The organism is Shinella sp. WSJ-2 (assembly GCF_003432075.1).
In the GTDB taxonomy this organism is placed as follows: Bacteria; Pseudomonadota; Alphaproteobacteria; order Rhizobiales; family Rhizobiaceae; genus Shinella.
Genome location: NZ_QWBU01000014.1, coordinates 1 through 55,860 on the forward strand (window position 1 = coordinate 1; position 55,860 = coordinate 55,860).

Genomic DNA, 55,860 nt, shown 5'->3' on the forward strand with positions numbered 1-55,860 from the left:
TCATGGCGTTCGGGAAGTTCCACGGCGTGATCGCCGCCACGACACCGATCGGCTGCTTCATCACGAGGATGCGCTTGTCCTTCTGGTGACCGGGCACGATGTCGCCATAGAGGCGACGGGCCTCTTCGGCGAACCATTCGACGAAGCTTGCGCCATAGACGATCTCGCCGGTGGCTTCCGCCAGCGGCTTGCCCTGTTCCATGGTGAGGATACGGCCGAGATCGTCCTTATTGTCGATCATCAGCTCGAACCACTTGCGCAGGATGCCCGAGCGTTCCTTGGCGGTCCTCGCCGCCCAGCCCTTCTGGGCTGCCGCGGCCGCATCGATGGCTTCCTTCGTCTCGGCAGCGCCGAGCTTCGGCACGTAACCGACGAGTTCACCCGTCGCCGGGTTCTTCACCGCGATGCCGCTACCATCCGCTTCGATCCAGCGCGTGCCAACCAACGCCGCCGGCCGCAAAAGGCTAGGGTCTTTCAAGGTCATCGGAGTTCTCCCATTTCGCGATGCGTCTCTTCTCGCAGCGTTATATTGCCTCCGCCACCCCTTCGACAATGCGGCAGGCATGCGATTTTGACGCTTCGCGAGACCGGGCGTGGCGTCTAAGGTCGGCATGCTGATTTGACACGAGGCTTACCATGACCCATCCCACCGGACGCTCCGCCGACCACGCCATCGCTCCCATCTTCCTCGACCGCTGGTCGCCCCGCGCCTTCACCGGCGAGGCCATGCCGCAGGACACGCTGCTGTCGTTGTTCGAAGCCGCACGCTGGGCCCCCTCCGCCGCCAATGGCCAGCCCTGGTATTTCGTCTATGGCCATCGCGGCACGGAGGCGTTCCAGACGATCTACGACACGCTCGACGAGGGCAACCAGCGTTGGGCCGACAAGGCTTCCGTCCTCATCGTCATCGTCTCCCAGACGCACCGCAAGAATGCCGCCGGCGAGATGCGCCTGGCCTATACCCATGCTTTCGATACCGGCACCGCCTGGGGCTACCTTGCGCTGCAGGCGGTCCATGCCGGCTATCACGCCCATGGCATGGGCGGCATCGATCGAGACAAGGCAAAAGAGGTTCTCGGCATTCCCGATGGTTTTCGGGTGGAAGCGGCTGTCGCCATCGGCAAGATTGCGCCGAAGGAAACCCTGCCGGACGACCTCCTGAAACGCGAGGTGCCAAGCGGGCGCAAGACAGTCGCTGAGTTCATCTCCGAAGGACGCTTCAACGCGCCCTGATCCGGCCAGCCGAAGCGATGCGATGGACAGAAGAGATGACGGCCGCCTTTGGGCCGCTCTGACGGAGCGGCATCTACCTACTGCCGCTTAGGCTGTCCATCCCGGCCACCGTTTCGGAAAAATGTCCGGTTCTATGCGATATCCGCCGAGACTCGGAAGCCGGCTACCGGGCCTGCAAATACTGTAAGCCGGACCAGCCCGCCGCATGACGGCGGGCTTTCCAATCGTTGTCAGATATCGAGGTTGGCGACGCTCAATGCGTTTTCCTGGATGAAGTCGCGGCGCGGCTCAACCTCGTCGCCCATCAGGCGGGCGAACAGGCCGTCGGCATCGGTCGCATCCGTCACCTTGACCTGTAGCAGCGAGCGGACGTTCGGATCGAGCGTCGTTTCCCAGAGCTGCTCGGCATTCATCTCGCCCAGCCCCTTGTAGCGCTGCATCGACAAGCCCTTGCGGCCGGCTGCGAAGACGGCGTCGAGCAGAGCGCGCGGCCCGGTGAGCTCTACCGTACCATCCTTGCGACGCAGCGTCGGCGGAACCCGGTAGGCGTCCTGGAACCGCGGCGAGAGCTGATCGATATGGCGGGCATCGGCCGAACCGATCAACGCCATGTCGATATGGGCGAACTCCTTGACGCCGCGCACCATGCGCTCGAAGCGCAGGCCGCCATCGCTCGCGACGGACCCGGTCCAGCCGCGTTCCGTCTCCTCGGCGATCAGATCGAGACGGCGGGCAACCTCCTCCGCCTTGGCGGCATAGGCGTCCCGGTCGTGGCTGAGCTCGAGGTTCAGCGCACCGGTGATCGCTGCCTGCTCGACGATCGAGCGGCTGTAGCGCGAATGCAGACCATCGATCAGCGTGCGCAGGCGCAGTGCATCCTGGATCAGCTCGCGGATATCCTGTCCGGCGCGCACCTCGCCGGAGCCCAGCTCCAGCGTCGCATCGTCGAGGCCGGCATTGATCAGGTACTCTTCCAGCGCCTTTTCATCCTTCAGGTACTGGCTCGATTTGCCGCGCGCCACCTTATAGAGCGGCGGCTGGGCGATATAGAGATGGCCACGTTCGATCAGTTCCGGCATCTGGCGGAAGAAGAAGGTGAGCAGCAGGGTACGAATGTGCGCGCCGTCGACGTCGGCGTCCGTCATGATGATGATCTTGTGGTAACGCAGCTTGTCGGCGTTGAACTCGTCCTTGCCGATCGACGTGCCGAGCGCGGTGATCAGCGTACCGATTTCCTGGCTGGAGAGCATCTTGTCGAAGCGGGCGCGCTCGACGTTCAGGATTTTTCCACGCAGGGGAAGAATGGCCTGGTTTTCACGCGAACGGCCCTGTTTGGCCGAACCGCCTGCGGAATCACCCTCGACGAGGAAGACTTCGGACTTGGCCGGATCGCGTTCCGAGCAGTCGGCGAGCTTGCCGGGCAGCGAGGAGATATCGAGCGCGCCCTTGCGACGCGTCAGTTCGCGCGCCTTGCGGGCGGCTTCGCGGGCGGCGGCGGCCTCGACGACCTTACCGACGAGGATCTTCGCATCCGCCGGATGCTCTTCGAACCAGGTGGAGAGCGCTTCGTTGACAAGGTTTTCGACGACCGGGCGCACTTCCGAGGAGACGAGCTTGTCCTTGGTCTGCGAGGAGAATTTCGGATCGGGAACCTTTACCGACAGCACCGCCGTCAGGCCTTCACGGCAATCCTCGCCCTGCAACGTCACCTTTTCGCGCTTCATGATGCCGGATGTATCGGCATAGGAGACGACCTGGCGCGTCAGTGCGCCGCGGAAACCCGCCATATGCGTGCCGCCATCGCGCTGCGGTATGTTGTTGGTGAAGCAGAGCACATTTTCGTGGTAGCTGTCGTTCCACCACATGGCGACTTCGACCGTGATGCCGTCCTTCTCGCCGCGGATGGCGATCGGCTTATCGACGAGGGCCTTCTTGGCGCGGTCGAGATAGGTCACGAAGGCTTCGAGGCCGCCTTCGTACATCAGCTCGTCCTGCTTGATATCCGAATGGCGGCGATCCGTCAGCAGGATGCGCACGCCGGAATTCAGGAAGGCGAGTTCGCGCAGGCGGTGTTCCAGCGTCGAATAGACGAATTCGATGTTGGAGAAAGTTTCGGTGGACGGAAGGAAGGTCACTTCCGTGCCGGTCTCGCTGCCGCATTCGCCCGTTACCACCAGCGGACCGTCGGCAACGCCGTGCGTGAAGCTCATCTCGTGGATTTTGCCGGCGCGGCGGATCTTCAGCTTCAGCTTGACCGAGAGCGCGTTCACCACCGAAACGCCCACGCCGTGCAGACCGCCGGAGACCTTGTAGGAATTCTGGTCGAACTTACCGCCGGCATGCAGCTGGGTCATGATGACCTCGGCCGCCGAGACACCCTCTTCCTTGTGGATGTCGGTCGGGATGCCGCGGCCGTTGTCCGTCACGGTTACCGAGCCGTCCGCATTGAGCGTGACCGTCACGATATCGGCATGGCCGGCCAGCGCCTCGTCGATCGCGTTGTCGACGACCTCATAGACCATGTGATGCAGACCCGAGCCGTCATCGGTGTCGCCGATATACATGCCTGGGCGCTTGCGCACGGCATCGAGGCCCTTCAGGACCTTGATCGAATCTGCGCCATACTCGGCCGGGCCGTTTTCGGTCTCGGGTGTGTCAGTCATATAAACGTCTTTCCAGAAGTTTCGCGGCCAGAAGTTTCGCAGACAGCGGGACGCGGCGAATCACCGCTTTCCATGTCTTGGAATATAGGGATTCTGGCCCCAAGTTCCAAATCCGAGCGCCATAAAGGCGGCAGAAATCAGGGGATCGTCAGGGTTTTACCCGGTTATTGCACGCTTTTTCGAGAATGCCGGCAAGGCGGCGCACAGTCTCGGGCGGCAGGTTGCCGATTTCGGCCGCAACACGGTTGGCAAAGGCCGTATATTCCGGCGGCAGGCCCGATGTATCGACCACCACGCGAGGGTCGGAAATCTGCGCGATGCGGAACAGTTCTTCCGCCTCGTCCCAGATGACGTTGAAGTAGCCGGCGACGCGCTGCAGGAAATCGAAGCTCGGCATGCCGCGCTTGCCATGCTCGAGCGCCGAGAGATAGGCCGGGCTGACGCCAAGCGCCCCTGCCATCTCCTTCTGCGAAACGCCCTTGCGATCGCGCAGATGGCGCACCGCCTTGCCGAAGGGCGTCGTCATCGCTTCTCTCCCGGCAGGCGGGCGAGGCGGACATAGAGCGCGCCCTCGCCGCCATGGTTACGGGCAGCGGGCTCGTAGGAGGAGATCAGTGGGCGGAATTCCGGCAGCGAGAACCATAGAGGCACCGCGCGCTTCAAGGCGCCTTCGCTGCCGAGCGAGGTGCCTTTGCCGGTGATGACGAGCACATGGCGCAGGCCGCGCTCATGCGCCTTAATAAGGAAACCGAGCAGGAAGCCATGCGCCTCGCTCTGGATCATGCCGTGCAGGTCGATGCGGGCTTCCAGCGCCAGGCGACCCTTGGCGATCTTGCGCTTGACGGGCCGTTCCAGCGGATGGTGCTTGGTGTCCTTGCCGCGTCCGATGGTGAGCGCGATGCCTTCGGCGACCGGCTGGTCGGCCTTGACCTTCTTCGGCTCGGGCGCTTTTTCTTCCTGGGCCTTCTCAGCGAAGACAGCCTCGAATTCCGTCAAGGCATCAAGCTTGCCCGGCATGGCCCGCGTCGAGCGCGCCACCTTGCCCCAGAGGATGCGGTCCTCGCTGGTGAGCGCCTTATCCCTGGGCATGGAGGTAGCGCTCCGCTGCCGCCTTCGGGATGAGGATATGGAAGGTCGCGGTATTGCGGACATTGCCCGCCAGCGCGCCGGCCGCGTCTCCCGATCCGGTAAAGATATCGCCGCGTGCCGGGCCGACGATGGCCGTGCCCGTATCGAGGGCCAGCATCAGCCGGCGGAAGGGTTTACCGCCGTCCATATGGGTCAGACTGTCGCTCGAAATGAAGAAGGGCAGGCCGAAGGTGTGGATCAGGCGATCGACCGCAAGCGAGCGGCCGGCGATCAGCGGCACCTTCGCAGCCGCGATTGGACCCAGCGCCAGCCCTTCGACCGCCGCCTCCTTGAAAAAGATGAAGGAGCGATTGTGCCACAGCATGGCATCCACCTGATCCTCATGCCGCGCCAGCCAGTCGCGGATCGAGGCCATGGAAACGGTGGCGGCGTCGATCTCGCCGCGCTCGATCAGGAGCTTGCCGATTGGCGAGAAAGGATGGCCGGTCTTGGCCGCATAGGTGATGCGCTTCACCGATCCGTCGGGATAGACGAGCCGCGCCGCGCCCTGCACATGGGCGAAGAACACATCGACCTTCGAGCGGGCATAGGCGATTTCGAGGCCGCGGCCATCGAGATAACCGCGCTCGATGTCGCCCCGGTCGGGGTGTTCGACGATGTCGCCGTTCTTCAGCAGGCCGAAGGCGTAGCCCTGCGGATAGCCGTCCGGCCGGTTGGCGTCATCGATATCGACGAGATCGTCGGGCCGGCGGTAGAAGGGATAGCGGTAATCGGCATCCGGCTCGGCCTTCACCGCCACTTCCGGCTCATAGAAGGCCGTGACGAAGCCGGCGGAACCGTCCGCCTTCTCGATCCGGAACGGCACGCAGTGCGCCTCGAAGAAAGCGCGCACGGCGGCGGCCCCCTCTGGCTTCTCGGCCGCTGCCGCATCCAGCAACGTCAAAAGCTCGCCGGCGGTGATGCCGAGCGAGCCCGTCTTATAGGCTTTGACGTTGCGGATGTGATCGCGACAGCGGAACATGCCCGCCATCAGCGGCGACGGATCGTCCTCGCCCCAGCCGGGAAGCGCCGAAAACCGGGCCGGAACCAGGCGATAGTCCATGGGCGTGCCTCGCTCAGCCTTCCGATTCGGTGGCGATCAGCTTCCAGTTCGGATCGCGCGAGCGGATATCGCGGGCGAAGGTCCAGAGGTCGTTGACCTCGGCCACCGTCTCCGCATCGCCATCGATCAGCGCGCCGGCCTTGTCATAGGTGGCGGAGATCAGCTGGCTGACGATGCGCAGCGTCACATTGGCCTCGCTGTCCTTGACCTCGGCGCCGACCAGATCGGCTTTCTCGATGCCGACGAAGGTGGAGCGGACGACTTCGCCCTTGCTCTCGCGCTCGGAGATCGCGGCGTCAAAGCCTTCATAGACTTCGCGCGACAGAAGGTTCTTCAGCGTCTTGCGGTCGCCATCGGCGAAGGCGACGACGATCATCTCATAGGCCATGCGGGCGCCGTTGACGAATTCCTTCGGATTGAAGGAAGGATCAGTCTTGACCAAAGCGCGCAGCTGCTCGTTGAGCGGGGTGCCGGCCGGCGTGAACGCATCGATGGCAGCGTAGGGATTTTCCTCCTCGTCGGCATCGCGCTTGGGCAGCGTCACCACCTTGCCGCGATCGGCCGAATCAGCCTCGGCGGCGGTCTCGCGCTTCGAATAGGGATCGAAGGGCGGGCGCTCGCTGCCGGTGCGGCGGCCAAGCACGCTGCGCAATTGCAGGAAGATGACCACCGCAGCCACGAGGAAGAAAATCGTTACAAAGTCGAATGAGCCCATTATCGATCCGCTGCGGTTTCTGTTTTTTGTTCCTTTTCCATATAGTCCGCAAACCCGGATCATTCAAATGGCGATGACGTGAATGCGGCGAAGACGCGCGGATGGCTCGCCGGCAGTATCGAACGGCGCAATTCTGTGCGAGATTGGAACGGCATGCTGAGAATCCTTCTTCCCCTCTTCTTTCTTCTCCTGCCTTTGGCGGAGATTGCCTGTTTCATTCTCGTTGGACGGCGCATCGGCCTTCTGCCGACGCTCTCGCTCGTCATCCTCTCCGCCGTCGCTGGCATCGTGCTGATGCGCATCCAGGGCTTCGGCGTGCTGACACGGCTGAGGCGGTCCGGCCAGGACGGCCGCGCACCAGGCAAGGAACTGCTCGACGCGGCCATGATCCTGATTGCCGGCATCCTGCTTCTCATTCCCGGTTTCCTCAGCGATATCGTCGGCCTTGCGCTATTCCTGCCGCCGGTCCGGACCTTTCTCTGGAACCGGCTGATGCGCAACGTCGTTATCGTCAATGTCGGCGGCATGCGTCCCGGCCGCGAACAGCCGCAGACCGGGCCTCAGCGCACCATCGATCTCGACGAAAACGATTTTCATCGCGGCGACCGGCCCTAGGCCCCGGGTTGTAAGGCCCGGGCTGAAATGCTAGATGGCCTGACTTTCCAGAGTCTCCAAGGATACTTTCCATGACCGAAGCAGCAACCGAGACCAACGGCGCAAGCCCGTCGCTCAACATCCTGGCGCAGTATGTGAAGGACTTCTCCTTCGAAAACCCGGGTGCTCCGCGGTCGCTGCAGGCGCGCGACAAGGCTCCGGCCATCAATATCAGCGTTAATGTCAACGCCAATCCGCTCTCCGAGACCGACTTCGACGTCATCCTCTCGCTGAACGCCGAAGCCAAGGATGGCGACAAGGTCCTGTTCAACGCCGAGCTCGCCTATGGCGGCGTCTTCCGTGTCACGGGCTTCCCGCAGGAGCACATGCTGCCGGTTCTCTTCATCGAGTGCCCGCGCCTGCTCTTCCCCTTCGCCCGCCAGATCATTTCCGACGCCACCCGCAACGGCGGCTTCCCGCCGCTGATGATCGACCCGATCGATTTCGCCCAGATGTTCTCCCAGCGCATGGCGGAAGAACAGGTCAAGGCAAAGGTTCAGGCCAACTAAGCCGAACTGCGAAATCCCAGACAAAGACGCCCGGCCACTTGCTGACCGGGCGTTTTCTTTGCGCAGAAGATTGGGTACAGAAGATAATGAGCCGGATTCAGGCGCCGTATTTCGCCCAGATCGCCTTGCCGCCCATCTTGTCCACCATCGCATTGTGCGCGGCCTGCTCGGCTTCCGTCACCCGGGGCGCCAGCGGTCGTGGGCGAATGCCGAGCGGCTGGATCACTTCGTCTTCATTCTCGACCAGCGTCTTGCGGCCGTTTTCCGCCGCACCCAGACCGAGTGCGGCCTGCCGGCCGCCGATCATTTCGATATAAACTTCGGCGAGCAGTTCGGAGTCGAGGAGCGCGCCGTGATATTTGCGGTGCGAATTGTCGATGCCGTAGCGCCGGCAGAGCGCATCGAGCGAGTTCGGCCCCATCGGATGTTTGCGGCGGGCGAGCGCCAGCGTATCCGTCACCTTCTCCTGCAGGATCGGCGGGCGGCCGAGCCGGTCGAGCTCGGCATTGATGAAGCCCATGTCGAAGTTGGCATTGTGCGCCACCCAGCGGCCTTCGCCGAAGAACTCGAGGATCTGCTCGACCACCTCGGCAAAGGACGGCTTGTCCTTCAGCGATTCGTCCGTGATCCCGTGCACGGCAAGCGCATCGGGATGGACCTTGCGATCACCCGGATTGATATAGAGATGCAGGGTGCGGCCGGTCGGGAAATGGTTCTCCAGCTCGACGCCGCCGATTTCGATGACGCGGTCGAGTTTGTTGTCGAGGCCGGTGGTTTCCGTATCGAAGATGATCTCGCGCATCAGTCCCGCTCTTCTCTCAAGGTTTCAATCACCTCTTCCACCTGTTTGCGCGCCGCTTCAAGCCCCGCGTCGGTATGGACGATGAAATCCGCCCGCGCCCGCTTTTCAGCATCGGGCATCTGGCGGGAGAGGATAAGCGTAAATTTCTCCTCGGTCATATCGGGCCGCGAGAGCACGCGGCGGCGCTGCGTTTGCGCATCACAGGTGACGACCACGACCTTGTCGACCCGCTTTTCACCGCCGGTTTCGTAGAGAAGCGGGATATCGAGCACGACGAGGGTTGATCCCTTCTCCCGTTCTGTTTCCAAAAAAGCCGTTTCGCGCGCCCGCACCAAGGGATGGATCACCGCTTCCAGCTCTCGGAACCGCTCCGGCGCCTGCGCCAGAATGGCGGAGAGAACCTTCCGGTCGATCACGCCACCCCTGAGCGCTTCGGGAAAAAGCGCTGCGACCGGAGCCACGGCCTCCTTGCGATAGAGATCATGCACCGTCGCATCGGCATCATGCACCGGCACGCCGAGATCGCGGAACATTCCCGCGGTCGTCGACTTGCCCGTCCCGATCGATCCGGTGAGGCCGAGCACGATCATCCATGTTTCTCCATATCCGCAAGGATCAGCTGGCGCAGCGCTTCATCCACCATCGGGCGCACGCCGAACCATTTTTCAAAGCCGGGGGCCGCCTGATGCAACAGCATGCCGAGACCATCAACCACGGCAAAACCCTGATCGACCGCCTGGCGCAGAATCGGCGTGATCAGCGGCACATAGACGATATCGGTGACGACGGCGCCGTTTGCCAGCGGCGAGAAATCGAATTCCGGCGCTTCGTCGCCATCCATGCCGAGCGAGGTCGTGTTGACGAACAAGCCGGCCCCTTTCATCACCTCCGGCAGCGCCACCATGGCATGGGCATGCACCTTCGCACCGAAGCGGTCGGCAAGCTCCTGCGCCCGCGCCAGGGTGCGGTTGACCACATGGATTTCGCCGACACCGCGATCGCGCACCGCCTGGATGATCGCGCGGCTGGCTCCGCCGGCACCGAGGATCACGGCCCGATCGGTCTTGTCCCAACCCGGCGCCGTCGCATCGAGATTGGCGAGGAAACCGTAGCCATCCGTGTTGGTGGCGTGAAGCGCGCCGTGCTCTAGCCAGAGCGTGTTGGCGGCACCCAGCTCCTTGCTCAACGCATCCGGCCGGTCGGCGAGCTTGAACGCCATCTCCTTATGCGGAATGGTGACATTGCCACCAACGAAGCCGGATTCACCGCTCTTCAGCCGGGATAGGAAGCCGGCGAAATCCTCCGGCAGGACCTCCTGGCGCGTATAGGATCCCTGAAGACCCAGCACAGTCAGCCAATGGCTGTGGATCAGCGGCGAGCGGGAATGTTTGACGGGACAGCCCGTGACAAAGGCATTTCTTAACAATGTTTCACGTGAATCATGCATCGATGGCACCGAGATCGCGAAGCTTAGCCAGCAGCGGAAGCAGCGGCAGGCCGAGAATGGTAAAATAATCGCCGTCGATCCTCTCGAACAGCTGCAAGCCTTCGCCCTCCAGCTGATAGGCGCCGACGCTCGCCAGGATCCTGTCGCCGACGCGCGCCAGATGACGATCGATGAAGGCATCCGATAGCGGCCGCATTGTCAGATGGGCGATGGAAACATGGCTCCACAGGGTTTCGCCATCACGCACCAGCGCGATGCCGCAGTTCAGGGAATGACTGCGACCCGACATCGAAGCAAGGTGCGATTTCGCCTCTGCCATGTCGGCCGGCTTGTGGAACACGCGACCTTCGAGCGACAGGGTCTGGTCCGAACCGATCACCAGCGCGCCGGGATGGCGGCCCGCGACGTCGCGCGCCTTCTCGATCGCCAATGTCTCGGCAACGTCTTGCGGCGAGGGATTTTGCGCGGCAAGGGCCGTTTCCACCGCGCGCTCGTCGATGCGAGCCGCTTCCGAGGTGAAGGCGAGGCCTGCATTTTCCATCAGCATGCGCCGGAACGGGCTTTGCGAGGCAAGGATCAGCGTCATCGATTTCTCCCGATTCATCCTCCCGCGTTACCGGCTCTTCGGGCGAAGAGCAACGATGGCGGCGGCGGTTTCCTCGATGGAGCGGCGCGTAACGTCGATGATCGGCCAATTGTTTCTGGCACAGAGCGCGCGGGCATATTTCAGCTCCTCGGAAATCTGCGCCCGGTCGATATAGTCGTCGCCGCGAAATTCCTGGGTCTGGCCAAGAATTCGGTTCTGCCGCACCTGGGCGATGCGATCCGTCGTGGCGATCAGCCCGACGATCAGCGGCTTGGTCGCCGTCGACAGCCGTTCGGGCAAGGCAACCCCAAGCACGATCGGCACATTGGCCGTCTTGATGCCGCGGTTGGCCAGATAGATGCTCGTCGGCGTCTTCGAAGTACGGCTGATGCCGATCAGGATGACATCGGCCTCATCGAGATCGGCCGGCAGCTGGCCGTCATCATGGTCCATCGTGAAATTCAGCGCTTCGATTCGCGCGAAATATTCCGCGTTCATCACATGCTGGGCGCCTACCCGCCGGCGCGACGGCGCGCCGAGATAGGACTGGAAGAGGTCGATGACCGGTTCGAGCACCGAAACGCAGGGCACGCCCATCTCCCGGCAGCGCTGGTCGATGATGTCGGAAAGCTCGCGGTCGACGATCGTATAAAGCACGATGCCCGGCGCGCCATCGATCGCATCGAGCACCGGCATCAGCTGCTTGCGGTTACGGATCAGCGGATAGACATGCTCGAGCGCCTGCGAGGACTGGAATTGCGCGGCCGCGGCCCTGCCCGCCGCGATCAGCGTCTCGCCCGTCGAGTCCGATATCAGGTGCAGATGGAAGTAATTTTTCGTGCTTTCCACAATATCCTCCGCGCCCTGTTGATGGACTGGGACAGCGGTGAGGTAAAAGCGGGAGGGGTTCGGACGCAAGGGGATAAAGGCGAAGTTTTCCACAATTGGCGGTTTCCGGGAAAGCGATTTCCGCGACATGTGGATAAGACTCATGACACGGCAAAGTGTCGCGCTTCTCCACAGACTATCCACAAGCTGTCAATTTTCAGCCCCACCAGATCATTTTGATTCCATTCGGTGAATCGGCTTTTCCGCGATTTTCGGGTGAAAACAGCTGATGCCTTCGCTGTTTTCCCCAACCCCTGGAACAAAGCAGGACTCATGTGGACAGGATTTAATCCTTGATAGTCACCGACTCTAAGAAATAGAAACCTTCTCTAAGAGATTATTTCTTTATTGGGAGAAGCCCATAGTGAGCGCGAAAAGCCGGAAGATCGTCGATGTCCTGAACGGGAAGACGATCTCTCCCCCTCCCCTGTGGCTGATGCGTCAGGCAGGGCGCTACCTGCCGGAATACAGGGCAACGCGCGCGGAAGCCGGGAGTTTCCTTGATCTCTGTTATTCGCCGGAACTGGCGACCGAAGTGACGCTGCAGCCGATCCGCCGTTATGGCTTCGACGCGGCAATCCTGTTTTCCGACATTCTTGTCATCCCCGATGCATTGAAGCGGAATGTGCGCTTTGAAGAAGGGCATGGACCGCGCCTCGATCCGATCGACGCGGACGGGATCCTCAAGCTCGACGGCAAGGACGTGCTGAAACACCTCCAGCCGGTCATGGAGGCCGTCGGCCGTATCCGCGGTGCCCTGCCCGAGGAAACGACCCTGCTTGGCTTCTGTGGCGCACCCTGGACGGTTGCGACCTATATGATCGCCGGCCACGGCACGCCCGACCAGGCGCCTGCCCGCCTCTTCGCATACAGGGAGCCGAAGGCCTTCGCGCATCTCCTCGACACGCTTGCGGAGCTCTCGGCCGATTATCTCGTCGCGCAGATCGATGCCGGCGCCGATGCCGTGCAGATTTTCGATTCCTGGGCGGGCGTCCTCGGCGAAAAGGAATTTTCGGAATTCGCCATCAAGCCCGTCCGGAAAATCATCGATTCGGTAAAGGCCCGCAGGCCACAGGCCAAGATCATTGCCTTTGCGAAGGGGGCCGGGCTGTTTCTGAAAACCTATCGACAGGCGACACGCGCTGATGCGATCGGCCTCGATTGGTCCGTGCCGCTCGCCTTTGCCGCCGAATTGCAGAAGGATGGCCCCGTTCAGGGCAATCTCGACCCGATGCGCGTCGTGGCCGGCGGTGCGGCATTGGACGAAGGCATCGATGCGATCCTGCAGGCGCTTGGAAACGGTCCGCTGATCTTCAATCTCGGCCACGGCATCACGCCGCAGGCCGACCCCGAGCATGTCACGCGTCTGGTGGCGCGGGTGCGGGGAGAGAACCGATGAGCGAGAAACAGACAGGCGAGAATGCCGGACGACGGGCGCGGTTGCGCGCAGCCGTCGCGCTCGTGATTTTTGCCCTGCTCGCGCTTCTGCTGATCCTCTATCCGCCCGAAAATCTCTATCTCTGGATCAAGGCGCTGCACATCCTGGCCGTGATTTCCTGGATGGCCGGCCTGCTCTACCTGCCGCGTCTTTTCGTCTATCACACCGACGCACCCAAAGGCTCCGCCCAGTCGGAAACCTTCAAGGTCATGGAGGGGCGGCTCTATCGTACGATCATGCAGCCGGCCATGGGGCTTGCCTGGCTGCTCGGCCTCTATCTCGCCTACACCGTCTATGGTTTCCAGGGCGGCTGGCTGCATGCCAAGCTCGCTCTTGTCGTGCTGTTGACAGGCGTCCACCACTATTTCGGCCGCGCGGTAAAAGCTTTTGCCGAAGATCGAAATGAAAAAACCGGCCGCCAATGGCGCATCTGGAACGAGGTACCGGCGCTGCTGATGGTGCTCATCGTCATCATGGCCGTCGTCAAACCGTTCTGAAGCCATTCTTCGAGGCCGAAGTGAGCCTGTTTCGGCCGGAAATGCTCAGGCCGCGCCGCGACAAAACGGACGAAATGCACGAGGCCCCTTGCGACGGCGCACCGGAACCGCTATTTTCCGCGCATCTCATCTTCATGGCATGTGTATTCGTTCAGTGAACTGCACCGTTTTCCCCGCAGTTCGTCCTTGACCCGCACGCCTTTTCCCATCCCGATACCCCGCAGCATGGACCATTCATGGCCGAAATGAAGCTACAAGACCTCAAGAACAAGACTCCGACCGATCTCCTGGCCTTTGCCGAATCACTCGAGGTCGAAAACGCGAGCACGATGCGCAAACAGGAATTGATGTTTGCCATCCTTAAGATGCTGGCGTCGCAGGATGTCGAAATCATCGGTGAGGGCGTGGTGGAAGTGCTGCAGGACGGTTTCGGCTTCCTGCGCTCGGCCAATGCGAATTACCTGCCCGGTCCCGACGATATCTACATCTCGCCGTCCCAGATCCGCCGTTTCTCGCTGAAGACGGGCGATACGGTCGAAGGCCCGATCCGCGGTCCCAAGGAAGGCGAACGTTATTTCGCCCTTCTCAAGGTCAACACGATCAATTTTGACGATCCGGAAAAGATCCGCCATAAGGTCCATTTCGACAACCTGACGCCGCTCTATCCGAACGAGCGCTTCAAGATGGAGCTGGAGATCCCGACTTCGAAGGATCTCTCGCCGCGCGTCATCGATCTTGTCGCCCCGCTCGGCAAGGGCCAGCGTGGCCTGATCGTCGCCCCGCCGCGCACGGGTAAGACCGTTCTCCTGCAGAACATCGCGCATTCGATCACCGCTAACCATCCGGAATGTTACCTGATCGTCCTCCTCATCGACGAGCGTCCTGAGGAAGTGACGGACATGCAGCGCTCGGTGAAGGGCGAGGTTGTTTCCTCGACCTTCGACGAACCGGCGACGCGCCACGTCCAGGTTGCCGAAATGGTCATCGAAAAGGCCAAGCGTCTCGTCGAGCATGGTCGTGACGTTGTCATCCTGCTCGATTCGATCACCCGCCTCGGCCGCGCCTACAACACGGTCGTACCGTCGTCCGGCAAGGTCCTGACCGGCGGTGTCGACGCCAACGCGTTGCAGCGTCCGAAGCGCTTCTTCGGTGCCGCCCGTAACATCGAGGAAGGCGGTTCGTTGACGATCATTGCGACGGCGCTTATCGATACTGGTAGCCGCATGGATGAAGTCATCTTCGAAGAATTCAAAGGCACCGGCAACTCGGAAATCGTGCTGGACCGCAAGGTGGCCGACAAGCGTATCTTCCCGGCCATGGACATCCTCAAGTCCGGCACGCGCAAGGAAGACCTACTTGTCCCGCGCCAGGATCTTCAGAAGATCTTCGTCCTGCGTCGTATCCTTGCGCCAATGGGTACGACCGATGCGATCGAATTCCTTATCGACAAGCTGAAGCAGACGAAGACCAATGGCGATTTCTTCGATTCAATGAACACCTGATTGGTCTCGACTTCCCCGGATTGGTGTGGTCCCGCCGCAAGGTGGGACCATTTTCGTTTAAAGCGGAAATATCGATTCTTTCCCGAAATGATTCGATCGATTCGGATCGGTAACGTTTAACCGGATGATGCTGTGAGCCAGGATACCATCTTTGCCCTGTCGAGCGGGAGCCTGCCTTCGGGTGTGGCGATCATACGGCTGAGCGGCCCGCAATGCCGGTTTGCCGTCGAGGAAACATGCGGCCGTGTCCCGGCGCCCAGATATGCTTCCCTTCTACCGATTCGTGATCGAAACGGTTTATTGCTGGATGAAGGCTTGGTGCTTTTCTTTCCCGGCCCCGCATCCTTCACGGGTGAGGATACCGCCGAATTCCAGATTCATGGCGGCAGGGCCACCGCTAAGGCAGTTCTATCCGCACTGGGAGAACTGCCTGGTCTTCGTACTGCCGAAGCCGGTGAATTCTCCCGTCGCGCCTTCCAGAATGGAAAAATGGATCTCGTGGCGGTGGAGGGATTGGCGGATCTGATCGCCGCCGAGACGGAAATGCAGCGCCGCCTCGCTGCCGAACACGCTTCCGGCCATCTTTCGGTCCTCTACGATTCGTGGGCGAAACGTTTGACGCATGCGCGCGCGATGATCGAAGCGGAGTTGGATTTCGCCGATGAAGATGATGTGCCGGGTTCGATCGCATCGACGATCTGGCAGGATATGCGGCAGCTGCAGCAGGACATTTTTAACCATCTATCGGGCAGTCGGGCGGGCGAGATCGTGCGCGATGGCTTGAATGTCGTGATCGCGGGTCCGCCAAACGTCGGAAAATCAAGCCTTCTCAACTATTTAGCGCAGAGGGATATCGCGATCGTCACCGATATTCCGGGAACGACGCGTGATGTCCTGCACGTCGATCTGGATCTCGCCGGCTACGCCGTCCGCCTACATGATACCGCCGGTTTGCGGGAGACGGATGACATCGTCGAACGCGAAGGTATCCGGCGAACGCAGCGGTCGATCGACAATGCCCATCTCGTCCTGCTTCTTTCAAGCGAGCCCAATATCGACTGGCAGAGCCTCGCGGGGCCTTATACCGGGCCAACCATCCGCGTTCTGACGAAGGTGGATGTGCAGCACACCTCTTGGCCGGATGGCAGTGCCGATGTTATAATCTCGGTGAAAACCGGACAAGGCGTGCCGGAGCTGCTGGACACCGTGCGCGCCTTCCTGCCGGATTTGGAATCTGGCGGTGCTTTGTCCTTGCCAACCCGCGAGCGGCATTTTTCCAATCTGCAGGAGGCGCGTGACCATGTTGAGCGCGCTTTGGCGACGGAAATGGCGGGTCTGGATATTCAAGCCGAACACCTTCGTCTTGCCGGACAGGCATTAGGGCGGGTGACCGGCAGAGTTGATGTTGAAAATCTTCTCGACGTTATTTTCTCGGAATTTTGCGTCGGCAAATGATTCACGTGAAACAGCACAACGTGCACGAGTCCTATCGGGCGTTTCACGTGAAACAGGCAGGTGAACAGGAATGACCAGAGAACACTATGACGTTGTTGTTATCGGTGGCGGACACGCCGGTGTTGAAGCGGCCGCGGCCTCCGCGCGTCTGGGCGCAAAAACAGCCCTTGTAACCCACAAAGCCGCAACAATCGGGGTCATGTCCTGCAACCCGGCGATCGGTGGCCTCGGGAAAGGCCATCTTGTTCGCGAAGTGGATGCATTGGATGGCCTGATGGGGCGGGTCGCGGATCGCGCCGGTATCCAATTCCGCCTGCTGAACCGGCGCAAGGGCCCAGCGGTCCGTGGTCCCCGGACGCAGGCAGACCGGAAACTTTATAGAGAGGCGATGCAGCAGGAGATTGGTGAGATCGCCAATCTTGATGTTATCGAAGGTGACGCTTTCGATCTCGACATTCGGGATAGGACGATTTCCGGGATCCAAATGAAGGATGGCCGGCATCTGTCCTGCAGTGCGGTGGTTGTGACCACGGGCACGTTCCTGCGGGGCCTCATTCATATCGGAAACGAAAAGATTCCGGCTGGTCGTGTTGGCGAAGAGCCATCTGTTGGGCTTTCTGCTGCCTTCGAACGCCTGGGGCTGCGGCTCGGTCGCCTGAAGACTGGCACACCCGCCCGCCTCGACGGGCGGACGATCGATTGGGATGCGGTCGGGCGCCAGGGTGCTGACGAAGAACCGGTTCCCTTCTCTTTCATGACGGACCGGATAACGACCCCGCAGATCGAGTGCGGCGTGACCCGAACGACGCCGGAGACGCACCGGATCATCGAAGAGAATATCCGTAAATCGGCGATGTATTCCGGCCAGATCGAAGGCGTTGGCCCGCGCTATTGCCCGTCGATCGAGGACAAGATTGTCAAGTTCGGCGAGCGCGACGGCCATCAGATCTTTCTTGAGCCGGAAGGCCTTGATGATCCCACCGTCTACCCGAACGGTATCTCGACCTCGTTGCCGGCGGACGTCCAGGATGCTTTCATCCGGACCATTCCCGGGCTTGAAAGGGTTTCGATTCTTCAGCCCGGTTATGCAATCGAGTATGACCATATCGATCCCCGCGAACTCTCCGCCACGTTGGAAGTCAAAAGCTTGCCTGGTCTTTTTCTCGCGGGGCAGATCAACGGAACGACGGGCTATGAGGAAGCGGCGGCGCAGGGTCTGGTCGCCGGGATGAACGCCGCTCGACGTGCTGGTGGGCATGATGGCTATATCTTTAGCCGGACGGAAAGCTATGTGGGTGTGATGCTGGATGACCTCACGTCGCGTGGCGTGACGGAGCCCTATCGCATGTTCACCTCCCGTGCCGAATACCGTCTATCTCTTCGCGCCGACAACGCGGATGCACGCCTGACGCCGCTCGGCTTGGAACTCGGCCTTGTTGGTCGGGATCGCCGCAAGCGGTTTTCAGAGTGGTCCAGTGATATGGCGTCGGCGCGCGAAACGCTGCAGAATCTAAGGCTTTCTCCCAACGAGGCTGCTACTCACGGGTTGAAGCTCAATCAGGATGGCGTTCGTCGGAGCGGATATGATTTGCTCGCCCACCCGGATATCGATTACGCCCGGCTGGTCACTATCTGGCCGGAGGCGCTTGACCGGTATGCATTCAGGGTCCGGGAGGCAGTGGAAATTGAAGCGACTTATGCGGTCTATCTGAACCGACAGCAGAATGACATCGTCGAAACCCGGCGCGAGGAAGAGCGGAAGATTCCGGCCAATTTCGACTTCGGCGCGCTTCCGGGCCTTTCGATCGAACTGCGCCAGAAGCTTTCGGCTGCGCGGCCGGCCAATCTCGCTCAGGCGGCACGAATGGATGGCATGACACCGGCAGCGTTGACACTTCTGTTGGTGCATCTTAAGCGCTTGCCGGAAGAAGGTCATTCACAGGTTACTCACGCATGACGAGTCTGCCGCGCGAATTGAACGGTCTGAATGTTTCACGTGAAACGGTCGACCGGTTGAACACATTCGTTGCCCTGTTCCAAAAGTGGGCCAAGGCGATCAACTTGGTGGCTCCTTCGACCCTGGTGGAAATCTGGCGCCGTCATATCGCCGACAGCGCGCAGATCTATGCGCTCAATCCGGGCCCGCAAATCTGGGTGGACCTCGGCAGCGGCGGCGGATTTCCCGGTATTGTGACATCTATTTTGCTCTCCGATACGGGTGACGGCTGGGTTCATCTTGTGGAGAGTAACAACAAGAAGGCCGCATTCCTGCGCACGGCGATCCTTGAGACGGGCGCGCGAGCCTCTGTGCATGCGATTCGGATCGAAGAGGCCCCGTCGGTCATCGCGGAATGCGACGCGATTTCGGCTCGTGCCCTCGCTGACTTGGATCTCCTGATGGAATTCGGCTTCCCTTGGGCGGAACGCAATCCGAATTTGCGCTTTTTCCTCCACAAAGGCCGGGATTACCGGCGCGAGGTCGATAAAGCGCTTGGTCGCTGGAGATTCGATCTGGTAAAACATGCCAGTGTCGTCGAGCCGGATTCCGTCGTGCTCGAACTGTCCAAGCTCTCTCGAAATTCCTAGGGATTATTGGCGGCGTCCATGATAGGCGAAAAAAACCGGATCATCACCATTGCGAACCAGAAGGGCGGCGTCGGCAAGACGACGACGGCCATCAATCTCGCGACGGCCCTTGCGGCAATCGGTGAACGTGTGCTCATCGTCGACCTCGATCCGCAAGGGAATGCGAGCACCGGTCTGGGTATCGATCGTCGCAGCAGGGCGCTTTCTTCCTATGATCTGATGGTCGGCAGTCATGGTGTGGCCGAGGCTGCATTGGAGACAGCGGTCCCGAACCTCTCCATTATCCCCTCGACGATGGACCTGCTCGGCGTCGAGATGGAGATCGCACAGCAGAATGACCGGGTCTTCCGCTTGAAGCGCGCTTTGGCCTCTCAGGAGGCGTTGTCTTACTCTTACGTGCTGGTCGATTGCCCGCCGTCATTCAACCTCCTGACGATGAACGCGCTGGCGGCAGCGCATTCCGTGCTCGTGCCGCTGCAATGCGAATTCTTTGCTCTTGAAGGGTTGAGTCAGCTGCTGGAGACCGTCGATCAGGTGCGCCAAACCGTCAATCCGCGCCTCGATATCCAGGGCATCGTGTTGACCATGTTCGACTCGCGCAACAATCTGGCGCAGCAGGTCGTAAACGATGTCCGTACCCATCTCGGCGAGAAGGTGTATCACACGCTCATTCCGCGCAATGTCCGTGTTTCCGAAGCACCGTCCTATGGCAAGCCGGCGATACTCTATGATCTCAAATGCGCCGGAAGCCAGGCTTATCTTCAGCTTGCTTCTGAAGTGATTCAGCGTGAAAGGCAGCGGAAGGCTGCCTGATTTCAGTATCCGTGAGTAGAACCGATGAACGATGACAACTCAAAGCGGCGCCTTGGCCGCGGTCTTGCAGCCCTGATCGGTGAGATGGACCAGCTTCCGGCTGCTGATATGGGCGCACGCCCGGCGGTCAATCCGGATCGGCTTGTCCCAATCGAGTTCGTCGGTCGTAACCCGCGCAATCCGCGCCGTTACTTCGATGAATCGGAACTGCAGGATCTAGCTTCATCCATTCGCCAGCACGGCATCGTTCAGCCGGTCGTCGTGCGCACCACGGCAGACAATCGCTACGAGATCATCGCGGGTGAGCGACGCTGGCGCGCCGCGCAACTTGCAGGTCTGATCGAGATTCCCGTCATCATCCGAGATGTCGATGATCGCACGGCGCTTGAGATCGCGATCGTCGAAAACGTCCAGCGTTCGGACCTCAATCCGCTCGAAGAGGCGATGGGCTATGAACTGCTGATCGCCGATCACGGCTACACGCAGAACGATCTGGGCGAAATTATCGGCAAGAGCCGAAGCCATGTAGCAAACAGCCTTCGCCTGTTGAAGCTGCCGGAACCGGTCCGTGACATGCTGGCCTCGGGCACACTTTCGGCCGGACATGCTCGCGCCCTTATTCCAACATCGGACCCGATCGCGCTCGCCAGGGCGGTCGTTGCCAAAGGCATGTCGGTACGCGATGCGGAGAGGCTGGCGCAGAACGACATCAAGGCGCAGGCCGACCCGAACCACGGCCAGGCAGTGCCAAAGGATGTGAAGGATGCGGACACGCTGGCGTTGGAGCGCACGCTGTCCGACGTGCTCGGTCTCGATGTCACCGTGAACCACAAGGGCTCCGGTGGCGGTCAGCTCAGGATTTCTTACAAGACCCTGGAGCAGCTGGAAGAAATCTGCCGCCTTCTCGAGCGCCGCTGAACGATTTACGGCAAAGCCGGCTATTTAGCCGGATTCAGCGTTTGCCGGATTGCAGCACGGTCGCCAGCATGGTTTGCATGGCGATCGTATCCTCCAGCGAGGCGCGCTGGCGGCTTTGCAGGATGGCACTTTGCAGGCGCTGGGTTTCACGGCGAATGGCCGGTCCGGTCCAGATTTTCAGGGCGTTTTCCACGATCGGCCTGCGGCGAAAATGCAGGTGGCGGCCCAGTGTCGCGATGACCTGTCCGGCCGGCACCCGTTTTTCATCCATCTCGGCGCGCATGATCTCCAGCAGCTGAAACTGTCGCAGGCATCCTTGTAGGACGAGAAAGACAGGTGTCTTCGATGAAACGATCTTCTGGATGGCGTGCAAAAATGCTTCGCGATCGCCCTTGAGAATGGCATCGATGGCATCATCGGTGGAGATGGCGCTGGCATCGCCCACGATCTCCTCGACGTCCTGCTCCTCGATGATTTCCCGGCCACGGCAATAGAGCGCGAGTTTGCGCACTTCGTTGCGGGAGGCGAGGCGGTCGCCGCCGATTGTTTCCATCAGGCGGTCGCGTGCGGCAGGGGAAATGCGCAGACCCTCGCTTGCGAGCTCCTGGTCGATCAACGCCTGCAGCGCGCGGCCGTCGTCGGCGTAGCAAGCGATGGCGACGGCCTGCGACGCCGACTCGGCGGCCTTGCGTAGTGCCGCGCCCTTCTTGAGGTCGCCCGCTTCGATCACCAATGTCGAATCGCCCGGAGGCATTTTCGCCAGCATGTCCAGCGCGTCCGAGACGCCCTTCTCGCTGCCGGCATTGCGGATCCAAACGAGGCGCTCGCCGCCGAACAAGCCAATGGCGTTCATTTCGTCCATCAGCTTCCCGGCCTGGCTGCCGATTTCCCCGGCTTCCAGTTTCACGACGGAGAAGGCATCTCCGAGATTGACGCCGCTTGCAGAGGCGACTGCTGCGGCACGCTCGGAAACGAGGCCACGGTCCGGTCCATAGACGAGGAAGAGCCGCACGGGCAGAGGCTTCCGTTTCAGGAAAGCATCGAACTCATGCGACTTGACTTCGGCCATAGCCGGCTCAGCGTCGGCCGAGAGCCGAGGCGACGTCCGCGCGAATGAACTCGGCAAGCTCGCGAGCAGCACGGTTCTCGCCGTCGCGCACGGCGCGCAGCTTGGCAAATTCCTGGACCGGGAAATCGACCAGGGCAACACTCGAACGTTTACCCGAAGCCAATGTTTCGCCGGAGTCGGACTTCGTCAGGTTATAGTCGGCCGACACGACGATACGGCCGGCGCGGGCGATGTCCGTCTTGACGTCATCGAGTACGCCGATATTGCGGACCGACACGTTCAGCTCCAGATGGTAGAGCGCCGACTGCGGCTCGCCGGCACCGCCTGCGAAAAGGAAAACCAGATCGTTGCGGACCTGCTGTTCCACGCGGGTATCGGCCTCAGAAATCTCGACGGCTGCCAACTTCGTATCCGTACCGGAACCAGTCGAATAGAGTGGGCGAACCTGGCAACCTGTCAGCGCGCCGACAAGGGCGATGCCGGCGACGAGTTTTGCCAGGCGCGAGAGGCCGGTTCCGTCAGACAACAACATTCACGATCCTCTGCGGTACGACGATGATCTTCTTGGGACGTTGGCCGGCGAGCGCGGCCTTGACGGGCTCGAGCACGAGCACGGCCGCCTCGACCGCACTCTGGTCCGCATCGCGGGCGATTGTCAAATCCGCTCGCTTCTTTCCATTGATCTGAACGGGCATGGTGATTTCGTTTTCCGCGACAAGCCGGTCATCATAGGTCGGCCAGGCGACGGTCGCGACGAGACCTTCACCGCCGATCTCGCGCCAGGCCTCTTCGGAGAGATGCGGCGTCATCGGGGCGACGATGCGGATCAGGATGCCTACGCCTTCGCGCAGCGCCGAGAGCAAATCAGCCGAAGCGGTGCCTGCGGCGGCGTTGGTCAGCGGTGCGGCCAGCGCATTGACGAATTCGTAGATGCGCGCGACGGCCTTGTTGAAGGCGAGCTTGTCGTAATCAGCCTGAACCGCCTTCAGCGTCTTATGGGCGATCTGCGAGACGGCCAAAGCTTCGCCTTCCGTACCCGGGCGGCTTTCGGCGCCCTTGAGCGCGGGGGCCGCTTCGGAGATGAGGCGCCAGACGCGCTGAACGAAACGATGTGCGCCTTCGACGCCGGCTTCCGACCAGATGACGTCACGGTCCGGCGGGGAGTCGGAGAGAACGAAGAAGCGGGCGGTATCGGCGCCATAGGAGGCGATGATATCGTCGGGATCGACGACGTTCTTCTTCGACTTCGACATCTTCTCGATGGAGCCGATGGCGATGTCCTCGCCGGTATCGAGATGAACCGCACGGCGCTTGCCGTCCACTTCCTCGATGCGGATCTCGGCCGGCGTCACCCATTCGCGCTTGCCGTCGATGGCGCGGCTATAGGTTTCATGCACGACCATGCCCTGCGTGAAGAGACCCTTGAAGGGCTCCTTCAGGTCCAGATGACCGGCCACCTGCATGGCGCGGGTGAAGAAGCGGGAATAGAGCAGATGCAGGATCGCATGCTCGATGCCACCGATATATTGATCGACCGGCAACCACGCATTGGCCGCGGCCGGATCCGTCGGGTTGTTTTCCCAGGGCGCGGTGAAGCGGGCGAAATACCAGGACGAATCGACGAAGGTATCCATCGTATCCGTTTCGCGGCGGGCATCCTTTCCACACTGCGGGCAGGCGACATGGCGCCAGGTGGGGTGACGGTCGAGCGGGTTGCCCGGCTTGTCGAAGGTGACGTCGTCCGGCAGCTGCACTGGCAGGTCGGCCTTCGGCACGGGCACGACGCCGCAGGCTTCGCAATGGATGACCGGGATCGGGCAGCCCCAATAGCGCTGGCGCGAAATGCCCCAGTCGCGCAGGCGGAAGTTCACCTTGCGCTCGCCGACCGGCGCGTTGCCGAGCGTGGCCGCCGTAAGGCGCTTGGCGACCTCTTCGAAGGCCTCGTCGGTGCTGAGACCATCCAGGAAGCGCGAATTGATCATGACGCCGTCGCCGACATAGGCCTCGTCACCAATAGCGAAGGTTGCGGCGTCGCCGTCCTTTGGCATGACGACCGGAACGACGGGCAGGTCATATTTGCGGGCGAAGTCGAGGTCGCGCTGGTCGCCGGACGGGCAGCCGAAGATGGCGCCCGTGCCGTAGTCCATCAGCACGAAGTTCGCGACATAGACCGGCAGTTCCCAGCTGGGATCGAAGGGATGGCGCACACGGATGCCCGTGTCCATGCCCTTCTTCTCGGCGGTCTCCAATGCAGCCAGCGACGTGCCGGCGCGGCGGCATTCCTCGCAGAAGGCCATGATTTCGGGATTGGCGGCGGACACTTCCTTGGCCAGCGGATGATCGGCCGAGATCGCCAGGAACGAGGCGCCGAACAGGGTGTCGGGACGCGTCGTATAGACGGTCACGTCCTTTTCGGCCGTCTCAGCGCCTTCGGCCATTTGCCAGCGCACCAGCATGCCCTCGGAACGGCCGATCCAGTTCTTCTGCATCAGCCGGACCTTTTCCGGCCACTGGTCGAGCGTCTCCAGCGAATCGAGCAGGTCCTGGCTGAAATCGGTGATGCGGAAGAACCACTGGGTCAGCTCGCGCTGTTCGACAAGCGCGCCGGAGCGCCAGCCGCGGCCGTCGATGACTTGCTCGTTGGCGAGAACCGTGTGGTCGACCGGGTCCCAGTTCACCTTGGACTGCTTGCGGTAGACCAGGCCCTTTTCCAGGAAATCCAGAAACAGGTGCTGCTGGCGCTGATAATATTCGACATCGCAGGTGGCGAATTCGCGCGACCAGTCAAGTGACAGGCCCATCGACTTCAGCTGCTTGCGCATCGTCGCGATGTTTTCATAGGTCCAGCCCTTGGGGTGGACCTTGTTCTGCATGGCGGCGTTTTCGGCGGGCATGCCAAAGGCGTCCCAGCCCATTGGGTGAAGTACATTGTAGCCGCGGGCGCGCTTGTAGCGGGCGACGACGTCACCCATCGCATAGTTGCGCACATGGCCCATATGGATGCGGCCCGAGGGATAGGGGAACATCTCTAGGACGTAATACTTTTCGCGCGGATCGTCGTTGTCGGTCAGAAAGACGTTCTCGTCGTTCCATTTTGCCTGCCAGCGGGGCTCGGCATCGCGCGGATTGTAACGTTCGGTGGCCATGTCTTTGATGTTCCGGAAGTCTTTTGGGAGTTTTGGCGAGCGGTTCGCCCATGCGAATATAGTGGCGAGACCTTCATCATGAAACCGCCGAAGCGTCAAGTTTTCCGGCCTCGGGCCGGTTTGTCGCGCTTGGCAAGCGGCGTCGTTTTCGCTAGGTCCTGACCCTCGATACCAGAGGAGAGTGACGATGGAGCTTCAGGACCGCCTCGCAGAGGTTCAGGGCCGGATGAAGAAGGCGGCAGCGGAAGCTGGCCGCAAGCCGGATGCCGTCACGCTCGTCGCGGTGTCGAAGACGTTCGATGCCGATTCCATCCGCCCGGCCATCGCTGCCGGCCAGCGTGTCTTTGGCGAAAACCGCGTGCAGGAAGCGCAGGGCAAGTGGCCGGAGCTGCGCGCCGAGACCGACGGTATCGAGCTGCACCTGATCGGCCCGCTGCAATCCAACAAGACCGCCGAGGCCGTGGCGCTGTTCGACGTCATCGAGACGGTCGATCGTGAAAAGATTGCCCGCACCATCGCCGAGGAGATGAAGCGGCAGGGCCGCAGCCTGCGGCTCTATGTCCAGGTCAATACCGGGCTCGAGCCGCAGAAAGCGGGCATTGCGCCCGACGATACGATGGCCTTCGTCACCTTTTGCCGCGAGGAACTCGGCCTTTCCATCGAAGGGCTGATGTGCATTCCGCCGGCGGAGGAAAATCCCGGCCCGCATTTCGCGCTGCTGGCCAAGCTCGCCGAGCGCTGCGGTCTGGAAAAACTCTCCATGGGCATGTCCGGCGACTACGACGTCGCCATCGGTTTTGGCGCGACCTCGGTGCGCGTCGGTTCGGCGATCTTCGGAACGCGCTGACGTCGGGAACGCGCCGTTCCCGGATTGACGAACGGCAAGAAACGAGCCGGCCTTTTGAGGCTTTGGTCTGGCTTTGCGGATTGCCCGCCCTCTCCTATTCTTCCCGCCGAGGAACCGGCCGTTGATCGGCTGCGCATGGCGGGAGGAAGCGATGCAAAAAACCTATGCCGAGATCTATCGGGCGTGGAAGGACGATCACCACGCGCATTGGCGTGAGGCCGCGCGGGCTATCGACTGGTTCACGGAGCCGACGGAGATCTTCAATAGCACCCAGGGGGTTTATGGCCGATGGTTTCCCGATGCGCGCGGCAATACCTGTCATAACTGCGTCGATCGCCATGTGGCGGCGGGTCGCGGTGACGTCGCGGCGCTGATCTATGACAGCCCGGTGACCGGCCGGAAGGCCCGTTTCTCCTATGCCGAACTGCTTGAGCGCGTCAACGCCATGGCCGCGGTGCTGGTCGATCAGGGCGTGGAACAGGGCGACCGGGTCATCCTCTATATGCCGATGATCCCCGAGGCGATTTTCGCCATGCTGGCTTGTGCGCGGATTGGTGCCATCCATTCCGTGGTGTTCGGCGGCTTTGCCGCAAGTGAGCTTGCCGCGCGCATCGACGATTCGGCGGCGAAGCTTGTCGTGACGGCGAGCTGCGGCATCGAGCCAAACCGTGTCGTCGCCTACAAGCCGCTGCTCGATGCCGCCATCGACCTGGCCCGCCACAAGCCGGACTATTGCCTCGTGCTGCAGCGGCCGGAGCTTGCCGCGACGCTGCAGGATGACCGGGATATCGATCTGGGTGCCGCGCTTGACGCGGCCCGTGGGCGCACCGTCGCCTGCGCACCGCTGGCGGCGACCGATCCGCTTTACATCCTCTACACGTCAGGCACGACAGGCCAGCCGAAGGGCGTCATTCGCGACAATGGCGGCCATATGGTCGCGCTCGCCTGGACCATGCGGGCGCTCTACGGCGTGAAACCCGGCGAGGTCTACTGGGCGGCGTCGGATATCGGCTGGGTCGTCGGCCATTCCTATATCGTCTATGCGCCCCTGCTGAACGGCAGCACGACGGTGCTCTATGAGGGCAAGCCGATCGGCACGCCGGATGCCGGCGCCTTCTGGCGGGTGGTGGAGGAGTACAAGGTCTCCGTGCTTTTCACGGCGCCGACGGCCTTCCGCGCCATTCGCAAGGAGGATCCCGAAGGTGCCCTTGTGAAACACTACGATCTCTCCAGCCTGCGGGCGCTGTTCCTCGCCGGCGAGCGCGCCGATCCCGATACGCTGCGCTGGGCCGAAGCCGTGCTCGGCGTTCCCGTCATCGATCACTGGTGGCAGACGGAGACCGGATGGGCGATCGTCGGCAATCCGCTCGGCCTCGATGCGCTGCCGGTGAAACATGGTTCGCCCACCGTGCCCATGCCGGGCTACGATCTTCATGTGCTCGACGATGCGGGTCACGAGGTCCCGGCCGGCACGCTCGGCAATATCGCCATCAAGCTCCCCCTCCCCCCGGGTTGCCTGCCGAGCTTCTGGAATGCCGACGAACGGTTCCGCGTCGCCTGCCTGTCGGAATTCCCCGGCTACTACAAGACAGCGGATGCCGGTTATATCGACGATGACGGCTACGTCTTCATCATGTCGCGCACCGACGACATCATAAATGTCGCCGGCCACCGCCTTTCGACGGGGGCGATGGAGGAGGTCTGCGCCGGCCATCCCGACGTGGCCGAATGCGCGGTCATCGGCGTTGCCGACGGCATTAAGGGCCAGGCGCCGGCCGGATTTCTCGTGCTGAAGAGCAATGTTTCACGTGAATCATCGCTCGTAGAGGCGGAGGTGGTGGGGTTGGTGCGTGAGAAAATCGGCCCCGTCGCCGCCTTCAAGATGGCGATCTGCGTGAAGCGTCTGCCCAAGACCCGCTCGGGAAAAATCCTGCGCGGTACGATGCAGAAGATCGCCGACCGGGAGGATTGGAAGATGCCGGCGACGATCGATGATCCCGCCATTCTGGAGGAGATCGCCGAGATTCTTGCGGCACGGCGGATCGGGTAGCGGTTTCTTCTTGCCGCCTTTGATGCACGCAAGGGGAGCCCGGGAGACAGATCGGCTCCCCTGCCCTCCGTTCGATGTGCGTTTGCCGGGAGGATCCATAGCCACACGGCAAACCTTCTGGCAATTTCACATTCCCGTTTTCCCCGCCCTCCGAACCTGTGCCTACAATTTCTCCATCCCGCCGCGGATACACTGCCAGGCGTGGCAGCGAGGCGGGATCGGCGCGGGGTGTGGGGAAGAGACGCAGAACCTCACGCACCGGGCCTGCGGAAAGTGGTCTCCCTCCGGCGACATGGGGGAAGCGATGGGGTGTCGGACCAGCCCTGTCGTTTCATGCTCCAGACGGCGCGCCGGATGTGCCTGTGCGGCACGCAAGGAGGCCGGGACTGGCGGATGCGTCGGCATCGTCCGCCGGACGGGAACACGCTGGAAGGTGAAAACCTTCCGTCGCGATCGCCAGAGCGTGCGGTCGCGATGTCAAAACGGCGCTCTCCCCTCCGGAAACCGGCGAACGACATCAGCCATCCCGGCCTTTGCAGAGGGACCGGAGTCGCAGGCAAAAACCGCTGAACGGGGCGCTGAAAGGTGCCACATACAATACATCAAACGAGGCAGCTTCCAGCGCCCCGTCCGAAATGCTCTTTGGAAACCCACGGGCGGAAAATCCGCCGCGTGGGTGAAGCCGTTGGCAATTCGGCGTCTCGGGGCCAGCATTGCCGCCAAACTCTTTCCCTTTCGCCGGAACATGCGCTAAGGGCATCAGCCATGACCATACCGGCCCCGATAGACCAAACCTTCGTCGTCCTTCTCGGCGGCGCGCTTGCGGTGACGCCGCGGGTGCGGGCCGATATCGTCGGCGCGCGCTTCGTCGCGGCCGATGGCGGGATGCGGCATGCCGCAACGCTTGGCGTCACACCGGAAATCTGGGTGGGCGATTTCGATTCTACGTCGGACGATCTCATCGCCACCTGGCCCGGCGTCGAGCGTCAACCCTATCCCGTCGCCAAGAACGAAACCGATGGGGCGATCGCCGTTTCCGTCGCCACGGATCGCGGCGCAAAGGACATCGTGCTGGTCGGCGCGCTCGGCGGCGATCGCAGCGACCATGCGCTGATGCATCTGCTCCATGCGGTGTCGCTTGCCGAAGGCGGCCATGCGATCAAGCTTACCTCCGGCGAGGAGGAAGCCTGGCCGCTCCTGCCGGGCAGCCGCAATATCGACCTGCCGAAGGGCAGCCTGTTTTCGATCCTCGGCCTCTCGCCGCTGGCGGGCCTCTTCATCGGCAATGTGCGCTATCCGCTGAATGATTTCTCGTTGCCCTTCGGCTCGTCGCGCACCATTTCCAACGTCGCCGAAGGCCCGATCCGCCTTTCGCTTGCCTCCGGCCGCGCGATCCTCATCGCCCGGCCCTATGATCTCTCAGGAGCCTGATCCTTGGCACCGCCCATTCTCAAACTCGATGATATCTTCCTCAGCTTCGGCGGCACGCCGCTGCTTGCAGGCGCCAACCTGCAAGTGGAACCCGGCGACCGCATTTCGCTTGTCGGCCGCAACGGCTCGGGCAAGTCGACGCTGATGAAGATCGCCGCAGGCCTGGCCGAGGCGCAGTCGGGCGAGGTCTTCCGCCACCCCTCGGCAACGATCCGCTACCTGCACCAGGCGCCGGATTTCGACGGCTACGACACGGTCGCGGCCTATGCAGAAGCGGGCCTTGGCCCGAGCGATGATCCTTACCGCGTCACCTACCTGCTCGAGCATCTCGGCCTCGACGGTACGGAGGATCCGAAGTCGCTGTCGGGCGGCGAGGCGCGTCGTGCGGCGCTCGCCCGCGTCATGGCGCCGGAGCCGGATATCCTTTTGCTCGACGAGCCGACGAACCATCTCGACCTGCCGACCATCGAATGGCTGGAAGGCGAGCTGCAATCGACCCGCTCGGCGCTTGTCGTGATCTCGCACGACCGTCGTTTTCTCGAAAAGGTCTCCAACGCCACCGTCTGGCTCGATCGCGGCCAGTCGCGACGGCTGAACCGCGGCTTCGGCCATTTCGAGGCCTGGCGCGACGAGGTGCTGGAGGCCGAGGAACTGGAGCAGCACAAACTCGGCAAGGCGATCGAGCGCGAGGAACACTGGCTGCGCTACGGCGTGACGGCGCGCCGCAAGCGCAACATGCGCCGCCTGGGCGCGCTGCACGACCTTCGCGCCCGCTACCGCGGCCACAAGGGCCCCCAGGGCAGCGTGCAGGCCAGCGCCTCCGATGCGCAGGAGTCCGGCAAGCTTGTCATCGAGGCGGAAAAGATCACCAAGAGCTACGGCGAGCGCACCATCGTCGCGCCCTTCTCCATCCGTGTGCATCGCGGCGATTGCATCGGCCTCGTCGGCCCGAACGGTGCCGGCAAGACCACGCTGCTCAAGATGCTCACCGGCCAGCTCGCGCCCGACAGCGGCACGGTGAAGCTCGGCACCAATCTGGAGATCGCCACGCTCGATCAGCGCCGCGAGGACCTGAACCTCGACGACACGCTTGCCCATTACCTCACCGATGGGCGCGGCGAGAACCTGCTGGTCAACGGCGAACAGCGCCATGTCACCGGCTATATGAAGGAATTCCTCTTCCAGCCGGAACAGGCCCGCACGCCGATCCGCAATCTCTCGGGCGGCGAGCGCGCCCGCCTCATGCTGGCGCGCATCCTGTCGCGGCCGACCAACCTGCTCATCCTCGACGAACCGACCAACGACCTCGACATTGAGACACTGGACCTGCTTCAGGAAATCGTCGCCGGTTTTGCCGGCACGGTGCTGCTCGTCAGCCACGACCGCGACTTTTTGGACCGCACCGTCACCTCGACCATCGCACCCGCCGATCCGGAAAACCCGGATGGACGCTGGATCGAATATGCCGGCGGCTATACCGACATGATGGCGCAGCGCCGCGGCGCGATCGAAGAAAAGCGCAAGGCGGACAAGGCCGAAAAGGCCAAGGCCGCCGAAGCCGCGCCGGCTGCCGCTTCTTCCGACGGCAAGGCCAAGGCAAAACTCTCCTACAAGCAGAAATTCGCGCTGGAAAACCTGCCGAAGGAAATGGAGAAGGCGGAAAAGGAGATCGCCGCCCGCGAGGCGAAGATGGCCGACCCGAACCTCTTCACCAAGGACCCCGCCACCTTCAACAAGCTTGCTGCGGAGATGGAAAAGCTGCGCGCCTCGCTGACGAAGATGGAAGAGGAATGGCTGGAACTGGAAATGCTGCGGGAGGAACTGGAGGGCTGAGTGCGTCCGAAGCACGCGCTGCCCTCTCCGTCGTCATGCTCGGGCTTGACCCGAGCATCCATCGCCTCCGGTGCGGTATGGATCCTCGGCTCGAGGCCGAGGATGACGGCGGTGGCGGAGATTGAAGGCCTGTTCCATCCGAAACAGCGCAGATGACGAGGCCATGGGACAGTCGGGTCATTGGATGAGAAGCGCTCATCCTGCAACCCGAAAGAGATCAGGAGCCTCCCATGCGCAAGTTCATCATGTCCGCCGTCGTCGCCGCTGTCGCTGCCTTATCCTTCGCCGCCCCATCTCAGGCCGGCTATTACGGCTATAAAAATTACGGCTACGGCCACAAGCATCATAGCTACAAGAAGCATCACGGTTACAAGAAACATTATGGTGGCCACTACGGCTACAAGAAGCACTATGGCTACAAGAAGCACTACGGTAGCTACGGCTACAACAGCCACAACGGCTACAGCTTCTCGTTCGGCTACTACTGAGCCCTTCGCCGCCATCTCTGACCGAGGCCCGGATGCCCGCCGCATCCGGGCCTTATAGACTCAAGGGCTGACGGATTGATTCGCAGGCGCAGTGGCGCTATTGAAATGCCTCGTGGTGATTTGGCCGGCCGGCTTGCAGCCACGTTAAACAAGTCGCTAAAGGGCCGCGCGAGGAAGAGCCTTACGTGGACCGGTTGCGACATCGTTGCGGCCGGTTTTTGTTTTGGATCGAGTTGAGACATGCCCATCAAGATTCCCGATACGCTCCCCGCCTTCCAGACCCTCGTCAACGAGGGCGTGCGGGTGATGACCGAAACGGTGGCGATCCGGCAGGATATCCGCCCGCTGCAGATCGGGCTGCTCAACCTCATGCCCAACAAGATCAAGACGGAAGTGCAGATGGCGCGCCTTGTCGGCGCCTCGCCCCTTCAGGTCGAGCTGTCGCTGGTGCGCGTCGGCGCTCACCGCGCGAAGAACACGTCGGAGGAGCACCTGCTTGCCTTCTACGATACCTGGGAAGAGGTGAAGCACCGCAAGTTCGACGGCTTCATCATCACCGGTGCTCCGATCGAGACCCTTGACTATGAGGAAGTCACCTATTGGGACGAGATGAAGCAGATCTTCGACTGGACGACGACGAATGTCCATTCGACGCTCAATGTCTGCTGGGGCGCCATGGCGGCGATCTACCATTTCCACGGCGTGCCCAAATACACGCTCGATGAAAAGGCGTTCGGCGTCTACCGTCACCACAACCGCAAGCCCTCGTCGATCTACCTGAACGGCTTCTCGGATGATTTCGAGGTGCCGGTCTCGCGCTGGACGGAGATCCGCGCGGAAGATATCCGCGCCGTGCCGGACCTCGAAATCCTGCTCGATTCGGACGAGATGGGTGTCTGCCTCGTCGAGGAGAAGGCGGGCAACCGCCTCTACATCTTCAATCATGTCGAATATGATTCGACCTCGTTGGCCGACGAATATTTCCGCGATGTCTCGGCCGGCGTGCCCATCAAAATGCCGAGGAACTACTTCCCGCACAACGATCCGGCCCTGGCGCCGCAGAACCGCTGGCGCGGCCATGCGCATCTGCTGTTCGGCAACTGGATCAACGAAATCTACCAGACCACGCCCTATGACCTTGAAAAGATCGGAACGGGAGCCTGACCATGAGCCGTGTCGTTATTCGCCCGCTGCACAAGGATGATGAAGGCGAATGGCGCCGGCTGTGGACCGCCTATCTCGCCTTCTACGAGACGGTTCTGCCGGAAGAGGTTTTTGCCGCGACCTTCGCCCGGCTGACCGGCGAGGTTGCGGAGGGAGAGTATCGCGGCCTCATCGCGACCCTGGACGGGAAGCCTGTCGGCCTGGCGCATTATCTCTTCCATCGCTCGTGCTGGACGCTTGGCAATGTCTGCTACCTGCAGGATCTCTTCGCCGATCCCGACGTGCGTGGCAGCGGCATCGGGCGCGCATTGATCGAAGGCGTCTATGCCAAGGCGAAGGAGGTGGGCTCGCCGGAGGTCTACTGGATGACGCAGGAGTTCAACGCCACCGCGCGCCAGCTCTACGACCGCATCGCCGAGAAGACCCCTTTCATCGTCTATCAGAAGAACCTCTGACGGATCGTCCAATAGTATGACTTTTCGGTTGCGGCCGGCGAGGAATTGAAGCAGGTTGCCGCGCGGGGAAAGCCGGCGGAGGAGACGCAAGCGTGGGTCAGGAACAGGATATCTTCGGTCGGCTGGATCAGGCAGAAGCGGTGGAGCGCGTTACGATATCGGGCGGCGGACTGACCGCCCGTGTCCTGACCTGGGGCGCCGTCATCCAGGATCTCAGGCTTGACGGGCACGACGCGCCGCTGGTGCTCGGCTTTGAGGATTTGCCGTCCTATCTCGACCATTCGCCGTTCTTCGGCGCCACGCCCGGCCGCTGCGCCAACCGCATCGGCGGCGGCCGTTTCTCCATCGATAGCAATGACTACCAGCTGGAACGCAACGAACGTGGCGTCACGCATCTGCATGGCGGCAGCGACGGCATTGGCCGGCAGAACTGGCGCATCGCCGAAAAGGGCGCCGATTTCGTCACGCTCACGCTGACCGATCCCGATGGCCGCGCCGGTTATCCCGGCAATTGCGCCATCACCTGCACCTATCGCCTGCCGGGCGAGGGCGTGCTCTCCGTCGTCTACGAGGCGGTGACGGACGCGCCGACGCCGGTCAATCTCTGCCAGCACAGCTATTTCATCCTCGACGGCGGCGCGGACGCGCTGGGCCACGAGATCCGCCTGGCTGCCGAACACTACCTGCCCGTCGACGAAAACCTTATCCCGACCGGCGAGGTCCGCCCCGTCGCCGGTACGCCCTTCGATCTCCGGGAATGGACCCCGCTTGCCCGCCAGACGGAAGAGGGCGGCGTCGCCTTCGACCACAATTTTTGCCTTTCGCCGGAGCGCGTCGCCAAGCGTCCCGTCGCCGAGGTGCGCAGCCGCGTTTCGGGCGTTTCGCTTGCCGTGCTGACGACGGAGCCGGGTGTGCAGCTCTATACCGGCTCCAAGGTCGGCCCTGCCGTTCCCGGCCTCGAAGGCCGCCGCTACGGTGCTTTCGCCGGCTTCTGTCTGGAAACCCAGGTCTGGCCCGATGCCGTCAACCACGCGCATTTCCCGAAAGCGGTTTTGCGGCCCGGCGAGACGCTGCGGCAGGAGACGGATTACGTCTTCCGCAAGGCCTGAAGCAGCCCCCTGCCCCAAAGGCAATTGGCAAAACGCAAGACAATCGAACCTTTGTGCAGCACAACGCCCGTACGGACCCCGGAATGATCCCAGGTTGTCCTTCTGATGAGCTGCCACCTTTTCGGCAACTGCGGGCCTGATCTCGCTCGGCGGCGGCGACGCAGATCCTGCTGCTCCCACAGCCGCCGTCTGCATCATTGCGGCATGCTGTTTCGAAACGCCCTTGCCTGCTGGGACGTCGTCCGTCTGGCCGAGCTTCTGACCGGCGCCATGGCCGCATGCTGGACCGTCATGGCGAAGCGATGGGTGCCGGCCTGGATTTCTCTCGGCGCGCCACATACCAAGCGTCTGTATTCTATTTCTTCGCGCGCTTTTTGGGGAGCGGCGCGGGCGGAGTGGCGGCTTCCTTTGCAAGGCGCAAAGCCCGCAGTCTCTCGGTTTTCTTTTCGCGAGCGTTTGCTTCCTGCGCGACGATCCCGCGCGCCGCAGCATTGGTGTCAGCCGCCTTCGTTTCCGCGCTGACCTTCGTCGGCTTGAAAAAATTCTGTTTCGTGGCCGTCATTGAATCGTCCTTAGTTTACACTTATCCACCGCCGGCAGAAACTTTCCTCTTGGGCCCGAGACAACCCTTCACTCTGCATCTTCTTCCGGAGCACCCTGAGGACATGATCGACGTTGTTGTCCCGAACGAGAACCTGCAAGATCTGTCCCGGCATGCGAGCCGTGCCGAGTGATTATTTCTTTGTTCGTATGCTGACGGGCTTGAGCCATGGTTCGTTGCGACCGGCGGAGGATGGCGCCATGCCGCTGGGCTGGGGAATCCTGGTCTCTGGCGTTTCGATGTCGCTGGCGAGAATACGTCGCTCGAACGTCTCGTTGCCGAGCCGAACGCGATATTGCGTTTCCCCGTGATCGGCAGGCAGAATGCCGATAATCCGGCAGATCGGAGCGGTTTCAGCTCGGCGCAGGATATTCGGCTTGAGCTTGACTGTGTCGCCAACAGCGTAAATTGCTCGGCTCATCGTGAGCTCCTTTGCGCGATGCGCTATCTGCGGAAACAAAAAGGCCGGGCGTTAACCCGACCTCTTCCCATCGTCCGCCTCACCGCTGCCAGTACATCCGTGGTCAGCGGGAGCGAGCGAAAATTCCTTAAGCGGCGCGAAGGTTGTCGGCCGAGTTTTTGCCGGACTTGCGGTCACGGACAATCTCGTAGCTGATCTTCTGACCTTCGTTCAGCGCGCCCATGCCTGCACGTTCGACGGCCGAAACATGGACGAAGACGTCCGTCGAGCCGTCGTCAGGCTGAATGAAACCAAAACCCTTGGTGCTGTTGAACCACTTAACTGTACCTGAATTCATAACGATATCCTTTCAATCGCATGAGAAAAAACGCCCAGAATGAGCGCATGTAAATCGACGATGATAGGAAATCTGACCGGGCCAATGAGGCGAAGACAAAGGTCATAAACAAGGTTCGACGAGGAGAAGATATGTTTTTTCTGCGGGAAAAACAAGGGCGGTTATTCAAATCAACGGAAATCGTGCAACCGTGCGGGCGAAATTACTCACAAAAACAACGAAAATCGTCAAAAGATATTTTTACTGGTTGGGCGGTTTAACGAAATTTTTGAAAAAATATTATGCTTGAATTCTTGCTTCTGCACTTCCTCTCGCGACCGAATTGGGCATGCCCGCCTATAGGGGCTATCATCGTAGTACCGCTAGCCAGTGCAAATGACGGAGGGAATCGCGCGATACGCTTGTGATGGTCCGGCGAATTCATCTTCAGACTCGCCGTGAAACAACAGCCGTGGAGCCTCATGACGTGTGCTTGTGCGTAGGCAAAAAGCCGACTGCAAGCGTCCCAACGCTAGCCCTGCAATGCAGAATATTTGAGCGGGTGACCCGACGGCGGCCGCGCATCCCGGAGGGGTTTCCGGTGTCGCGATCTCAACCGCGTCAGGAATCAAAAAAGCCCCGGCGAACCGAGGCTTGCGACGTCTTGGAAAGAATGGAGCGGGTGAGGCGATTCGAACGCCCGACCCCAACCTTGGCAAGGTTGTGCTCTACCCCTGAGCTACACCCGCTCATCTACAACGGCCTGGGGTAGATCGCTTGGCCGAAGGTCGCTGCGTTGCGGCGACGGGCGGTATATGGCCCAAGCCCTTTTAAAACGCAACAGGGAAATTTCGGATTTTGCAGAAAAAATTACAGCCGCTTTCAAAGCGCCGAATTCTCAGGCGGTTGCGTTGAAGGGACCGAAGCCCTATCAGCGGGCAGGGACAATTCACGCTAGGAATGACGAAATGAGCGAAGTGCCGCCGAAGACCGACAAGGACCTTTTCCAGTTTCTCGACGGGCTGGGCATTGCTCATTCGACCAAGGAACACGCGCCGGTCTTCACCGTCGCCGAATCGGTGGCGTTGCGCGACGAAATCCCTGGCGGCCATACGAAGAACCTCTTCGTGAAGGACAAGAAGGATAACTACTTCCTGATGACCGTCGAGGAACATGCGACCATCGACCTGAAGACGATCCATACGGTCATCGGTGCAGCAAGCAAGGTCTCCTTCGGCAAGCCGGAAAAGCTGATGGAATATCTCGGTGTCATTCCCGGCGCCGTCACGGCCTTCGGTGTCATCAATGATACCGGACGACAGGTGAAGATGATCGTCGATGCCGATCTCATGGAATATGACACGATCAACTGCCACCCGCTGCGCAACGATGCGACGACCTCGATCGCTTCGAAGGATCTGTTACGCTTCATCGAGGCGACGGGACATGAGCCGCTTGTCTTGAAAGTCACCGCCTGACATACGATTTTGGGCGCAGACACGTGATTTGGGCGCTTGGCGCCACAGGAGAGACCATGAGTGCAGGCGAAAACCCCTATGCATCGTCCTATGGCGGCCAGATGAACGTTTCGGCGAACTATGGCGGCGGCGCGGCGCCGGCGGCGGACGACCTGATCAAGGACACGACGACGGCGAATTTCTCGCGCGATGTGATGGAAGCCTCGCGCCAGCAGCCCGTTCTCGTCGATTTCTGGGCGCCGTGGTGCGGCCCCTGCAAGCAGCTTCAGCCGATCATCGAAAAGGTCGTGCGCGAAAGCGCCGGCCGCGTGAAGCTCGTCAAGCTCAATATCGACGATCACCCTTCGATCCCCGGCCAGCTCGGCATCCAGTCCATTCCCGCCGTCGTCGCCTTTGTCGGCGGCCGGCCGGTCGATGGCTTCATGGGCGCGGTGCCGGAAAGCCAGATCCGCGACTTCATCGACAAGGTCGCCGGTCCCGCAGGCGCCGATGAGAAGGCCGAGATCGAGGCGCTGCTTGCTGAAGCCAAGACCCTGTTCGAGGCCGGCGATGTCGCCGGTGCCGCCGATCTCTATGGCGCGCTGCTGCAGGCCGATCCGGAAAATGCCGTCGCTCTGGCCGGCATCGCCGATTGCATGATCGCCGTCGACCAGATCGAAAACGCCCGCCAGACGCTGAGCAACCTGCCGGACGCGGTCGCGGCGGATCCCGCTGTCGTCGCCGTTCTCAAGAAGCTCGACCAGATCGAAGAGGCGCGCAAGCTCGGCGATCCCGCAGCGCTCGAACAGGCGCTGGCCGCGAATGCCGACGATCATGCCGCCCGGCTGAACCTTGCGAAAATCCGCAATGTCGAGGGCGATCGCCAGGCGGCGGCCGAACACCTGCTCTATATCATGAAGCGCGACCGCACCTTCGAGGATGACGGTGCGCGCCGCGAACTGTTGCAGTTCTTCGACGTCTGGGGACCGAAGGACCCGGCGACGATGTCTGCCCGCCGCAAGCTCTCGTCTATCCTGTTTTCCTGAGGTTTTTTGCCCGGGAGAGGGCAGCATCCCTTGAGAAACGGCGCGCCCGCCCCACATTCGGAGAAAGGCGCGTCGGCGAGGGGCCGGGACGGAGGAGCCTGGACGCAGCACCGCGCCACGGAATGGAAGGCAATGCCATGCATGTGGGAAATGCGCGCTATTTGAAGCCGGCGGACCTGCCCGAGACGATCCCCGTCTTTCCGCTGACGGGGGCGCTCCTCCTGCCCGGCGGTCAGCTGCCGCTCAATATCTTCGAGCCGCGTTATCTCTCCATGTTCGACGACGCGCTCGCCTCGCACCGGCTGATTGGCATGGTGCAGCCGATTTTCGGTGAGCACCGCGCGGAAGAGGCCGGCCACGACAATTCCGAACTCTGCAAGGTCGGCTGCATCGGCCGCATCACCTCCTTCGCGGAGACCGGCGACGGGCGCTACGTCGTGTCACTGACCGGCGTGTGCCGCTACCGCCTGTTGGAGGAAGCCTCCAGCGCGAAGTCCTACCGCAGTTTTCGCATCGCGCCCTTCATCGGCGACCTTTCCGCCCAGGACGACGAGAAGACCGTCGATCGTGACGCCTTGCTCGCCGCCTTCAAGGCCTATCTCGACGCCAACAAGCTGGAGGCGGATTGGGAGAGTGTGGAGCGCGCCAGCAACACGACGCTGGTCAATTCCATGGCAATGATGTCGCCCTACGGCCCGGCCGAAAAGCAGGCGTTGCTGGAAGCGCCGGACCTCAAGACCCGCGCCGAAACGCTGATTGCCATCACTGAGATCGTTTTGGCGCGCAGCTACGGTGATGTCGACACGCGGCTGCAATAGGGCGGGATCGATGGACGACAGCACCAGCCGGGTTGCCCCCAAACTGCTTGAACTTCTCGTCTGCCCGCTCACCAAGGGGCGGCTGCACTATGACGCGCAGGCCGGGGAATTGATTTCCGAAAGGGCCAAGCTCGCCTATCCAATCCGTGACGGTATCCCGATCATGCTGATTTCCGAGGCGCGGGAAATCAAGGATTGAGGGGAAAGGGCGCGGGCGTCGTCGCAAGTTGCCACAATCTCTCTTTTGTCATCCTCGACTTAAGGCCGAGGATGACGGAGACGTGATCGTGGCAGCAGGCAGCCGCGAGTCAAATCCGCTGACCGACCAGCATGCGCGGATGACCGCCGCCGGTTGTGCCTTCGGCCTGGCGGATGAAGAAGGATTTGAGGCCGGGCAGGCGGTCGACGATGCCGAGGCCGACGTCGCGCAGCACGCGGATCGGTGTTGCGTCGTTGGAGAACAGGCGGTTCAGCACGTCCGTCGTGACGCCCATCCGCACCGTGTCAAAGCGGCGCCAGGTCTCATAGCGCTCCAGCACCGATACGGCGCCGATATCGAGGCCGAGGCGGTCGGCCTCGACGATGGTTTCGGCCAGTGCCGCCACATCCTTGAAGCCGAGATTGAGGCCCTGGCCGGAAATCGGATGGATGCCGTGCGCGGCATCGCCCGCCAGCGCGAAGCGCGGCGCGATGAAGGCGCGGGCGAGCGTGAGGCCGAGCGGGAAGGCGCGGCGCCCGCCGACGACCTTCAGCGCGCCCAGCTTGTGGCCGAAGCGACGCTCCAGCTCTTCTTCGAAGACGAGATCGTCGCTCTCGACGAGGCGGCGGGCGTCCTCTGTGCGCTCGGTCCAGACGAGCGAGGAACGGTTGCCGGTGAGCGGCAGCGTGGCGAAGGGGCCGGCGGGGAGGAAGTGTTCCTCTGCCGTGCCGTCATGCGGGCGCTCGTGCTCGACGGTCGTGACGATGCCGGACTGGCCGTAATCGAAGCGCACGGTCTTGATGCCGGCCATGTCGCGCAGTTTCGAGCGCACCCCGTCGCAGGCGACGAGCAGGCGGGTTTTTCGCGCGGAGCCGTCGGAGAGGTTGACGTCGGTTGCGTGCTGGCCGGTGGCAAAGCCCTCGGCTGATGTCGACCAGCGCACGGGTATGCCCAAAAGCTCGGCCTGGCGCAGCAGGCTGCCGGTCATGGCGCGGTTCGGCACCATATGGGCGAAGGGCTGGCCGTCATCGCCGGAGCCGGCGCCCTCGAAGGTCAGGAAGACCGGGCGCACGGGATCGGCGGTGCGCGAATCGGTGATGACCATGCGGCGGATCGGTTCGGCCTCCGGGGCGATCTCGTTCCAGACGCCGAGCACGTCGAGCAGGTTGCGCGCGGCCGCGACGATGGCCGAGGCGCGCTCGTCCTTCTGCCAGACATGCTCGGGGGCGCCATCGACGACTTCGACGGCAAGGTGCGGCGCGGCCTTCTTGATCGAGACGGCCAGCGACAGGCCGACATAGCCGCCGCCGGCGACGAGCACGTCGAGCATGGGAGCGTCAGGCTTGATGGCGTCGGGCTCGATCACGTCGGTCATGGGGAGACTCCTGGCCGCTTGAGGTCTTGTTTCCCCCTATATAGAGGAGGAGGGGCCGCTTTCCTACCTCAGGCCATGTATCGGAGCCACGTCCAAATGTCGCGCCATCAGCCCAAGAACCCCGCCATGGACCTTCTGATCGAGACGCTCGATCTCGAGCAGCTCGAGGTGCGGCTCTTTCGCGGCAAGAGCCCGCAGGCCGGCTGGCAGCGGGTTTTCGGCGGGCAGGTGATTGGCCAGGCGCTGGTGGCGGCGACGCGCACGGTGGAAGAAGGGCGCTTCGTGCATTCCCTGCACGCCTATTTCGTACGGCCTGGTGATCCCTCCGTGCCGATCATCTACGATGTGGAGAACATCCGCGACGGCGGCTCCTTTGCCACGCGCCGCGTTACCGCCATCCAGCACGGCAAGCCGATTTACTTCATGACCGCCTCCTTCCAGGATGACGAGGATGGGTTTGAGCATCAGGCGCCGATGCCGGATGTGCCGATGCCTGAAACGCTGCTCGGGGAGGCGGAGCTCAAGGAGCGGTTCCTGACCCAGGCACCCTCCCATATCCGTGCCTATTGGGAACGCCCGCGGCCGATCGAGCTGCGTCCCGTCGCGCTCGACCACTATTTTTCTACCGAGAAGCTGGAGCCGAACCAGGACATCTGGGTGCGCACGACCGGGCCGGTGCCGGCCGAGCGGCATTTGCAGGCGGCGGTGCTCGCCTATCTCTCCGACATGACGCTGCTCGACACCTCGCTCTTCGCGCACGGCACCTCCGTGCTGGACCGCAGGCTGCAGGTGGCGAGCCTAGACCACGCTATGTGGTTCCATCGCCCGCCGGTTCTCGACGACTGGCTGCTCTACAGCCAGGACAGCCCCTCGGCTTTCGGAGGGCGCGGCATGACGCGTGGCGCAATTTTCAGCCGTTCCGGCACCCTTCTTGCCTCCGTTGCCCAGGAGGGGTTGATTCGGAAAAAGGCAACTGATTAAATTTCATTCATAATACTAATATCGCCTATATTTTAATCATTCGTGGTGACGATTTTTTGCGCCGCAGCATAAGAGCTATTTTTATCGTTTGAAAATCAGCGCGTTAGCTCAGCCGTTCGAATCTGGCACGCCCTTTGAATGTGTAGGTCTCAGTCGTTGCGTTTGCCAACGGCAAGGAGATGGCCCCGGCTGGGGGACAAGCACGAAGGATGGGAAACCAGATGAAAATCGTAATGGCCATTATCAAGCCGTTCAAACTCGATGAGGTGCGCGAAGCCCTCACCGCCGTTGGCATCCAGGGCCTGACCGTGACCGAAGTGAAGGGTTACGGGCGCCAGAAGGGTCACACGGAAATCTACCGCGGCACCGAATATGCCGTCAGCTTCCTGCCGAAACTGAAGATCGAGATCGCCGTGCCGGGCGACCTTGCCGACAAGGCCGTCGAGGCGATCGCCTCTGCCGCCAAGACCGGCCAGATCGGCGACGGCAAGATCTTCGTCTACGCCATCGACCATGCCGTGCGCATCCGCACCGGCGAAACCGATACCGAAGCGCTCTAAGCAAACGGCCTTTCAGGGAGCCCAGTTACAATGTCGTCATTCAAGCTTTCTCACACCCTTTCCCGCGTGGCTGCCGCCACGGCGGCCGTGTTTGCGCCCGTGGTCGCCTTCGCGCAGGAAACCGCGCCCGCTGCCACCGAAGCCGCTGCCGCAGCGCCCGTTCCGGACAAGGCCGATACGGTCTTCATGTTCGTCGCAACGCTGCTCGTATTCTTCATGCTGATCCCAGGCCTCGCTTTGTTCTACGGCGGCCTGGTGCGCGCCAAAAACATGCTGTCCGTCCTCATGCAGTGCACCGTTATCGGCGCCGTCATGATGATTGTCTGGGTCACCTATGGCTATTCCTTCGCCTTCGGCGGCTCGACGAGCCCCTATTTCGGCGGCTTCGCCAAGATGTTCCTGTCGGGTGTGACCGTCGATAGCACCGCGGCGACCTTCTCCGAGGGCGTGGTCATTCCGGAATACATCTTCATGCTGTTCCAGATGACCTTCGCCGCCCTGACGCCGGCACTGATCATCGGCGCCTTCGCCGAACGCATCAAGTTCTCGGCCGTTATCCTGTTTACCGTGCTCTGGGCCACCTTCGTCTATTTCCCGATCGCCCACATGGTCTGGGACGGCAACGGTCTGATCTTCAACATGGGCGCGCTTGATTTCGCCGGCGGTACCGTCGTTCACATCAATGCCGGCGTTGCAGGCCTCATCGGCGCGATCATGGTCGGCAAGCGCACCGGCTTCGGCAAGGACATGATGGCCCCCCACTCCATGACGCTCACCCTCGTCGGTGCCGCCATGCTGTGGTTCGGCTGGTTCGGCTTCAACGCCGGCTCCAACCTCGAAGCCTCGGGCGGCGCAGTTCTCGCCACCGTCAACACCTTCGTCGCCACCGCTGCCGCCATTCTCGCCTGGTCGGTGGTCGAAGCCTTCACCCGCGGCAAGGCCTCGCTGCTCGGTGCCGCCTCGGGCATGATCGCCGGCCTCGTCGTCGTCACCCCGGCGGCCGGCTCCGTCGGTCCGTTCGGCGCCATCGTGCTCGGCCTCATTGTCTCGCCGATCTGCTACTTCTTCGTCGCCGTCGTGAAGAACAAGTTCGGCTACGACGACACGGCCGACGTGTTCGGCGTCCATGGCGTCGGTGGCCTCGTCGGCGCGCTCGGCACGGGCATCTTCACCGCCCCGTCGCTCGGCGGCACGGGTGCGGCCGATTTCTCGATCGCCTCGCAGTTCATGACGCAGCTCACCGCCGTCGTCATCACCATCGTCTGGTGCGGCGTCGTCTCGGCCATCCTCTACAAGGTCGTCGATCTGATCGTGGGTCTGCGCGTCTCGGTCGAAGCCGAACGCGAAGGTCTCGACCTCTCGTCGCACGGTGAAGCCGCTTACCACTCGTAAAAAGATCGCGGCGGCCTGCGGGCCGTCGCCACGCACCCGTCGCGGCCTGGGAAACCAGACCGCCCTTGGCCCGGACCCTGGTCCGGGCCCTTTTCGTTTACGCACGTGAAACCATGACAGGGGGTGGCATGGTTAACGCGCCATTAAAACTTCCTTCGTAGGGTTTGCAGTCAGGCACATCCGCGAATCGCGCGGAGATGTGGGTATTCCATTGCGTGGGCACAGGCTGAAACCATGAGCAGAAGCATTTCGGCAGGGCTGGACAACCGTCACGACCGTTTCGTTCTGTCGGCATTCGTCTGGCGGCAGGTGCAGGTCCTTTTCGGGCTCGCGATATTCCTCGGCCTCGCCTTGGCGATCGCAGCACTCTCCACCTGGAATGTCTCCGACCCCAGCCTGTCCTATGCCTCGAGCGGCACGCCGGTGAACCTGCTCGGTTATCCCGGTGCCGTCTTCGCCGATATCTTCATGCAGTTCTTCGGCCTTGCCAGCGTGATCGCACTGCTGCCGGTCGTCGCCTGGGCGATCGGGCTGATCAGCGGCCGCCGGTTCAACCGCATTCCGCAGCGCGCGGCGGCTTGGCTCGGCGGCGCGATCCTTGCTTCGGCGGCGCTTGCCTGCGTGCCTGGTCCGGTGACCTGGCCACTGCCGACGGGGCTCGGCGGCGTCTTCGGCGACATGATCCTGCGTTTCCCCGCCCTCTTCACCGGCGCCTACCCGACGGGCATGCTGGCCAGCATCCTCGGCGGCATCATCGCCCTTCCGGCGGCCTGGCTGATGGTGTTCAGTGCCGGCCTTGTCGGCACGGTGACGATCGACGATGAAGAGGACTTCGCGCCGGCTCCTGTCCAGAGCCGCGCTCGTACGGTTGCCGAGGAAGAGGAAGACGAAGAGCGGGAAGGCCCGCTCACCGTGTTTGCCGGCGCGATGACGCATGCCTGGTATACTGGACAGGCGCGCGTTCGCCGCATCTTCGGCCTGACTGGCCAGCGCCGCAAGGCGCGCGGTATCGAGCAGCCCTATGATTTCAACGAGGACGAATTCGGCACGCTGAACGAGCCGGTGCGCGCCCGCGCGGCAACCCGTTCCGGCGAACGCGTCGAGCCTTCGATGGACGGCCGCCGTGCCGTCGAGGCCCCGTCGATCGCGCTCGACGACGAGGACGGCGATCTGCCTTTCGATACGCACGAGCGCCTGGCGCATCCGAGCGGCATTCTGCCGGATGACGATTCCGACGACATCGCCGCCGACTGGGCGCCGCGCCGCGCACCGGCCCGCCAGGCGGCATCGGCGGCCAGCGCCCGCGTAGCACCCGCTGCGTCACGCCCGAAGCCCGGCCAGCGGATCGATCGTGAAGCGCAGTCCTCCTTCGTCGGCGCCGAGGGCTTCCAGCTGCCGCCGATCCATCTGCTCGCCGAGCCGCGCGGCCAGGTCCGCGATGCGACGCTCTCGGCCGATGCGCTCGAACAGAATGCCCGCATGCTGGAAGGCGTGCTGGAGGATTTCGGGGTCAAGGGCGAGATCATCCATGTCCGTCCCGGTCCAGTCGTCACCCTCTATGAGCTGGAGCCGGCGCCCGGCATCAAGTCGTCGCGCGTCATCGGCCTTGCCGACGATATCGCCCGCTCGATGAGCGCGATCGCCGCCCGCGTCGCCGTCGTGCCCGGCCGCAACGCCATCGGTATCGAACTGCCCAACCAGAGCCGCGAAACGGTCTATCTGCGCGAACTCATCGCCTCGCGCGATTTCGAGACGTCAAAAGCCCGCCTTGCCATGGCGCTCGGCAAGACGATCGGCGGCGAGCCCGTTATTTCCGACATCGCCAAGATGCCGCACCTGCTCGTTGCGGGTACCACCGGCTCGGGTAAATCCGTCGCGATCAACACCATGATCCTGTCGCTGCTCTACCGCCTGAAGCCGGAGCAGTGCCGCCTGATCATGATCGACCCCAAGATGCTCGAACTCTCCGTCTATGACGGCATCCCGCATCTGCTCTCTCCCGTCGTCACCGATCCGAAGAAGGCCGTCGTCGCCTTGAAGTGGACGGTGCGCGAGATGGAGGAGCGCTACAAGAAGATGTCGAAGATCGGCGTGCGCAATATCGACGGCTTCAACAGCCGTGTCGAGCAGGCACTGGCCAAGGGCGAGACGATCACCCGCACTGTGCAGACCGGCTTCGACCGCCAGACCGGGGAGGCCATGTACGAGACGGAGGAATTCGATCTCCAGCCGATGCCCTATATCGTCGTGATCATCGACGAAATGGCCGACCTGATGATGGTTGCCGGCAAGGATATCGAAGGCGCCGTGCAGCGTCTGGCACAGATGGCGCGCGCCGCGGGCATTCATGTCATCATGGCGACGCAGCGTCCGTCGGTCGATGTGATCACCGGCACGATCAAGGCGAATTTCCCGACACGCATCTCCTTCCAGGTGACGTCGAAGATCGATAGCCGCACCATTCTTGGCGAACAGGGCGCCGAACAGCTGCTCGGCATGGGCGACATGCTGTACATGGCCGGCGGCGGGCGCATTCAGCGTGTGCACGGTCCGTTTGTCTCGGATGGCGAGGTGGAAGCCGTTGTCGCGCATCTCAAGGCGCAGGGCGCGCCGCAATATCTCGATGCCATCACCCAGGATGACGACGAGGACGGCGACGACGGGCATGGTCCGGCCGGTACGGCGAACCTAGAGGATTCCGACGATCCCTACGACCAGGCGGTCGCCGTGGTGCTGCGCGACGGCAAGGCCTCGACATCCTATATCCAGCGCCGTCTCGGCATCGGCTACAACCGCGCCGCCTCGCTGATCGAACGCATGGAGAAGGAGGGACTGATCGGCCCCGCCAACCACGCCGGAAAGCGCGAAATCCTCGTGCCGACGGAAGACGAAATTTCGGGACGATGACGGGGAACGGAGTGCCTTCTGCGACGTTTCGACCGGCAAGTCTCGCGCCATTATTTCTGCTTGGGCTGAATGCCATTATGGCGCCGCGTTTGGCCCGCATGAAAAACGCATGAAGGAGACCAAGATGAACCGATCCGAAAAAGCCGGTACGCTGACGCGCCGCGGCTTCACCGGCCTCATGGCCCTGACATTCTCTGCCGGCCTTTCGCTGCTGTCGCCCGTCGAGGCCTCCGCGCAGGCCAGCGCCGCCGCCCAGAAGATCGCCGATCACTTCGCTTCGGTGAAGACCATGGCCGGCGAATTCGTGCAGTTCGGTCCGCGCGGCGAGCAGACCGGCGGCAAGTTCTTCATAGACCGTCCGGGGAAGATTCGCTTCAATTACGAAGACCCCTCGCCGATGCGTGTGATCGCCGACGGTCGATCCGTCGTCATCGGCAACCGCAAGCTCAAGACCTGGGATCTCTACCCGCTCTCCAAGACGCCGCTGAACTTGCTGCTCGGCAACAAGATTGACCTCTCGGCCAAAATGGTGCGCTCTGTGAAGGAAGAGGCCGATCTGACGACGATCGTGCTCGGCGATCGCAACATGTTCGGTGATTCGACCATTACCATGATGTTCGACCCGAAGACCTATGATCTGCGCCAGTGGACGATCACCGACGCTCAGGGCAAGGACACGTCGGTGATGATCTTCAACGTGAAGACAGGCATTCCCCTCGACGACAAGGTGTTCACGATCCCCTATGACGAGGTTCGCCAGCGCGGCGCCAAATAATCGGCGTTTCCGTTCAGCTGGAAATGCTCTAAGACGCCCTGAAACCGGCCCGCTCGACGGGCCGGATGCTTTTTGAGGCGGACCCGGCATGGCACTTTCGATCGCGACCTGGAACATCAACTCCGTGCGGCTGCGCATGCCGCTCGTCGAGCATTTCCTGAAGACTTTCGCGCCCGATATCCTGTGCCTGCAGGAAACCAAGTGCCCGAACGACCAGTTTCCCTCCAAACCGCTGAAGGCGCTCGGTTACGAGCATATCGTCATGCATGGCCAGAAGGGCTATCACGGCGTCGCCACCATCTCCCGTCTGCCGCTGACCGAGATCGTCGAGCGGCGCGACTATTGCGGCGTCGGCGATGCACGCCACGTCTCGGTGCTCCTGCATCACGGCGGCAAGTCGATCCGCGTGCACAATTTCTATGTGCCGGCCGGCGGCGACGAGCCCGACCGCACGATCAACGCGAAATTCGGCCACAAACTTGATTTCATCGAGGAGATGAAGCTCCTGCATGCCGAAGCCGAGGCCGGGATTTCCTCGATCCTCGTCGGCGATCTCAACATCGCGCCGCTGGAGCACGATGTCTGGTCGCACAAGCAGCTCCTTAAGATTGTCAGCCATACGCCGGTCGAGACCGCAGGTCTGATCGAGGTAATGACCAAGGGTGCTTGGGTGGATCTGATGCGCCGCAAGGTGCCCGCGGAGCAGAAGCTTTATACGTGGTGGAGCTACCGCTCGGCCGACTGGCAGGCCGCCAACAAGGGCCGCCGCCTCGACCATATCTGGTCGTCCGCCGATCTCGACCCGCATCTCACCAACATTTCCGTCATCCGCGAAGCGCGCGGCTGGGAGCGGCCCTCGGACCACGTGCCTGTCATCGCTGAGTTTGATTTCTAAAAATCAGGCGAAACGCCGGGCGAGGCCGCGCATCTGGGTGATCATCGCCGTGAGGTTCTCGCGGATCCGCGCATCGACCAGCACGGCGACGTCGGGATATTCCTCCAGCATGCGACGGAAGAGCGGGCGGTTGATGCGGATGACCTCGCTGTCCTCGCGCGCCACGGCGGTATATTTCCGCTCGACGGCGGAGATCATCGCCAGCTCCGACAACAGCGTGCCGTAGTCCGCGATGCCCTCTTCCTTCGTCGCGCCGTCTCGCAGCGTCGAGGTAAGCTGGAACGAGCCGTGGGCGACGACGAAGCCGCAATCGGCCGAGGTGCCCTCGCGAAACAGCGTCTGGCCCTCGACCAGCCGGCGGCGTTCGGCGCCGAAGGCCATAAGCCGTAGCTTGTCATCGGCAAGACCCGTGAACAGCGGCACGCGGGCGAGAAGGGCGATGTCGTCGCTGAGAGCCACGGCGGGGGGTTCCTGATTACGGTACGATCTTGTAGCCGCCGTTCTCTGTCACGAGAATCTCGGCATTGGAAGGGTCGCGCTCGATCTTCTGGCGCAGGCGATAGACGTGGGTTTCCAGCGTGTGGGTCGTTACGCCGGAATTGTAGCCCCAGACCTCTTCCAGGAGCACGTCGCGCGTCACCACCTTCTGGTCGGCGCGGTAGAGATAGCGGATGATCGCCGCTTCCTTTTCCGTCAGCCGGATCTTCTGGCCGTTTTCCAGCGTCAGCAGCTTTTGGCCGGGCTTGAACGTGTAGGGACCGACGGTGAAGGTGGCGTCCTCGCTGCTTTCGTGCTGGCGCAGCTGCGCGCGGATGCGGGCAAGGAGCACGGCGAAGCGGAAGGGCTTCGTCACATAGTCGTTGGCGCCGGCTTCGAGGCCGAGGATCGTGTCCGAATCCGTGTCGTGGCCGGTCAGCATGATGATCGGCGCCTTGAAGGCGCCCTTGCGCAGAAGCTTGACCGCTTCGCGGCCATCCATGTCGGGCAGGCCGACATCCATGATGAGCAGGTCGATCTGGTTGGCGCGCGCCGTCTGGATGCCCTTGCCGGCGGTCGTTTCCTCCAGCGTCGTGAATTCCTCGTAGAGCGAAAGCTGCTCGACGAGCGTCTCGCGAAGGTCGTTGTCGTCGTCGACAAGAAGGATCGTGCGGGATGTCATGCGTTTCCTCTCGGCATTTCTGAGCAAAGTAAGGGAGTTAGGGCCAAAATTCAAATGGAAGGGACGGCCTTCGCGGCCTATGGTCGGCCTAGCCAGTCGAATTGTGGCATGGCGGGACTATGGCAGGGACGAATGCGGCGGATCACATCTCCTAAACAATCCGTGAAGACTATTGTGGTGCGGCCGGCGCCAGGCAGAAAGGCGCGCGCTATCGTGCAGGTCGGGCCGCTGCGCATACCCGCCGCCATCGGCCGTTCGGGGCGGACCAGCCGCAAGCGCGAGGGCGACGGCGCAACGCCGATCGCGGCCATGAAAGTGCTCTCCGGCTTCCTGCGCGGCGACCGGCTCGGCCAGCCGAAGACGGCGCTGCCGCTCAAGCGCACCCGCCCGTCGATGCTGTGGTGCGACGCGTCCGGCCACCCCAGCTACAACAGGCTCGTGCAGGCCCCCTTCGCGCCGAGCCATGAGGAGATGCAGCGCAAGGACGAGCTCTACGATCTCTGCCTCGTGCTCGACTGGAACGTGACGTCGCGCCGGCGCAATGCCGGTTCGGCGATCTTCTTTCACCTCATCCGCCCCGGCTACGAGCCGACGGCCGGGTGCGTGGCGGTTTCCCGGCCGGACATGCTGCGCATCCTGCCACATATGCGCCGCGGCACGGTCGTGCGCGTGCTCTGACATTTTCTGCCGGCGGCGCTGAAATGGCAGCGGCCGCGACCTATATGCAGCCTCGCCTTCCCAAAACCCGCCCGGGTTCATCCCTTTTCATGGAGACATTCTCATGAGCGATCAGCCGACAATTCTCTTTCACGATGGCAACAGCATTCCCCAGGTCGGTCTCGGCGTGTGGCAGACCCCGAACGACACGGCCGTCACGGCCGTCAAGGCGGCGCTGAACGCCGGCTACCGCCATATCGATACCGCTGCGATCTACGAGAACGAAGAGGGTGTCGGCGAGGGTATCCGCGCCTCCGGTGTGGCGCGCCCGGAAATCTTCCTCACGACGAAACTCTGGAATTCCGAGCAGGGCTACGATTCGACCCTGAAGGCTTTCGATGCCAGCCTCAAGCGCCTCGGCACCGACTATGTCGATCTCTACCTCATCCACTGGCCGGCGCCGAAGCGTGGCCAGTTCGTCGATACCTGGAAAGCCTTCATCCAGCTGCAGAAGGATGGCCGCGCCCGCTCCATCGGCGTCTCAAACTTCTATCCCGAGCACCTGCAGCTTCTGATCGACGAGACCGGTATTACGCCCGTCATCAACCAGATCGAGCTGCATCCGGATTTCCCGCAGAAGGACGCCCGCAGCTATCACGACAAGCACCGGATCGTCACGCAGTCCTGGAGCCCGCTCGGCCAGGGTCAACTGCTGGAAAACCCCGTCGTTGCCAAGGTTGCCGCCAAGCATGGCCGCACGCCGGCCCAGGTCATCACCCGCTGGCATATCGACAACGGTCTGGTCGTGATCCCGAAATCGGTGACGCCGTCGCGCATCGAGGAGAATTTCAGGGTCTTCGATTTCAAGCTCGACGCCGAGGACATGGCGACCTTCGCCACGCTCGAAAAGGACGGCAAGCGCATCGGCCCGGATCCGGTGACGGCGACGTTCTGATCCGTTTGAAACGATCTGTTGCGCCGGCGCATGGTCGGCGCGACGATCGATGTCAGGGCGCCTTGCTCTCCGGGGTCTCGATCGAATGGCGCATGATGAGCGGCATCTGGGCGAGCGTGAACAGGATGGTGATGGGCATGGTGCCCCAGACCTTGAAGGCGACCCAGAAGTCCGTCGAGAAGTTGCGCCAGACCACTTCGTTCATCACGGCAAGCACCAGGAAGAACAGGCCCCAGCGCAGCGTCAGCTTGCGCCAGCCGTCGTCATCGAGCTTGAAGGCGGCGTGGAAGACGTAGCCGAGCAGGGATTTGCCGAAGACGAGGCCGCCAAGCAGGATAAAGCCGAACAGCGAATTGACGATGGTCGGCTTCATCTTGATGAAGGTGTCGTTCTGCAGCCAGAGCGTCAGCGCGCCGAAGACGAAGACGACGATGCCCGAGATCAGCGGCATGATCGGCAGCGTGCGGGTGAGCATCCAGGAGACGAGGAGCGCGATGGCGGTGGCCGCCATGAAGAGGCCGGTCGCGATGAAGATCGGGCCGCCCATTTCCGCGAGAACCGGAAACTGCCCCGCCAGCCATTCGCCGCGCGAATTGGCGAAGAAGAAGACGACGAGGGGGCCGAGTTCCAGCACCATCTTGAGGAGCGGGCTGACCTTCTCCTCGGTTTTGGCCTGCGTTTCCAGCGAAACCTTGCTCATGCTCCAACTCCTGCGATCGCTTCCGCGAAATCCTTGGCCTCGAAGGGTTCGAGATCGTCGATCCCTTCGCCGACACCGATGAAATAGACCGGCAGCTTGTGTTTGGCGGCAATGGCCACAAGGATGCCGCCGCGGGCCGTACCGTCCAATTTTGTCATGATCAGGCCCGTGACGCCCGCGACATTGCGGAAAATCTCGACCTGGTTCATGGCGTTCTGGCCGGTGGTGGCGTCGAGCGTCTGGAGCACGGTGTGCGGCGCATCCGGATCGAGCTTGCCGAGCACACGCACGATTTTTTCCAGCTCCGCCATCAGCTCCGTCTTGTTCTGCAGGCGGCCGGCCGTGTCGATGATCAGGACGTCGCTCTTCTTTTCGCGCGCCCGCTCATAGGCCTCATAGGCGAGGCCGGCAGCATCGGCGCCAAGCTTGGAGGAGACGATCTCGGAGCCGGTGCGCTCCGCCCAGATTTTCAGCTGCTCGATGGCGGCTGCGCGAAACGTATCGCCCGCGGCCATCATCACCTTCAGGCCGGCGCCGGAGAGTTTTGCCGCGAGCTTGCCGATGGTCGTCGTCTTGCCGGTGCCGTTGACGCCGACGACGAGGATGACATGCGGCTTGTGATTGAGGTCGAGCGCCAGAGGCTTGGCGACCGGCGAGAGCACCTTGGTGATCTCGCTGGCCATGATGCGCGAGACGTCGGTGCCGGTGACGTCCTTGCCGTAGCGCTCGGAGGCGAGCGTGTCGGTGATGCGCAGCGCCGTCTCGACGCCGAGATCGGCCTGGATCAGCAGGTCTTCGAGATCCTGCAGCGTGTCGTCGTCCAGCTTGCGCTTGGTAAAGAGACTGGTGATCTGGCCGGTGAGCTGCGACGAGGTGCGCGACAGGCCCTCGCGCAGACGCTGGAACCAGGTGCGCTTGGCCTGCGGCGCGGCAACCACTTCGACCGGGTTGTCCTCGGTGCTCGCAAAGCCTTTGGGCAAAGCCTTCGGCTCGAGGCGAGCGACTTCTTCGAGAACGGGGTCTTCGATTTCGGCCGGTGTCGCCTCCTCTGCGGGAGCAGCGACGTCTTCGATTTCGACGACTGCTTCCGGCTCGTCCTCGACGACAGCCTCTACCGCCGCAACCGGTTCTTCCTCGGCGACGGCGTCTTCATCTTCGCTGATATCATCGGCCGGTCCGCCGGCCGTTTCCATCTCTGCGGGTGCGACCGGATCTTCGGCGACCGGCAGTGCGGGGGCATGCGGCAGCGGATAGATATCCGGTTCCGGCTCGTCAGGGACGTGGCTTGCCGCCTCGGGATTGGCCGCTTCGGCTTCTTCGAGCAGGGCATCGCGCTCTTCGGCAGCGACGGCATCCTCGACGACCTGTTCGGGGGCGGCCTCTTCCACCTCTGGCGCTGTGACGGCGGCCTCGGCCTCCGGCTTCTGCTCGGGGGCGGTGTCTTTTCCGAAGGTGAAGATCTTCTTGATGAAGCCGAGGGCCATGATTGTATCCGCTGGTTATGCGAGAAGGCGGGTTTCGGGCCGCATCGTCAGGTGCTTGCCATTGTGGCCGGTGATGGTGACCGGCACAAGGTCGCGCGGCTTCAGGCCGGCGGCATCGACGAGCGTGAAATTTTCGGTGTGGGCGAGGCCGTTGTTCTCGACGAGGATTGTTTGCGCGCTGCCCACCATCCGGTCGAGATGGGTCGTGTGCAGCCGTTTTCCAGTCTCCCGCAACCGCGCGGCGCGTTCCTTGACGAGGGCGCGGTCGAGCTGCGGCATGCGGGCGGCCGGCGTGCCGGGGCGCGGGCTGTAGGGGAAGACGTGCAGATGGGCGATGCCGCAGTCTTCCGCGAGCTTCCCGGCATTGGCGAACATGTCCTCGGTCTCCGTCGGAAAGCCGGCGATCATGTCCGCGCCAAAACTGGCGTCAGGCCGCAGATCGCGCACGCGGCCGCAGAAGGCGCGGGCATCGGTGGCGGAGTGGCGGCGCTTCATGCGCTTGAGGATCATGTCGTCGCCATGCTGCAAGGAGAGATGCAGATGCGGCATGAAGCGCGGCTCCTCGGCGATCAGGTCCCAGAGATGCGCGTCGGCCTCGATGCTATCGATGGAGGAGAGCCGCAGACGCTGGATTTCCGGCACCTGCTTCAGCAGCGTCTTGGCAAGCTGGCCGAGGCTCGGCCTGCCGGGCAGGTTGGCGCCGTAGCTGGTGGCGTCGACGCCGGTCAACACGATCTCGCAATAGCCGCTCTCGACGAGTTTACGCGCCTGCTCGACCACCGCGCCCATCGGCACGGAGCGGGAATTGCCGCGGCCATAGGGAATGATGCAGAAGGTGCAGCGGTGGTCGCAACCATTCTGCACCTGCACGAAGGCGCGCACATGGCCGTCGATCAGCCGCACCATCTGCGGCGCGGTCTCGCGCACGCTCATGATGTCGTTGACGCGAAGCTTCTCTTCCGCCGAGACGCCGAAATCCGGCAGCGCCCGGTAGGAGGCGCTTTTCAGCTTCTCTTCGTTGCCGAGTACGGCATCCACCTCCGGCATCGCGGCGAAAGTCTCGCTCTCCGTCTGCGCGGCGCAGCCGGTGACGATGATGCGGGCATGCGGATTGTCGCGGCGCGCGCGGCGGATCGCCTGGCGTGCCTGGCGCACGGCCTCGCCGGTTACGGCGCAGGTGTTGACCAGCACGGCGTTGTTCAGCCCCGCCTTCTCGGCCTCGGCGCGCATCACTTCCGATTCGTAGGTGTTGAGCCGACAGCCGAAGGTTATGACGTCGACGCCGCTCAAAGGGCGGCCGCCCCGGCGTCATCGTCGCGGCGGAAGGCGCCGGTGACGGGGTCGAGCGTGCCCGACCATTCCCATTCGGCAGGTCCCGTCATGACGACATGGTCGTCGTCGCGCCATTCGATGGTGAGCTTGCCGCGGTTCGGGCTGCTGGCGACCGTGATCTCGACCTTGCGGCCAGTGCGGCCGGTACGCGCGCCGGAAACGCCGGCCGAGCAGGCCGCGGAACCGCAGGCGAGCGTCAGGCCCGCGCCGCGCTCCCAGGTGCGCGTCGTCATCGACGTCGGCGACGTCACCTGCGCCAGCGTGATGTTGGCCTTTTCCGGGAACATCGGGTGGTTTTCGAGCAGCGGGCCGAAACGGTCGAGATCGAAGCTCATCGGGTCGCGGTCGACCCAGAAGATCGCATGCGGATTGCCCATCGACATGGCCGAGGGCGAATGCAGGATCGGCGCGTCGATCGGGCCGATCTGCAACTCGATGCGGCTCGTATCGTAGAATTCCTCGGCGAGCGGGATGCGGTTCCATTCGAAGACCGGCCTGCCCATGTCGACGGAGATCGTACCGTCCTCGTGCTCGACGGCGTTCAGGATGCCGGCGACGGTCTGGAAGGTGAAAACCTTGCGGCCGGTTTCGCTCGCCAGCGCCTGCACGACACAGCGCGTGCCGTTGCCGCAGGCCTGCGCCTTGGTGCCGTCGCAGTTGAGGATGTCGATGAAGGCGTCGGTGCCATCGACGCGGGGATCATGGATCGCCATGATCTGGTCGAAACGGGTGGCGGGATCGGCATTGAGCGCAATCGCGGCGGCCGGTGTGACGGCATCCGCGCGGCCGCGCATGTCCACGACCAGGATCATGTTTCCCAGCCCGTTCATCCTTGCGAATTCGACCGTCTTTGTCATCACATCTGCCCGATTGGGCCGAAGGCGGCCCGTTGCGGCGTATATGGCGGAAAAGCCCGCGGATTTCCAGTGCCTTGCTCAGACTGTGGCGAACGGAACCTCGAAGACCTCACCGGGCCTCAGAGCATGAAATCGCGTGCGTTCGATGCCGGCCGCATGAAGCGCTGCCTCCAGCGCCGCCAGCGGTTCGTCCACGCCCTCGTTGGTCAGCCGGAACGTGCCCCAGTGGTGGCCGGCGACATAGGCAGCCCCCGAGGCGACCATGCCCTTGACTGCCTCATCCGGATTCTGGTGCTGCGGGCGCATGAACCAGCGCGGCTCATAGGCGCCGAAAGGCAGGTTGGCGAGGCGGATCGCCCCATGTTTCTCACGGATCGCCCGGTAATTGATGCCTTGGTGAAAGCCGGTATCGCCGATGTGATAGATCTTTCCGCCCGGTGTCTCGATCAGGAAGGCCGACCACAGCGCCATGCGCCGGTCGCCC

The 55,860-nt window shown here is 62.4% G+C and carries 56 protein-coding genes, 1 tRNA gene, 1 pseudogene and 1 riboswitch (1 of these 59 only partly in view); of the genes and pseudogenes, 31 read left to right on the plus strand and 27 right to left on the minus strand.

Going from position 1 to position 55,860, the window contains the following annotated elements; translation table 11 throughout:
• Positions 1-484, minus strand: a 484-nt coding sequence (locus D0Y60_RS21335) for an aldehyde dehydrogenase family protein (protein ID WP_117371970.1), incomplete at its 3' end; no start/stop codon positions are given.
• A 152-nt stretch (positions 485-636) separates the two neighbouring features.
• Here D0Y60_RS21335 and D0Y60_RS21340 point away from each other — a divergent pair.
• The gene (locus tag D0Y60_RS21340; RefSeq protein ID WP_117371971.1) at positions 637-1,233 is read left to right on the plus strand and encodes a nitroreductase family protein; all 597 of its coding nucleotides are present in this window, start codon (positions 637-639) and stop codon (positions 1,231-1,233) included.
• Positions 1,234-1,463: 230 nt separating this feature from the next.
• Here D0Y60_RS21340 and gyrB read toward each other — a convergent pair whose 3' ends face one another.
• From gyrB to D0Y60_RS21370, 5 genes are all read right to left on the minus strand, one after another.
• Positions 1,464-3,896, minus strand: coding sequence for a DNA topoisomerase (ATP-hydrolyzing) subunit B (gene gyrB / locus D0Y60_RS21350; protein ID WP_117371972.1), 2,433 nt, complete (start codon positions 3,894-3,896; stop codon positions 1,464-1,466).
• Positions 3,897-4,044: 148 nt separating this feature from the next.
• Entirely contained in the window at positions 4,045-4,422 is a 378-nt protein-coding gene (locus D0Y60_RS21355; RefSeq protein WP_117371973.1) for a helix-turn-helix domain-containing protein, read from the minus strand.
• Complete coding sequence (locus D0Y60_RS21360; RefSeq protein ID WP_117371974.1) at positions 4,419-4,985, minus strand: Smr/MutS family protein; 567 nt, start codon at positions 4,983-4,985, stop codon at positions 4,419-4,421. The genes D0Y60_RS21355 and D0Y60_RS21360 overlap by 4 nt, the downstream gene beginning before the upstream one ends.
• Positions 4,972-6,087 carry a murein transglycosylase A gene (locus tag D0Y60_RS21365; protein ID WP_117371975.1) on the minus strand — a complete coding sequence of 372 codons (1,116 nt, stop codon included), beginning with the start codon at positions 6,085-6,087 and terminating at the stop codon, positions 4,972-4,974. Before D0Y60_RS21365 ends, D0Y60_RS21360 begins: the two co-directional genes overlap by 14 nt.
• Before the next feature lie 13 nt (positions 6,088-6,100).
• Positions 6,101-6,802, minus strand: a complete 702-nt coding sequence (locus D0Y60_RS21370; protein ID WP_117371976.1) for a Tim44/TimA family putative adaptor protein — start codon at positions 6,800-6,802, stop codon at positions 6,101-6,103.
• 153 nt (positions 6,803-6,955) lie between these two features.
• On the opposite strand from D0Y60_RS21370, the gene D0Y60_RS21375 reads away from it, so the two are divergent.
• Complete coding sequence (locus D0Y60_RS21375; RefSeq protein WP_117372049.1) at positions 6,956-7,417, plus strand: FxsA family protein; 462 nt, start codon at positions 6,956-6,958, stop codon at positions 7,415-7,417.
• 71 nt (positions 7,418-7,488) lie between these two features.
• Positions 7,489-7,965 (plus strand): protein-export chaperone SecB, encoded by a 477-nt coding sequence (gene secB, locus D0Y60_RS21380; RefSeq protein ID WP_117371977.1) that lies wholly within the window; start codon positions 7,489-7,491, stop codon positions 7,963-7,965.
• A gap of 97 nt (positions 7,966-8,062) precedes the next feature.
• Here the strand turns inward: secB and dnaQ are convergent, their stop codons facing one another.
• The 5 genes from dnaQ to D0Y60_RS21405 are packed head-to-tail and all read right to left on the minus strand — an operon-like array spanning position 8,063 to position 11,649.
• Complete coding sequence (gene dnaQ, locus D0Y60_RS21385) at positions 8,063-8,767, minus strand: DNA polymerase III subunit epsilon (protein ID WP_117371978.1); 705 nt, start codon at positions 8,765-8,767, stop codon at positions 8,063-8,065.
• A complete protein-coding gene (coaE, locus tag D0Y60_RS21390) occupies positions 8,767-9,357 on the minus strand; it encodes a dephospho-CoA kinase (protein ID WP_117371979.1) in 591 nt (196 codons plus the stop codon). Before coaE ends, dnaQ begins: the two co-directional genes overlap by 1 nt.
• Complete coding sequence (locus D0Y60_RS21395) at positions 9,354-10,214, minus strand: shikimate dehydrogenase (protein WP_117371980.1); 861 nt, start codon at positions 10,212-10,214, stop codon at positions 9,354-9,356. The genes coaE and D0Y60_RS21395 overlap by 4 nt, the downstream gene beginning before the upstream one ends.
• Positions 10,207-10,800, minus strand: a complete 594-nt coding sequence (locus D0Y60_RS21400) for a Maf-like protein (protein ID WP_199564245.1) — start codon at positions 10,798-10,800, stop codon at positions 10,207-10,209. The genes D0Y60_RS21395 and D0Y60_RS21400 overlap by 8 nt, the downstream gene beginning before the upstream one ends.
• 27 nt (positions 10,801-10,827) lie before the next feature.
• Positions 10,828-11,649 (minus strand): pyruvate, water dikinase regulatory protein, encoded by an 822-nt coding sequence (locus D0Y60_RS21405; RefSeq protein ID WP_117371982.1) that lies wholly within the window; start codon positions 11,647-11,649, stop codon positions 10,828-10,830.
• Between the two features lie 403 nt (positions 11,650-12,052).
• On the opposite strand from D0Y60_RS21405, the gene hemE reads away from it, so the two are divergent.
• From hemE to D0Y60_RS21445, 8 genes are all read left to right on the plus strand, one after another.
• Positions 12,053-13,087: a uroporphyrinogen decarboxylase gene (gene hemE / locus D0Y60_RS21410; RefSeq protein ID WP_117371983.1), complete on the plus strand. Its 1,035-nt coding sequence runs from the start codon at positions 12,053-12,055 to the stop codon at positions 13,085-13,087.
• Positions 13,084-13,623, plus strand: a complete 540-nt coding sequence (gene hemJ, locus D0Y60_RS21415; RefSeq protein WP_117371984.1) for a protoporphyrinogen oxidase HemJ — start codon at positions 13,084-13,086, stop codon at positions 13,621-13,623. Before hemE ends, hemJ begins: the two co-directional genes overlap by 4 nt.
• Positions 13,624-13,859: 236 nt before the next feature.
• Positions 13,860-15,125: a transcription termination factor Rho gene (rho, locus tag D0Y60_RS21420; RefSeq protein ID WP_117371985.1), complete on the plus strand. Its 1,266-nt coding sequence runs from the start codon at positions 13,860-13,862 to the stop codon at positions 15,123-15,125.
• A gap of 132 nt (positions 15,126-15,257) precedes the next feature.
• Positions 15,258-16,580, plus strand: a complete 1,323-nt coding sequence (gene mnmE, locus D0Y60_RS21425; RefSeq protein WP_117371986.1) for a tRNA uridine-5-carboxymethylaminomethyl(34) synthesis GTPase MnmE — start codon at positions 15,258-15,260, stop codon at positions 16,578-16,580.
• Between the two features lie 70 nt (positions 16,581-16,650).
• Positions 16,651-18,537 carry a tRNA uridine-5-carboxymethylaminomethyl(34) synthesis enzyme MnmG gene (gene mnmG / locus D0Y60_RS21430; RefSeq protein WP_117371987.1) on the plus strand — a complete coding sequence of 629 codons (1,887 nt, stop codon included), beginning with the start codon at positions 16,651-16,653 and terminating at the stop codon, positions 18,535-18,537.
• Positions 18,534-19,166, plus strand: coding sequence for a 16S rRNA (guanine(527)-N(7))-methyltransferase RsmG (gene rsmG, locus D0Y60_RS21435; RefSeq protein ID WP_117371988.1), 633 nt, complete (start codon positions 18,534-18,536; stop codon positions 19,164-19,166). The genes mnmG and rsmG overlap by 4 nt, the downstream gene beginning before the upstream one ends.
• A gap of 18 nt (positions 19,167-19,184) precedes the next feature.
• Positions 19,185-19,979, plus strand: coding sequence for a ParA family protein (locus D0Y60_RS21440; RefSeq protein ID WP_117371989.1), 795 nt, complete (start codon positions 19,185-19,187; stop codon positions 19,977-19,979).
• A 24-nt stretch (positions 19,980-20,003) separates the two neighbouring features.
• Positions 20,004-20,897, plus strand: coding sequence for a ParB/RepB/Spo0J family partition protein (locus D0Y60_RS21445; protein WP_117371990.1), 894 nt, complete (start codon positions 20,004-20,006; stop codon positions 20,895-20,897).
• Between the two features lie 34 nt (positions 20,898-20,931).
• Here D0Y60_RS21445 and holA read toward each other — a convergent pair whose 3' ends face one another.
• Genes holA through leuS form a run of 3 tightly spaced genes read right to left on the minus strand, consistent with a single transcriptional unit; the run spans position 20,932 to position 25,112 of the window.
• Positions 20,932-21,966 (minus strand): DNA polymerase III subunit delta, encoded by a 1,035-nt coding sequence (gene holA, locus D0Y60_RS21450; RefSeq protein ID WP_117371991.1) that lies wholly within the window; start codon positions 21,964-21,966, stop codon positions 20,932-20,934.
• A 7-nt stretch (positions 21,967-21,973) separates the two neighbouring features.
• Positions 21,974-22,498, minus strand: coding sequence for an LPS assembly lipoprotein LptE (locus tag D0Y60_RS21455; RefSeq protein WP_117371992.1), 525 nt, complete (start codon positions 22,496-22,498; stop codon positions 21,974-21,976).
• Positions 22,485-25,112 carry a leucine--tRNA ligase gene (gene leuS, locus D0Y60_RS21460; protein WP_117371993.1) on the minus strand — a complete coding sequence of 876 codons (2,628 nt, stop codon included), beginning with the start codon at positions 25,110-25,112 and terminating at the stop codon, positions 22,485-22,487. The genes D0Y60_RS21455 and leuS overlap by 14 nt, the downstream gene beginning before the upstream one ends.
• A 187-nt stretch (positions 25,113-25,299) precedes the next feature.
• Here leuS and D0Y60_RS21465 point away from each other — a divergent pair, with 187 nt between their 5' ends.
• From D0Y60_RS21465 to D0Y60_RS21500, 8 genes are all read left to right on the plus strand, one after another.
• A complete protein-coding gene (locus D0Y60_RS21465; protein WP_117371994.1) occupies positions 25,300-25,959 on the plus strand; it encodes a YggS family pyridoxal phosphate-dependent enzyme in 660 nt (219 codons plus the stop codon).
• Positions 25,960-26,110: 151 nt separating this feature from the next.
• On the plus strand, positions 26,111-28,009 hold the full coding sequence (locus tag D0Y60_RS21470; RefSeq protein ID WP_117371995.1) for a propionyl-CoA synthetase: 1,899 nt from the start codon (positions 26,111-26,113) through the stop codon (positions 28,007-28,009).
• A 765-nt stretch (positions 28,010-28,774) separates the two neighbouring features.
• Positions 28,775-29,440 carry a thiamine diphosphokinase gene (locus D0Y60_RS21475; RefSeq protein ID WP_117371996.1) on the plus strand — a complete coding sequence of 222 codons (666 nt, stop codon included), beginning with the start codon at positions 28,775-28,777 and terminating at the stop codon, positions 29,438-29,440.
• 3 nt (positions 29,441-29,443) lie between these two features.
• Positions 29,444-31,273, plus strand: coding sequence for an ABC-F family ATP-binding cassette domain-containing protein (locus D0Y60_RS21480; RefSeq protein WP_117371997.1), 1,830 nt, complete (start codon positions 29,444-29,446; stop codon positions 31,271-31,273).
• A 230-nt stretch (positions 31,274-31,503) separates the two neighbouring features.
• Positions 31,504-31,761 carry a hypothetical protein gene (locus D0Y60_RS21485; RefSeq protein WP_117371998.1) on the plus strand — a complete coding sequence of 86 codons (258 nt, stop codon included), beginning with the start codon at positions 31,504-31,506 and terminating at the stop codon, positions 31,759-31,761.
• Between the two features lie 102 nt (positions 31,762-31,863).
• Positions 31,864-31,941: riboswitch (SAM riboswitch) on the plus strand.
• 60 nt (positions 31,942-32,001) lie between these two features.
• The gene (metA, locus tag D0Y60_RS21490) at positions 32,002-32,925 is read left to right on the plus strand and encodes a homoserine O-succinyltransferase (RefSeq protein ID WP_117371999.1); all 924 of its coding nucleotides are present in this window, start codon (positions 32,002-32,004) and stop codon (positions 32,923-32,925) included.
• A 2-nt stretch (positions 32,926-32,927) separates the two neighbouring features.
• Positions 32,928-33,380, plus strand: a complete 453-nt coding sequence (locus D0Y60_RS21495; RefSeq protein WP_117372000.1) for a GNAT family N-acetyltransferase — start codon at positions 32,928-32,930, stop codon at positions 33,378-33,380.
• A 92-nt stretch (positions 33,381-33,472) separates the two neighbouring features.
• Positions 33,473-34,489, plus strand: a complete 1,017-nt coding sequence (locus D0Y60_RS21500; protein WP_117372001.1) for an aldose epimerase family protein — start codon at positions 33,473-33,475, stop codon at positions 34,487-34,489.
• A gap of 355 nt (positions 34,490-34,844) precedes the next feature.
• Here the strand turns inward: D0Y60_RS21500 and D0Y60_RS21505 are convergent, their stop codons facing one another.
• The 5 genes and pseudogenes from D0Y60_RS21505 to D0Y60_RS21525 form a co-directional block, all read right to left on the minus strand.
• Entirely contained in the window at positions 34,845-35,051 is a 207-nt protein-coding gene (locus D0Y60_RS21505; RefSeq protein WP_117372002.1) for a hypothetical protein, read from the minus strand.
• A 43-nt stretch (positions 35,052-35,094) separates the two neighbouring features.
• Positions 35,095-35,190: pseudogene (locus D0Y60_RS21510) on the minus strand (30S ribosomal protein S21); the annotation flags it as partial.
• A gap of 33 nt (positions 35,191-35,223) precedes the next feature.
• Positions 35,224-35,511 carry a cold-shock protein gene (locus D0Y60_RS21515; RefSeq protein ID WP_117372051.1) on the minus strand — a complete coding sequence of 96 codons (288 nt, stop codon included), beginning with the start codon at positions 35,509-35,511 and terminating at the stop codon, positions 35,224-35,226.
• Between the two features lie 127 nt (positions 35,512-35,638).
• Complete coding sequence (locus D0Y60_RS21520) at positions 35,639-35,848, minus strand: cold-shock protein (RefSeq protein ID WP_117372003.1); 210 nt, start codon at positions 35,846-35,848, stop codon at positions 35,639-35,641.
• A 653-nt stretch (positions 35,849-36,501) separates the two neighbouring features.
• Positions 36,502-36,576: transfer RNA gene (locus D0Y60_RS21525), tRNA-Gly, on the minus strand.
• 219 nt (positions 36,577-36,795) lie between these two features.
• On the opposite strand from D0Y60_RS21525, the gene D0Y60_RS21530 reads away from it, so the two are divergent.
• From D0Y60_RS21530 to D0Y60_RS21545, 4 genes are all read left to right on the plus strand, one after another.
• Positions 36,796-37,305, plus strand: coding sequence for a prolyl-tRNA synthetase associated domain-containing protein (locus D0Y60_RS21530; protein ID WP_117372004.1), 510 nt, complete (start codon positions 36,796-36,798; stop codon positions 37,303-37,305).
• Between the two features lie 56 nt (positions 37,306-37,361).
• Positions 37,362-38,330, plus strand: coding sequence for a thioredoxin (trxA, locus tag D0Y60_RS21535; protein WP_117372005.1), 969 nt, complete (start codon positions 37,362-37,364; stop codon positions 38,328-38,330).
• Positions 38,331-38,467: 137 nt separating this feature from the next.
• A complete protein-coding gene (locus D0Y60_RS21540) occupies positions 38,468-39,148 on the plus strand; it encodes an LON peptidase substrate-binding domain-containing protein (protein WP_117372052.1) in 681 nt (226 codons plus the stop codon).
• Positions 39,149-39,158: 10 nt separating this feature from the next.
• Entirely contained in the window at positions 39,159-39,347 is a 189-nt protein-coding gene (locus tag D0Y60_RS21545) for a Trm112 family protein (RefSeq protein WP_117372006.1), read from the plus strand.
• A 109-nt stretch (positions 39,348-39,456) separates the two neighbouring features.
• Here the strand turns inward: D0Y60_RS21545 and D0Y60_RS21550 are convergent, their stop codons facing one another.
• Positions 39,457-40,677 carry a ubiquinone biosynthesis hydroxylase gene (locus tag D0Y60_RS21550; RefSeq protein WP_117372053.1) on the minus strand — a complete coding sequence of 407 codons (1,221 nt, stop codon included), beginning with the start codon at positions 40,675-40,677 and terminating at the stop codon, positions 39,457-39,459.
• A 141-nt stretch (positions 40,678-40,818) separates the two neighbouring features.
• Between D0Y60_RS21550 and tesB the strand changes: the two genes are divergently transcribed.
• From tesB to D0Y60_RS21580, 6 genes are all read left to right on the plus strand, one after another.
• The gene (gene tesB, locus D0Y60_RS21555) at positions 40,819-41,703 is read left to right on the plus strand and encodes an acyl-CoA thioesterase II (protein WP_117372007.1); all 885 of its coding nucleotides are present in this window, start codon (positions 40,819-40,821) and stop codon (positions 41,701-41,703) included.
• Between the two features lie 209 nt (positions 41,704-41,912).
• Positions 41,913-42,263, plus strand: a complete 351-nt coding sequence (locus D0Y60_RS21560) for a P-II family nitrogen regulator (protein ID WP_281048171.1) — start codon at positions 41,913-41,915, stop codon at positions 42,261-42,263.
• Positions 42,264-42,293: 30 nt separating this feature from the next.
• Entirely contained in the window at positions 42,294-43,655 is a 1,362-nt protein-coding gene (locus D0Y60_RS21565) for an ammonium transporter (protein WP_117372009.1), read from the plus strand.
• Between the two features lie 234 nt (positions 43,656-43,889).
• Positions 43,890-46,562, plus strand: coding sequence for a DNA translocase FtsK (locus D0Y60_RS21570; protein ID WP_117372010.1), 2,673 nt, complete (start codon positions 43,890-43,892; stop codon positions 46,560-46,562).
• Between the two features lie 109 nt (positions 46,563-46,671).
• Positions 46,672-47,337 (plus strand): outer membrane lipoprotein carrier protein LolA, encoded by a 666-nt coding sequence (locus D0Y60_RS21575; protein ID WP_117372011.1) that lies wholly within the window; start codon positions 46,672-46,674, stop codon positions 47,335-47,337.
• Positions 47,338-47,425: 88 nt separating this feature from the next.
• Positions 47,426-48,232 carry an exodeoxyribonuclease III gene (locus D0Y60_RS21580; RefSeq protein WP_117372012.1) on the plus strand — a complete coding sequence of 269 codons (807 nt, stop codon included), beginning with the start codon at positions 47,426-47,428 and terminating at the stop codon, positions 48,230-48,232.
• A gap of 3 nt (positions 48,233-48,235) precedes the next feature.
• Here the strand turns inward: D0Y60_RS21580 and D0Y60_RS21585 are convergent, their stop codons facing one another.
• Together D0Y60_RS21585 and D0Y60_RS21590 are read right to left on the minus strand one after the other, a co-directional pair.
• Positions 48,236-48,691 (minus strand): cyclic nucleotide-binding domain-containing protein, encoded by a 456-nt coding sequence (locus D0Y60_RS21585; RefSeq protein WP_117372013.1) that lies wholly within the window; start codon positions 48,689-48,691, stop codon positions 48,236-48,238.
• A gap of 16 nt (positions 48,692-48,707) precedes the next feature.
• Positions 48,708-49,391, minus strand: coding sequence for a response regulator transcription factor (locus D0Y60_RS21590; protein WP_117372014.1), 684 nt, complete (start codon positions 49,389-49,391; stop codon positions 48,708-48,710).
• Positions 49,392-49,523: 132 nt separating this feature from the next.
• On the opposite strand from D0Y60_RS21590, the gene D0Y60_RS21595 reads away from it, so the two are divergent.
• Positions 49,524-50,069: a L,D-transpeptidase gene (locus tag D0Y60_RS21595; RefSeq protein WP_117372015.1), complete on the plus strand. Its 546-nt coding sequence runs from the start codon at positions 49,524-49,526 to the stop codon at positions 50,067-50,069.
• Between the two features lie 103 nt (positions 50,070-50,172).
• On the plus strand, positions 50,173-51,003 hold the full coding sequence (locus tag D0Y60_RS21600) for an aldo/keto reductase (protein WP_117372016.1): 831 nt from the start codon (positions 50,173-50,175) through the stop codon (positions 51,001-51,003).
• Between the two features lie 52 nt (positions 51,004-51,055).
• On the opposite strand, the gene D0Y60_RS21605 is transcribed toward D0Y60_RS21600, so the two are convergent.
• The 5 genes from D0Y60_RS21605 to D0Y60_RS21625 form a co-directional block, all read right to left on the minus strand.
• Positions 51,056-51,703: a septation protein A gene (locus D0Y60_RS21605; protein WP_117372017.1), complete on the minus strand. Its 648-nt coding sequence runs from the start codon at positions 51,701-51,703 to the stop codon at positions 51,056-51,058.
• On the minus strand, positions 51,700-53,187 hold the full coding sequence (ftsY, locus tag D0Y60_RS21610; RefSeq protein ID WP_117372018.1) for a signal recognition particle-docking protein FtsY: 1,488 nt from the start codon (positions 53,185-53,187) through the stop codon (positions 51,700-51,702). The genes D0Y60_RS21605 and ftsY overlap by 4 nt, the downstream gene beginning before the upstream one ends.
• A gap of 15 nt (positions 53,188-53,202) precedes the next feature.
• Positions 53,203-54,477, minus strand: coding sequence for a tRNA (N(6)-L-threonylcarbamoyladenosine(37)-C(2))-methylthiotransferase MtaB (gene mtaB / locus D0Y60_RS21615; protein WP_117372019.1), 1,275 nt, complete (start codon positions 54,475-54,477; stop codon positions 53,203-53,205).
• Positions 54,474-55,376 (minus strand): diaminopimelate epimerase, encoded by a 903-nt coding sequence (dapF, locus tag D0Y60_RS21620; protein ID WP_117372020.1) that lies wholly within the window; start codon positions 55,374-55,376, stop codon positions 54,474-54,476. The genes mtaB and dapF overlap by 4 nt, the downstream gene beginning before the upstream one ends.
• Positions 55,377-55,454: 78 nt before the next feature.
• Positions 55,455-55,860: the end of an MBL fold metallo-hydrolase gene (locus tag D0Y60_RS21625; RefSeq protein WP_117372054.1), read on the minus strand. It continues 677 nt past the right edge of the window; 406 of the gene's 1,083 nt are visible here — the last part of the coding sequence; its start codon lies off the right edge, out of view; its stop codon occupies positions 55,455-55,457.

Bases quoted from the DNA above. Each gene is read 5' to 3' on its own strand.
- D0Y60_RS21340 (WP_117371971.1), top strand. From the start codon at position 637: ATGACCCATCCCACCGGACGCTCCGCCGACCACGCCATCGCTCCCATC.
- gyrB (WP_117371972.1), bottom strand. From the start codon at position 3,896: ATGACTGACACACCCGAGACCGAAAACGGCCCGGCCGAGTATGGCGCA.
- D0Y60_RS21355 (WP_117371973.1), bottom strand. From the start codon at position 4,422: ATGACGACGCCCTTCGGCAAGGCGGTGCGCCATCTGCGCGATCGCAAG.
- D0Y60_RS21360 (WP_117371974.1), bottom strand. From the start codon at position 4,985: ATGCCCAGGGATAAGGCGCTCACCAGCGAGGACCGCATCCTCTGGGGC.
- D0Y60_RS21365 (WP_117371975.1), bottom strand. From the start codon at position 6,087: ATGGACTATCGCCTGGTTCCGGCCCGGTTTTCGGCGCTTCCCGGCTGG.
- D0Y60_RS21370 (WP_117371976.1), bottom strand. From the start codon at position 6,802: ATGGGCTCATTCGACTTTGTAACGATTTTCTTCCTCGTGGCTGCGGTG.
- D0Y60_RS21375 (WP_117372049.1), top strand. From the start codon at position 6,956: ATGCTGAGAATCCTTCTTCCCCTCTTCTTTCTTCTCCTGCCTTTGGCG.
- secB (WP_117371977.1), top strand. From the start codon at position 7,489: ATGACCGAAGCAGCAACCGAGACCAACGGCGCAAGCCCGTCGCTCAAC.
- dnaQ (WP_117371978.1), bottom strand. From the start codon at position 8,767: ATGCGCGAGATCATCTTCGATACGGAAACCACCGGCCTCGACAACAAA.
- coaE (WP_117371979.1), bottom strand. From the start codon at position 9,357: ATGATCGTGCTCGGCCTCACCGGATCGATCGGGACGGGCAAGTCGACG.
- D0Y60_RS21395 (WP_117371980.1), bottom strand. From the start codon at position 10,214: ATGCATGATTCACGTGAAACATTGTTAAGAAATGCCTTTGTCACGGGC.
- D0Y60_RS21400 (WP_199564245.1), bottom strand. From the start codon at position 10,800: ATGACGCTGATCCTTGCCTCGCAAAGCCCGTTCCGGCGCATGCTGATG.
- hemJ (WP_117371984.1), top strand. From the start codon at position 13,084: ATGAGCGAGAAACAGACAGGCGAGAATGCCGGACGACGGGCGCGGTTG.
- rho (WP_117371985.1), top strand. From the start codon at position 13,860: ATGGCCGAAATGAAGCTACAAGACCTCAAGAACAAGACTCCGACCGAT.
- mnmG (WP_117371987.1), top strand. From the start codon at position 16,651: ATGACCAGAGAACACTATGACGTTGTTGTTATCGGTGGCGGACACGCC.
- rsmG (WP_117371988.1), top strand. From the start codon at position 18,534: ATGACGAGTCTGCCGCGCGAATTGAACGGTCTGAATGTTTCACGTGAA.
- D0Y60_RS21440 (WP_117371989.1), top strand. From the start codon at position 19,185: ATGATAGGCGAAAAAAACCGGATCATCACCATTGCGAACCAGAAGGGC.
- D0Y60_RS21445 (WP_117371990.1), top strand. From the start codon at position 20,004: ATGAACGATGACAACTCAAAGCGGCGCCTTGGCCGCGGTCTTGCAGCC.
- holA (WP_117371991.1), bottom strand. From the start codon at position 21,966: ATGGCCGAAGTCAAGTCGCATGAGTTCGATGCTTTCCTGAAACGGAAG.
- D0Y60_RS21455 (WP_117371992.1), bottom strand. From the start codon at position 22,498: ATGTTGTTGTCTGACGGAACCGGCCTCTCGCGCCTGGCAAAACTCGTC.
- leuS (WP_117371993.1), bottom strand. From the start codon at position 25,112: ATGGCCACCGAACGTTACAATCCGCGCGATGCCGAGCCCCGCTGGCAG.
- D0Y60_RS21465 (WP_117371994.1), top strand. From the start codon at position 25,300: ATGGAGCTTCAGGACCGCCTCGCAGAGGTTCAGGGCCGGATGAAGAAG.
- D0Y60_RS21470 (WP_117371995.1), top strand. From the start codon at position 26,111: ATGCAAAAAACCTATGCCGAGATCTATCGGGCGTGGAAGGACGATCAC.
- D0Y60_RS21475 (WP_117371996.1), top strand. From the start codon at position 28,775: ATGACCATACCGGCCCCGATAGACCAAACCTTCGTCGTCCTTCTCGGC.
- D0Y60_RS21485 (WP_117371998.1), top strand. From the start codon at position 31,504: ATGCGCAAGTTCATCATGTCCGCCGTCGTCGCCGCTGTCGCTGCCTTA.
- metA (WP_117371999.1), top strand. From the start codon at position 32,002: ATGCCCATCAAGATTCCCGATACGCTCCCCGCCTTCCAGACCCTCGTC.
- D0Y60_RS21495 (WP_117372000.1), top strand. From the start codon at position 32,928: ATGAGCCGTGTCGTTATTCGCCCGCTGCACAAGGATGATGAAGGCGAA.
- D0Y60_RS21505 (WP_117372002.1), bottom strand. From the start codon at position 35,051: ATGACGGCCACGAAACAGAATTTTTTCAAGCCGACGAAGGTCAGCGCG.
- D0Y60_RS21515 (WP_117372051.1), bottom strand. From the start codon at position 35,511: ATGAGCCGAGCAATTTACGCTGTTGGCGACACAGTCAAGCTCAAGCCG.
- D0Y60_RS21520 (WP_117372003.1), bottom strand. From the start codon at position 35,848: ATGAATTCAGGTACAGTTAAGTGGTTCAACAGCACCAAGGGTTTTGGT.
- D0Y60_RS21530 (WP_117372004.1), top strand. From the start codon at position 36,796: ATGAGCGAAGTGCCGCCGAAGACCGACAAGGACCTTTTCCAGTTTCTC.
- trxA (WP_117372005.1), top strand. From the start codon at position 37,362: ATGAGTGCAGGCGAAAACCCCTATGCATCGTCCTATGGCGGCCAGATG.
- D0Y60_RS21540 (WP_117372052.1), top strand. From the start codon at position 38,468: ATGCATGTGGGAAATGCGCGCTATTTGAAGCCGGCGGACCTGCCCGAG.
- D0Y60_RS21545 (WP_117372006.1), top strand. From the start codon at position 39,159: ATGGACGACAGCACCAGCCGGGTTGCCCCCAAACTGCTTGAACTTCTC.
- D0Y60_RS21550 (WP_117372053.1), bottom strand. From the start codon at position 40,677: ATGCTCGACGTGCTCGTCGCCGGCGGCGGCTATGTCGGCCTGTCGCTG.
- tesB (WP_117372007.1), top strand. From the start codon at position 40,819: ATGTCGCGCCATCAGCCCAAGAACCCCGCCATGGACCTTCTGATCGAG.
- D0Y60_RS21560 (WP_281048171.1), top strand. From the start codon at position 41,913: ATGGGAAACCAGATGAAAATCGTAATGGCCATTATCAAGCCGTTCAAA.
- D0Y60_RS21565 (WP_117372009.1), top strand. From the start codon at position 42,294: ATGTCGTCATTCAAGCTTTCTCACACCCTTTCCCGCGTGGCTGCCGCC.
- D0Y60_RS21570 (WP_117372010.1), top strand. From the start codon at position 43,890: ATGAGCAGAAGCATTTCGGCAGGGCTGGACAACCGTCACGACCGTTTC.
- D0Y60_RS21575 (WP_117372011.1), top strand. From the start codon at position 46,672: ATGAAGGAGACCAAGATGAACCGATCCGAAAAAGCCGGTACGCTGACG.
- D0Y60_RS21580 (WP_117372012.1), top strand. From the start codon at position 47,426: ATGGCACTTTCGATCGCGACCTGGAACATCAACTCCGTGCGGCTGCGC.
- D0Y60_RS21590 (WP_117372014.1), bottom strand. From the start codon at position 49,391: ATGACATCCCGCACGATCCTTCTTGTCGACGACGACAACGACCTTCGC.
- D0Y60_RS21595 (WP_117372015.1), top strand. From the start codon at position 49,524: ATGCGGCGGATCACATCTCCTAAACAATCCGTGAAGACTATTGTGGTG.
- D0Y60_RS21600 (WP_117372016.1), top strand. From the start codon at position 50,173: ATGAGCGATCAGCCGACAATTCTCTTTCACGATGGCAACAGCATTCCC.
- D0Y60_RS21605 (WP_117372017.1), bottom strand. From the start codon at position 51,703: ATGAGCAAGGTTTCGCTGGAAACGCAGGCCAAAACCGAGGAGAAGGTC.
- ftsY (WP_117372018.1), bottom strand. From the start codon at position 53,187: ATGGCCCTCGGCTTCATCAAGAAGATCTTCACCTTCGGAAAAGACACC.
- dapF (WP_117372020.1), bottom strand. From the start codon at position 55,376: ATGACAAAGACGGTCGAATTCGCAAGGATGAACGGGCTGGGAAACATG.